This window comes from Algoriphagus sp. PAP.12 (genome assembly GCF_026652115.1).
In the GTDB taxonomy this organism is placed as follows: domain Bacteria; phylum Bacteroidota; class Bacteroidia; order Cytophagales; family Cyclobacteriaceae; genus Algoriphagus.
Window position 1 is genome coordinate 57,672 of record NZ_JAPPSQ010000011.1, and the last position, 57,671, is coordinate 115,342.

Below are 57,671 nucleotides of genomic sequence, written 5' to 3' on the forward strand. Positions count from 1 at the left end.
AGATACTCTTGATAGTCTCTGATTATAGGGCCTCTAGTTTCATCGAAATCTTTTGGTCCTGCAGGAACTTTGTCACCTAGAACAATTAGATAGATTTGTCCATCCACATTGACTTCCTGAAATTTTTGTGACAAATCAGCTTGAGCCAATGCTGGGTTTCCGGAGATTTCAATCAAGCCTGCGTTGAATTTATATGCCAATGGGTTAGGAATTTGAAAAGTAGCCTCAAATTCATCTACAATGGCTGGAGAATATGACTTATCCTTTAGGAAAGTTACGGCTTGGTCTTTTTTAGATTGATCCAAAACTTGTACTACCAATGAATTAACTCGATCTTTCCATTGGTATTTATCGATATTTTGCTCATAAAAGCTTTTCTGACCCAATGAGTCCAGAAGTCCTTTTTGCCAAACTTCTTCATTCATCAGAGTGAAAAGGAGTATACCATCATGATATTCTTTCAATAGCATTTTATACTCTTTATTATTCGCTTCCAAATCCTTCTCCTCAGCTTCTGCGAGTAGAGATCCACTATAGCGGTCATACCAAATATCGAAAGTACCCCCTTTCGTTCTTGGGATGACTTCTTCCTCGGCAATGTATGCCAAAAGATCACCTGCAGTACGAGATTTTCCCTGTAAAGTGAATAAAATTTCGTCCTTTAAACCCAATCGATCTATTTCACCTAAGAAACTGCTTTTTGGTTTATTGTTAAGGTTTGACCGAAGTTGATCTACTAAGGCATCTTTTTCTTCGAAACCATACCTAGCTTTCTGAATAGCTAATACTTGGGATTGGATCATGGAAGACCTGGAGTCCTTCAAAATTCTAGACCTGATCATATCCTCCATTTCTTCAAAAGAATCAATCGGTTTCTTTTCCTCCAATCTTAAAATATGATAGCCATATCTCGTTTTCACAGGAGGAGATACTTCTCCAATTTCTGATAAGGAAAATGCGGCCATTTCAAATTCTGGAATCATGTTTCCTACGCTAAACCATGGAAGTAATCCACCTTTTTGACTTGTGGCCGGGTCCTCTGAATAGTTTTTGACGATATCCTCCCAAATGGTAGTTGGTTTTTGGATTTCAGTATAGATGTCAGAAATTTTTCTTCTGGCTTGGTCTTCCGAATTGGGGTTGTTTTCATCAACGCGTACCAAAATATGGGATACCTGAACCTGTCCCGGATTAGGCTGTCTATCTTGAACCCTAATAATATGGTAGCCAAAGCTGGTCAAAACAGGATCTGAAACTTGGCCTGGTTGAAGATTGTAAGCGGCATCTTCGAAAGGCTGAACCATTTGAAGGGTTGTAAAGTACCCTAAATCGCCTTTGTTGACTTTAGCTGAAGGATCTTCAGAATATTCCAGTGCCAAAGCGTTGATGTCTCCACCGTTTTGGATTTCCTGCTTCACCTTAAGAGCCATTTTCAAAACGATCAAACTATCATCTGCGCTGGCATTTGGTGGGAACTGAAATAAAATATGACTTGCTCTTATGACCTCTTGCATTCGAGAATAAGCCTTTCTTAGTTCCCCCTCTTCAATTGAGTTTTTGATTAGAAATGGTGCTTTCAAATTTTCTTTGAAGGATTCGAACTCCAATTTGAACTCTTCGGAATCATCCAATCCCAAGGCCTCGGCTTCCCTCACTTTCAATTTATAGTTGATAAAAAGGTCAAGGTTTTCGTTGAATTCTTCTCTGCTTACTCCAGATGGAGGATTTCCTGTGGAGTTTCCTTTTCCAAGAAGGTAAATAAACTCATCACTGGATACATCTTTGCCGCCCACAGTCATAAGTGTTGCATCTAGAGATTGCGCATTGGCATCCAAGGTCTGGGGGCAAATGATTGTAAATAAAATAAGGAAGGCCGAAACCATTCGTAGTGTCATGAATCAGAAGGCTGAAATTTCAAGATGCAATGTTACAAAATTATCAGGATTTCAAGGGAAATGCCTGTTTGATAAAGGTTTTAACAAGAATTAGGATCGAAATAACTTGATCAACCGGCAGGTATTCATCCCCCGATGACTTTCAAATTCGATTTCATCCATAATTTTCTTTACCAAAATGATGCCTAGACCTCCTTTTCTTTTTTCAGAAATGACTTTTTTCAAATCTGGAACTTCATAATCTAGGAGGTTGAAGGCTTTTCCTTTATCTGTAATTTCAAATGTCAAGCGATCACTTTCCTGCCGCACAGCAAGAAGAATTTGATCCTTTTCATTGCATTGATGTGAATGGATAATCAGGTTGGCGCACACTTCCTCTACTGCTAAGGTGACTTGATTTAGCTCGTTTTCATCCAGCTTAGAAGGCAAGAGTGTTTGATTGAGAAAATTCCTCAATTCGGAAAGTGCCGTAGTCCGGCAAGCTATCTGGATTTTGTGTTCCATTTTTAGCTCTCCTGTAATGCTTCTTCTTTTGTTGAAACTATGCTGATCAATTGATCTAATCCGAGGATTCGGAAGACTTCAAATACCTTAGGGGAAAGGGAGAAAATTTTCAAATGAATTCCTTTATCCTGAAATTCCTCCAAATAGGACATAAATACCCCCAAACCAGCAGAGGAAATATATTCCAATTCAGAACCATCCACTAAAATAGATTTGGCTCCTTTTTCTTCAAGATCTCGGATAGATTCGTCCAGTTGTACTGAATTACTAGCATCTATTTCTCCTTTTACTTTGAGAATATGATGTGGGCTTTCTTCTAGTATTGATATTGAGAGCATAATTAGTTATTGAATTTTACTACCACTAGTGAATAGTCATCATCGATCAATCCATCCCCACCTACGAAGTCATGAACAGAATCGATGATTTTTATCTGAATTTCTTTTGGTGTTAGTTCCTGATGAATTTCGACTAAAGATCGGATTCGTTCAAAACCGAATTGTTGTGATTTGTGATTCTTGGCTTCCACGATTCCGTCAGTGAACATGACTAAGACATCTCCACTTTGGTAGCTAAAGACCTTTTCTTCAACGTGTTTTTCATATTGCTGGTTTCTTAGAATTCCCAAACCAAGGCCATCTACCTCTAAATACTCAGCTTTACCAGTTGTTTTATGAAGTAAAAGCGTAGGGACATGTCCCGCTCTTGAATGCAAAAAGCTATGGTTTGCCGTATCTAATATGAATATTGAAGCTGTAATGAAGTGATTTCGTTCCAGGCAACGACTCAATGCGGCATTAGCCCGAATCATAAATTCAGAGGCACCCAAATTGAGCTGGATCAAACTTTGGAAAATTCCTTTCATCTGAGACATATGAAATGCCGCAGAAGTTCCTTTACCTGAAACATCACCGATAATCAATACAATTCTATGCTCATCCAGTTGGAATGTGTCATAGTAATCCCCTCCAACTTCATCTGCTGCATTGGAATAGGCACAGATTTCAAAAGAGTCATTGTGATCCAATTTGACAGGAAGGAGGGCTTTTTGTACCCGTTGAGCAATTTTTAACTCTTCAAGGTATCGTTCGTTTTGGATAGCTTGATTCAGAAGGCGGTGGTTTTCTACAGCAATACTTGCCTGTCTAGCAAATGTGCTGATGATATTGACCATTTCTTTGTTGAAACCATCTCTCACTTCTTTGCAAAGTACTAATCGGCCAATTACTGCCTTATTTACAATGAGTGGAATGAGTAAAATTGACTCAAATTTGGAATGATCTACTCTCAGAGGTAAAGGAGCCAAATTATCAGGCTTGGTATCAGTAGCCCATTCTACTGCGGATTTTGTTTTTTCGATCAGGTTAGATACCTCGTGTCGGTTTTCCGAGTCAATCCATCTCTCTTGGATGACTTCCTCACCACTATCATTTTTGCTCATTTCTAGCCAAGCAGCATCAGCATATGCTGCACTCATGCAAGAATCCATCAATATGTCGAGAACCTGCTCTTCATTTTCCTCCGGTTGGATGGATTGACTTAGTCTTTGAAAATTGATTGCTTCTGTCAACTTTTGTTCAAATACCGAAGAAGTAGGCAAATTGAACAGCGTGACTAAGAAGCTAAAAAGTGCATAAATAAATATGAATATGAACAGAGAAATAAGAAACAGGTTGTCCAGCAGATTAATTGGGTAGCTCTGCTGTGAATTGCTGAATCCATTGCTTTGTAAAAAGAGGAAAGTGGTACTGAGAATGATGATAAAAAGGAATAAAAGTGATTTCCACTTTTCTTTGAAAGTCAAGTAGGGTATCCACTTCAAATTAGCTGATAAAAGGATTCCCAACCCCGTCAGTATAACCAAACCAAAGATGAAGCTGTAGTCAAGGGTGTTTTTATTGAAGAAAATAAAGAACATGGCCAATAGCAATGCAAATTCGAAGGTTTGCCATTGCTTGACTACTCGCTTGGTTTTCTGATACAAAATGAGATTCTTCCAAAGTATAGCCCCAGAGACCAAGAATATCGTGGCCATTGCGAAATAAACATGATAGAAGAAGTTCATCAAAAATGGATCTTGACCCAATTTTGAATCTCCCATCAGCCGATAGAAAAGCTGAAAAAGCATAACTACAACCGAGGCTGCCAGCCCAGTGGAAGCGGCTCTCCAAATGACATTGATAAAGTCATTTTTCGTGCTTTTGTTGATGTTATAGTTATAAAAACCGTATACAGTCAGGAAGAATAGAATTTCCAAAATCCAGGTGAATTCGGGGATTATTCCTGAATTGAGATCGTTGATGACACCAAAAAGGCGAACCATGTCTACAAACAACAGGGCTAACCATACCAAAATGGCGAGCAAAAAGCTGAGCTTTCCGATATGTATGGTTGGTAGTTTGATCATGAATGACTTCCCAATATTAGTTAAAGGGATCCGAAAAAGTAATCACTCCATAGAATAGCTAACTGATGGAATGTTAAAAAATTATAAAAGCTTATCGACTAAATACTTAAAGACAAATGAGGTCTTCAATCATTCCTTCTCCAAATCTCGATTCAATCAAACTCAAGATTTTATTTTTGTTCATTTGAATTTCTCTTTTGATAGGGCCGGAGCTTAATTTCACAAATAACTTCTTGTCCCTGATGAATACAGATTCAGTTCTGGAAGCAATGGTTTTTCCGACCAATTCTCCCCAATCATGAATCAGGCTTTTTTCCTGAAACTTCCCCTCCAATCGATAAACTTTCAATAGTTCTTTGAAAGCATCTTCCAATGGAGCGGCTTCTTTTTTTCGGCTATTAGGATTATAAGTCATACTTTTTTCAAAAGAATAAAGCGGAGGCAATACTGTCGGCAAGAAGTTTTCCGCTTTTTGTCAAAGATAAGGTATTCTCACCCCAAAGTAGCCATCCTGCCTGACCGAATTGATCGAGCTGTTTCATTTTTTCGATTTTCAGATCTTTTTGAAAACGATCCTTCAAATACTCCAGATCGATCCCCCATTTGGTTCTCAGACTGGTAAGGATGTATTCATTCAAAATATCTGATTCTTCTGTTTCTTCTTTTTCAAAACTGATTTGACCACTTTCTAATGAGTGAATAAATTTTGAATTGTTTCGGATATTGGAGCCTCTTTGGGTTCCATCGAAAGAGTGAGCCCCCGGCCCTAAACCTAAGTAAGGTACAGATTTCCAATAATTGGTGTTGTGAAGAGCTTCTTTTCCTGGGGTAGAAAAGTTGGAGATTTCATATTGATCATATCCGTGCTTCAGGGCTTCTTCTTGAAGAATTTCGAATTGTTCGGCTACAAAGTCCTCGTCAGCAGGAGAGAATTTTCCTTTTTGCTCCCAAACTCCTAAGGCAGTTTTGGGCTCAATAGTCAATGCATAGCAAGAAATATGTCCGGGATCTTGGGAAAAGACCAGCTCCAGATCTTTTTTCCACAAGGAATGATCCTTCCAAGGAAAGCCATAAATCAAGTCCATGCTGAATTTGTAAAAACCTGCATCTCTTGCTTTTTCGATGGCTTCTATTGATTCGTGAGAATTATGCGCCCGATTGTAAAACTGGAGAATTCGATCTTCAAAACTTTGAACTCCTAGACTCAATCTGTCGATTCCGAATTTTTTCCAAGCACGAAGCTTTTCAATAGATAGATCATCTGGGTTGGCTTCCAAAGTTATTTCTTGGAGATCCAAGGTGAAAAGTTTGGAAAATTCATTCAATAAAAAATCAATCCATTTGGGATCGGGTAGGGAGGGTGTGCCTCCTCCAAAATAGATTGTTTTTATTTTTTCCTTACCGAGGTATTCTTTTCTGATTTCAGCTTCCTTGGCGATCATTTTGATCATCTTCTCCAATTGTGAAGTATTGGTGCTGAAATGAAAATCGCAGTAATGACAAGCCTGCTTGCAAAATGGAATATGTACGTAGATGCCAGCCAAATGAATTCTATTATTTTGCGAATATAATTAATCCATTCCCCTCCATCATGAGGCAACTTTATTTCCTCCTTTTTCTATTCACTTTTTTAAGCCTAAAATCGCTAGCTCAGGAGCAATGGTTGGGATGGAGAGTAGGAGAGGAAAGTAGATTGTGGAAAAACTATTCAAGTGATGAAAAAAGGGTCATTGGACTTGATTCAATAGTCAATCATTATAAAATTGAGGGCTATCTGGCGGCTTTTTCAAGAGAAGAAAAAAGAAATTCCGATTCACTTTGGATTTCTATTGATTTAGGACCTGCGATTGAGAAAGTGAATTTGAGCTCTGGAAACTTACCTACTAATCTGGTCAAAAATATCAATTGGGGGGAGAAAACATTTGTAGAGGTTAGTCTTTTGATTGATCAGATTCTCCAAGATTCAGAAAATGATGGGTATCCATTTGCGTCTGTCAAACTTGATAGTATTAGTAGAACAGGAAGTGGAATCGAGGCTTCACTAAACTATGACTATGGCCCTTTGATCACTTGGGATAGTGTAAAAGTGAACGATCAGAGCAAGACTTCTGAGAAATATATTCAAAATCTTTTAGGAATTGTCCCGGGATCTCCGTTTTCTGAAAAGCAATTGAGCGAAGCGGTAAAAGTGATTGACCGATCTCCTTATTTTAAATCTTCTGGATATCCAGCTTTGACTTTTCAGTTTCAAAAAGCACAACCAACTTTTCAATTAATAGAAAGGAATGCCAATGTGATTGATGGAATTATTGGTTTTCTTCCCAATGAAAATGAACCCGGCAAGTTACTCGTTACCGGGCAATTGGATCTGCAACTGTATCATTTGGGAGGAAAAGGCAGAGATGTACTTGTAAGTTGGCAAAGGTTTAATGAGCTAACCCAAAGCCTTGCCATCAATGCTAAGGAGTCATTTATTTTTAATTCTCCTTTGGATGTTGGAGGCGCTTTTTCTCTTCTCAAGCAGGACAGCACGTTTTTGAAAAGAGATCTTGGGATTGTATTTGGATATCGGGTTTCGCCTAATTTCTATGTTAACTTTTTAGCAAATAGGGTTGCGAGTGATTTGTTGGCAACATTTGAATATAGGGAGGTTGATGAGCTTCCCGAAATTGCGGATTACCGTTGGAGTGAATATGGGGTTGCTGCAGAATGGGATTTATTAGATGATATCATTGCGCCAAGGAGAGGATTTAAAGTAAGGATTAAAACTTCCGCCGGAAACAAAAGGATTTTGGAGAATACAGGTTTGCCTGAGGAGGTTTATACGGGTCTGGATATGAATACCCCTCAATATTCTTTTCAGTTAAACTTGGAAAAACATGTGTTTATTAAACCAAATTGGGGAATGTACCTTGGAGGTGCAGGAGGTTTGGTCCAAAATGAGAATTTATTACTCAATGACCTCTATAGAATCGGAGGGTTGAAAAGTATCCGAGGGTTTAATGAGAACTTCTTTTATGCCAGTTCCTATGCATATTTGAATTTTGAACAGCGATTATTTTTTGGAGAAAACTCATTTCTCTTACTTTTTTTGGATGGAGGCATTCTGGAAAACCCTTACTTTGCAATGTCAAAGGAAAAGCCGTTTTCAATGGGAGCTGGCTTGAACTTTGAGACTGGTTCGGGAATTTTCAGATTTATTTATGCAGTCGGGAAATCTAACCAGCAAGCTCTTACATTTTCTCAGTCAAACATCCATTTTGGATATTTAGCACGGTTCTAAGAAATGATCAAAAAGATCCTTCTCTCAATTTTATGTTTATCCTTTTTTCAATCTTTGACTAAGCTCAACGCTCAAGTTTTGGAGGATTATAGCCAAAAATGGGATGTCGGAGAAAGGGAAAGTTGGTTTGGAACCTCAGACCTTGTGAGTCAGGAAGTAGATTTGACTGCCTTTCCACTTTCTTATCTTTATTTGGAAATACCTGAAGAAACGGTGGTGTTTGCGGGAGATAAATTGTGGTTTTATGCAGAAAAGGATACAGTTTGGTCCCGACAACTGATTGGCATCAAAGAAGAGCTAAAGGCAAATGAGATCAACCTGACGCTTTACAAAGAGGGGATTGGTACTCAAGATGTGAAGTTCAAAAAGGTTTTGGACCCAAAAAAAGTCTCTTTTGATAGCCAAGAAACTACGGGGGCTTTTAAGATCAGGGAGGATAAGAGAGGTGATTTCCGAGATTTTTTTGTGGTTTCTATAATAATTATCTTGGTGCTAATTGCACTTTATAAGCAGGCTTATCCTTATATATTTCGAGGCTTATCTAAGCCAAGTGGTTTGTTGAGTGATGATGATTTTTCAGAAATTGGAAGCCTACAGAAGTTTTTTTCACTGGACATACTTTCATTTGTATTTATTGTAAACTTAATGACTGCCTTAGTTGGGGTTTTAGGCTTTGCCATCTTTCGCCCTGATTTATTTTTAAGGTTGTTTCCCGAAGGATTTAAGTATCTTTTAATGGTCTGGTTAGTAGTGTCTTTCGGGCTATTGGTGTTGACTATATTTAAATTCTTGGCAATTCGGACCTTTGCATATATGTTTGATTTGGGCAAAGTTGAATTCCCTCATTTTTTCTATTTATTGAGATTGATTATTTGGGGGAGCATGCTATTCTTAGCTATTGCCTTTATGTTTTTGATGAATTCATTTTTCCAACTCGAAAATGTACTTGAATTAACTTTTCGCGGATTTTTCTGGATGTATTTAGGAGGTATTGGAGTATTATTTATTATGATGATGAATAAGTTGTCCTTTAAGAAATATCATTTATTTACTTACCTTTGCATCGCAGAATTGGTGCCTTTTCTGATCCTAGCTAAATGGGTCATGGTATTAGGTCAATAGTATTTAAAATTTAAAGGAACATACAAGTATGAGTGCAGCTACCAAGGATCGGCTTAAGCCAGTAAAAAGTATTCTTGTCTCCCAACCTAAACCTCACAACGTAAATTCCCCATATTTCCAGCTAGCCGAGAAATACAATCTTAAGGTAGATTTTAGGCAATTTATCAAAGTGGAGCCGGTTCCACCCAAGGAATTTAGGAAGCAGAAAATTGATATTCTAAAGCATACTGCTGTCATTTTTACGAGTAGAAATGCAATTGATCATTTCTTTAATATCTGTAAGGAATTCAAAATAGAAATGCCGGCGGATATGAAATATTTTTGTATTTCGGATCAAACAGCGCATTACCTTCAGAAATACATAGTAATCAGAAAAAGGAAATTATTTGTAGGTCAGAAGACTGCTCAAGATTTATTTGATTACTTCAAAAAACATAAAAATGAGAAATACCTTTTCCCATGCTCTGATATCAGAAAAAATGATATTCCTGACTATATGGAGAAGAATGGTATCGATTTTACAGAAGCAATAATTTACCATACTGTAGCGGATGACCTGTCAGATCTGTCTGATGTTAAGTATGATATTTTGGCTTTCTTTAGTCCTTCTGGATTAAAATCCCTGAAAGTAAACTTTCCTGATTTTGAACAAGGGGCAACAAGAATTGCTGCATTTGGACCAACCACAGCCAACGAAGTAAGAGAATTAGGCTTGATTTTGGACATTGAAGCTCCTTTACCAAATGCTCCAAGTATGACCGGGGCTTTGGAGCTTTACATCAAAAAGGCCAATAATTTGTAATTCTTAGAATCAAAATCTGTGGTTTTTCAGTTATAATCATTACAATAGTCTTTTCTTCTGACAAAACCACATACTAAATGATTCAGAGTAGTCAATGGAAGTGCATTTTTAGCTTGGCGGTAGTATTAAGCTTTTTTATGGTTGCTACTTCCGGCTATGCTCAGCAAGATGCTCAATTTACCCAGTACATGTACAATGGCATGTACTACAATCCCGCATTTGCAGGCAAAGAAGGTGGGTTTAGATTCTCAGCATTGCATCGATCTCAATGGGCTAATTATTCTACCTCAACAGGAGCTGGAGGAGCCCCAGTGACTCAGTTGATAACTGCACAGGGCAGTTTGGATGATAAGAATATAGGGTACGGACTAACAGTAGTCAATGATCAAATTGGTGCTACTGGAAACTTAGAAATAAACCTACAAGGTGCCTATCATAAAAAAATAAACCGTACTACCTTAAGCTTTGGTGGTTATGTAGGGATGTTCTCTAGTTCGCTTGATTATGGTGAGTTGGTTTTGGTAAACCCTGAACCAAATTTACCCAGTTCCGGGAAGGAAAGTTCCATGAATTTGAATTTTGGGGCTGGAGTTCTTTTGGACCGAGGAGATTATTACGTAGGTTTGAGTTCTCGACATATCAATGAACCAGAGTTTGATTTTGGAGACGGAGGGATTGCTAACCCTCTTTTAAACCACTCCTATCTCTTATTCGGTTATAGATTTAGACCGATAGGTCAATTGAGGATTGAACCAAGTTTTCTTTTAAAATCAGTGTCTTTGAATAATTTTTCTTACGATGTCAGCGTTATTGCTACTCATCAGAATAAAATTAGTGGAGGCATTGCGTTTAGAGGAGATGAGTCTGTTTCTTTGATTTTAGGATATTCTCTTCTTAGAGATAACTCATTAGTTTTAGGATATTCTTTCGATTTGGTGGTAAGTGGACTGGAAGCAAAATCTCCAACTAGCCATGAATTGATGTTGAGATATAGATTAGTAGATGTTAGTAAAGAGGTCCAACGGGTAATTCAACGTACACCGAGGTTTAGATTTTAAAGGATAAATAGGTTGTGTTTTACTGTAAACCAGTAGAAAACATAACATTTATTTGATTTTAAAATTGGCAGGTTATTTGCATAAATGTTGAAAATTCAGCTAAATTTCGCATTCAGACCGTATTGTATTTTGGACATTCATTTGATGATATAAAAAACGTCATTTATGTATAAGAATTTTAATCTTCGCTTGACGCCCATAGTTTTGGGGTTGGCAATAGCGACAATCCTCCCAGGTTGCGGGCTTTTCAATAAGAAAGGATCGGCAAGTGAAAAACTAAATCGTAGGGGTGAAGTTACTGGTGTTCCTAAGAGAACCGCATGGCAGCAAAACCTTCCTTATGATATGGTACCGATCAAAGCCGGGACTTTTTGGATGGGGCAATCAGATGAGGATATTGCGTTTACGCAGTCTTCTATGAACAAGCAGATTACCATATCTGAGTTTTTTATGGATAAATACGAAGTGTCCAATAATAAATACAGACAATTTTTAGTAGCTGTTAAAGAAGGTACCCTTACAACTGGAACTCCTACCACATTAAAAGAAGAACCTCAATTTAATTATGATGAGCTGAGACCTGATACTACTGTATGGTCTACAAGTTTTGCTTATCATTATGGAGACCCAATGATGGAGTTCTATTTTGATCATCCAGCATTTGATAATTACCCAGTAGTTGGGATTACATGGGAACAAGCAAAGCAATATTGTGAATGGAGAACCTACCACATGAATGCTAATGATGAATACGATTTTGATATGCCAAGTTTCCGTCTTCCTTCTGAGGCAGAATGGGAATATGCCGCTAAAGGAGGAAAAGATGTTGCCAAATACCCTTGGGGCGGTCCATATTTGAAAAATAAAAGAGGTTGTCTCATGGCAAACTTCAAACCTGGAAGAGGTAATTACATTGATGATGGGTTTGCATATACGGCCCCAGTTGATGTTTTCGCTCCAAATGGTTTCGGTTTGCACAATATGTCTGGAAATGTTGCCGAATGGGTTTTGGATGCATATGAAGCAACTTCAAGGACTGTTACTTGGGATTTGAATCCAGTTTACGATGTAGAAACCGAACCTAGAAAAGTAATCAGAGGCGGTAGCTGGAAAGATATAGCTCACTACTTAGAAACTTCTACAAGAACTTATGAATATCAAGATGTGGCTCAGGCTCACATTGGATTTAGAACGGTTATGACCTTCATTGGAAGATCAGGATCAATGGACGTGAAGTCTAGTAAGAGACGAAGAAGATAATTACAAAAACCTACACTTTAAAAACCAAAAACCTTAATACTAAATTTACAGATGGCTAGCAAAAGCAACTTCTTTTATTCCAGCATCATGCCTAAAATCTATGGTATTGGCGCTGCTGTCGTTATCCTTGGTGCGATGTTTAAAATCCTCGATTGGCAAGGTGCAAACTGGATGATTGGTATAGGTCTTTCAACTGAAGCCTTGATTTTCTTCCTTTCAGCATTTGAACCACGTCCAGATGAGGTAGATTGGAGTAAAGTTTACCCTGAGCTTGCAGGTGATGCTCCAGCTCCTAAGAAAGCGAGAGTTGCTGCTGTAGCTGGTGGCGATCAAGTTTCTCAAAAATTGGATGAAATGCTTGCCAATGCAAAGGTTGGTCCTGAGTTGATTGAAAGTTTAGGGAAAGGTATGCAAAACCTTGCGACTTCTGCTGAAAAAATGGGCAACCTTTCGGACGCAGCTGTAGCAACTAATGAATATGCCACGAACGTTAAAACTGCCGCTAAAACTTTGGTAGATATGAACGCTTCTTATGGCAAAACTGCTGCAGCTTTGACTGAAATGTCTTCTGCTTCCCAAGACGCTAAAGAATATCATACACAAGTAGTCACTGTAACCAAAAATCTATCTGCTTTGAATGCAGTATATGAAATGGAATTGCAGGATGCCAATAGCCATGTCAAAACTTTGAATAAATTCTATTCAAATATGACAGCAGCTATGGAAGGTCTTACTGAAGCGGGTAAGGAAACTGAAGCTTTCAAAAATGAGCTTGCTAAATTGAACAGTAATGTAAGTTCGTTGAACAAAATCTATGGTGGAATGCTATCCGCTATGAAAGGTTAATTCTTTCCTAATCACAAAAACCATTAGATAAAAGCAAATGGCAGGAGCTAAAGAGACACCTAGGCAGCGGATGATCGGGATGATGTACCTTGTATTGACAGCATTGCTGGCATTGCAGGTAAGTAATCAGATCCTCCAAAAATTCGTCCTGATTAATGACGGATTGGAGAGGACATCCCGGAATTTTATCCAGAAAAACGAATCCACTGTTAGTTCTATTGCATATAACGTAGAGCAACAGGGAAATAATGAGAAAGACGTACCTAAAGTAGATGCAGCTGAGCAAATCAGAGAGGCTACAAGGGAGATATTCGCATATCTAGAGGATATGAAGCAGCAGCTTATTACTCAGTCTAATGCTAAAAATGATGAAGGTAACTTTGTCAATTCAGCATTGAAAAATACTGAGGTCGCTGGTAATATGTTCGTAAACAATGGAATGGGAGAGCAGTTGAAGCAAAATTTAAATGCTTATCCTGCTAAAATTGAAGAGATTTTATCGAGTGTAGGGATTACAGACAGAAAATTTGCCCCTATAGCACTTGACGCTTCTGAGATTGAGATTTTTGCGAATGACAGAGATGTTAGAGGAAAAAGCTTCGTCGCTTTGAACTTTGTAAAATCACCTGTAGGCGCTGTAATGACACAGTTTTCTCAATATCAGAATGAGGTATTGAATATTGAAAGTGAAGCTTTGAATGCTGTAGCCAGTACAATTGGTTCTTTCTATTTCAAGGCAGATATCACTGAAGCTAAAATTTCAGCAGTATCAAATATTGTGGCTGCAGGTACTAAGTTTGAGGGTACTATGTTTATCGCATCCTCATCATCTTCTGCAGCGCCAACCATGACTTTGGATGGAAGATCTGTTACAGTTGATGAAAAAGGCTTTGGTCAAATTGAATTTACTGCGACCCCTGCATCTGAGTATGATGATAAAGGGTTGGCAAGAAGAGTACTGAAAGGTGAAATAGTAACCAATATTGGTGGCGAAGATCAAGTTCTTCCTGTGGAATACGAGTATTATGTAGCTCAACCTGTTGTGAAAGTTTCTTCTGAGGTTGTTCAACAGTTATATGCAGATTGTGCAAACGAATTATTGATTGAAGTTCCAGCATTGGGTAATACTTATGCTCCTGAATTTGCAGTAAGCAATGGTCAATCTATCAAAGGAAATAAGCCTGGTCAGGTAACTATTATCCCTGGTGCTTCTGGTAAAGTGACTATTGGAGTTAGTTCTGGAGGTAATAAAATTGATGACGTTGCGTTCGATATTAAACCAGTTCCAGCTCCTTCTATTGTTCCTGCAATGTCCAATGGTGCTGCTGTTGATTTGAGCCAATCTCAAGCGATAGGTTCTTTAACTGGTTTAAAAGTTCAAGCTATTCCAGAGCCTACTTTCGGAAGAACAATGGCTAAGGATGCAAACTTTGAGGTAACTGGTGGTGAGGTTAGATTATTGAGAAATGATGTGCCAAGACAAACCATACAGATTTCAAATGGAAACAGCTTGGCAATGCGTCAATTACTTGAAAGTGCTAGACCTGGTGATGACATTGTAGTGGTAGTAAATCAGGTGACCAGAACCAACTTTAGAGGAAATAAAATTCCTTCTAGCTTGAATCAAATCATTCGTATCGGGGTTAAATAATCCTTCGATAGGGATCCAGAAAATATGATTATGAAAAATATTCTTCAAAAATTATTCTTATCTCTACTTGTTGCTACGAGCTTGGCTCCAATGACAAGCTATGCTCAGGTGCCGACTAGCGTCAACCCATCTGGCTATGGAGACAGACAGTTTGATATGGATACCATTTACTCTGCTAAAAGAATCAGAGAAGATGATAAAATGTACCAAATTGGTGTTTGGAGAAGAATTGATCTTCGTGAGAAATACAATCTTTCACTTTATGGATCTGGTGATGCTAAAGATAATGGAATCATAAGCCATATTTATGAAGCTGTTGTGGATGAAAATGCTCTTGAAGTTTTCAGAGATGAAGAATTTACAGAACCTTTATCTATTGCTGAATTTCAAGAAAACTTCTGGTTGAATGCGACGGGAGATAGCATATTCGTGAAGCAATTATATTATCTAGATTTCAAAGAGGATTTTGTGTTTGATAAGCACCATTCGGATATGGTTTTTGACATCAAATACATTCATTTGGTAATGCCATCAGCTACCAATTCTAATGCTGGTCAGAAAACTATCGGATATATCCGGTATAAAGATTTCTATAATTACTTCAAAGATCATCCTGAGGCAAGATGGATTAACTTCCAGAACTTATCGAAAAGTTTGACTTATGATGAAGCTTTCGAAACCAGATTGTTTAGATCAGTTGTTCAAAGGTTCACCAATCCTGATGAAGCACTAATAGCAGATATGGTTGATTTCGATCATCCTGATCCAAAATTACAAGCTTATATGGATGCCTTGGCATTTGAATACAAACTACTTGAATTTGAAAATTCCCTATGGGAATGGTAAAATAAAGGGGCTTTTAAGCCCCTTTATTTTTTTCTTTCCATTCAATTAACCCTTTAGCTTTACTTGATCCTATTACTCTGGCAATTTCTTCTTCACTTGCTTCGCTAATTTTTTTGACCGATTTGAAGTGGTTTAAAAGCTTATTAGCTGTATTTTCTCCTATTCCTGGTATCGCAGTTAGCTGTGTACCGAATGCATTTTTACTTCTTACTTTTCTATGGAATGTTATAGCAAACCTGTGTGCTTCATCCCTTATTCTTTGAAGCAATCTTAAACTTTCGGATTTCTTATCTATATGGATAGGGTAGGAATCTCCAGGAAAATATATTTCTTCAAGCCTTTTAGCAATCCCGATGATGGGCATTTTACCATAAACTCCAAGTTCTTGCAAAGCTTCTACCGCTGAAGATAATTGACCTTTTCCTCCATCAATAACAATCAGTTTGGGTAATGATTTTCCTTCTTCTAATAGCCTTTTATAACGCCGTGAGACAATTTCTTTCATGCTTGCAAAATCATTGGGACCTTCCACCGTTTTTACATGATAATGGCGATATTCTTTTACTGCTGGTTTCCCGTTTAAGAAACATACCATGCTTGCCACTGGGCTTGTTCCTTGGATGTTTGAGTTGTCAAAACATTCGATATGGTCAGGTATCTCAGGTAAGCTTAGGTCCTGCTGTAATTGCTTGATAACTCTGTCTTTTTTGTCTTTGTTTAATCCCTGTAGTAATGCTTTTTCTTTTTTATAGAATAGAGCATTTTTTGTTGAGAGTTCAACCAGTTTCTTTTTATCACCAATTTTCGGCTGGACTAGGTTAAGGCCTTCAATCGGGTTTTTAATTTCAATGTTTATAAGTACCTCCTCTGCGTCACTATTGAATTGATCCTGTAATCTTATTAAAGCTGTGATTAGTAATTCCTCTTGGTCCTCATCTAACTTTTTCTTGAGCTCCACATTTTTTGAGACTATCATTGCTCCATTTTTCACCCTCATGTAATTGACGTAGGCATTTTTCTCATCTATGACGATAGAGCAGACATCGTGATTGGAAATGTTAGGATTGGCAACTAATGATTTGGCTTGATATTTCTCCAAGAGATCAAGCTTTTCCTTCATTCGTTGAGCTTTTTCAAACTCCAGGTTTTCAGCATAGGATTGCATTTCCTGCTTGAAAATGGTTTTGGCAATCCCTAGATTTCCTTTGAGGATATGCTTGGCTTGTTCCAGGTCTTTTAAATAATTAGACTCGGATTGCTTTCCAACACATGGTCCTTGGCAGTTTCCAATATGATATTCCAAACAGACCTTGTATTTCCCTTCATTGATTTTATAGGGGGAAAGGTCCAATTTACAGGTTCGAATAGTGAATAATTCTCTGATCAAGTCCAATACATTGTTCATTGCCTTGACGCTCGCAAACGGACCAAAGTAAGTCCCTCTTTTGGGAATCAACTTTCTTGTCTGAAATATCCTGGGAAAGTTTTCCTTAGTGATCAATAGATAAGGATAGGTCTTATCATCCCGAAGAAGAATATTGTATTTGGGATGTGATTTCTTGATGAGGTTGTTTTCAAGTAGTAAGGCGTCAAATTCAGAATTGACAAGGGTGATTTCTATTTTTCTGATCTCTTTGACCATTCTTCTGGTCTTGAGATTAACCCCCGTGTTTTTATTGAAATAGCTACTGACGCGCTTTTTCAGACTTTTTGCTTTACCGACATAAATCAACTCGCCTGCCTCATTGAAGTAGCGATAAACTCCTGGATGGTCAGGCAGGATGTTATATTCAGAAGGAGCAAAAGAAGAAGTTTGCATAATGCTAAATTAAAAAAAACAGCTCCGAATCGAAGCTGTTTTTGAGTAGTGCTATTTATAAATCTATTTAAAAATCATTTTTCTTGGCATCATAGTCAAACTCAACAAATCTTTGACTTTCTTTTTCGTAGACATCACAGTCTATTTCAATACTAAGTGGTCTTTCAGGCCTAGGGAATGGACCTTTAGTATAGCCCAATTCTTTATCAGCATAGATTTTTTCCATGTATTTCACCCAGATTGGTCTGGCAGTTCTACCCCCTTGACCTGCAATCCAACTTCTAAAGTGAATCGCTCTATCATCTCCTCCGGTCCAAGCTCCTGATACCAAATCCTTGCTCATACCGATATACCAACCATCTGATGCATTTTGAGTCGTTCCGGTTTTACCACCAAGTTCATTTCCTTCTCTTAGGGACCATGGTACCCCTTGGCTGGTTCCCGACTCCTCTTCAAAACCACCTCTTAACATATAAGTCATTAAATAAGCATGCTCCTCACTCATTGCGGGACGCTTTTTGGGAGTGAACTGTTGAATCACATTTCCATTTTTGTCTTCAATCCGATCTATATAGAATGGAGTAGTATGTTCCCCTTTGTTGACAAAAGTCCCAAAGGCTCCAACCATCTCCAAAACTGATACATCATTTACTCCCAAAGCTAAAGCCGGTACCTCTTGTAGATCACTGGTTACTCCCATTCTTCTTGCAGTTTCTACTACGATTTTTGGGCTCAATTTTTTCATCATATAGGCAGTGACTGAATTGACAGATTGAGCCATTGCTTTTCTGATAGTCATTTTTTGGTAAGTGAACTTGCCATCTGCATTGGAAGGAGACCAAGCAGGCTGGCCTGGTATATAAACTTCTACAGGTTGATCCACTACGGTATAGCAAGGGCTATATCCATTCTCAATAGCTGCGGCATAGACAAATGGTTTAAAGGTAGATCCAGGTTGACGTTTTCCTTGCTTAACATGATCAAATTTGAAGTATTTATGATCAATTCCTCCTACCCATGCCTTGATATGGCCTGTATGAGGATCCATACTGACGAAGCCTGTTTGAAGGAATTTTTTGTAATACTTCAATGAATCCATCGTACTCATCAGGGTGTCAATTTCACCTTCCCAAGAGAAAATCCTCATTTTCTTTTTTTCATTGAGCTTGAAATTGATGGAATCGGTGTCATCCTTATACCGAATTTTTAATAATCGATAGGCTTCTGTTCTTTTGACTGCATCTTCTATGAAGTTGGGTATGACGCGATTATCTCCATCTACCCAAGGTTCTCTGGAACCCATTTCTTTATAAAATAACTTTTGAAGTGCTGACATATGCTCTTCGACAGCCTCCTCTGCATATCGTTGCATGCGGCTATCAATCGTTACATAGATTTTCAGGCCATCTCCAAACAGGTCATAGGAAGACCCGTCTGATTTAATATTTTCTTTGGTCCATCTCAGCAAATCTGCTTTGACTACCTCACGGAAATAGGTTGCTAAACCGATGTTTTGGTTTTGAACTCTATAATCCAATTCAATAGGCATCGCAGATATGGAATCAAATTCTGTTTTGTCCAAGAAATTGTTTTTTACCATCTGAGCCAAGACAGTATTCCTCCTTCTTAAGGCATTGTCTGGATTATAGACTGGGCTATAGTAGGTAGGGGCTTTGAATAAACCTACCAGTACAGCTGCCTCCTGGATATCCAATTCATGCGGAGCTTTATTGAAGAATGTTCTGGACGCTGTTTTAATTCCGTAGGCATTGGATCCAAATTCAGAGGTATTCAAATACATGGTTAAGATCTCCTGTTTGGTATATGCTTTTTCCAATTGTGAAGCCACTATCCATTCCTTGGTTTTGATGATGAGCATTCTCAATCCGGGAATTGAACTCAGAAAGCCCTGATTGGCATCAGTTCTTGTTTTGAATAGGTTCTTAGCTGTTTGCTGAGATAGGGTGGATCCGCCACCTGCGTCTTGACCAAGAATTAAGGATTTGACAAAGACTCTAGCCATTGCCCGGACATCGATTCCCGAATGCTCTTCAAATCGTTCATCTTCTGTGGCAATCAAGGCATTGACCAAATTTGGTGACAACTCATTATATCCAACAGGACTTCTGTTTTCACGGGCATAGGTTCCCAATAGAAATCCGTCTATTGAATAAAGTTCGGAAGCAACTTCACTGTCGGGGTTTTCCAATGTCTTGAAATCTGGTAGCGGGCCGAAAAGCCCCAAGAAATCTACACTTACCATCCAAACAAAGATGATAAACCCAAAGAAGCCTGCTGCAAAAGCTATCCAGAGAAATTTGATGGTTTTTTTAGCCCAATTGGAAGACTCTGGTTTAGTGTTTTTACTCATGTTTTATTTATAATTTGCCCTAAAGAAGGCTAGGTACTCTTCAATATTTTTAGATTTATTAAGGATCTGAAAGTTTTCAAGTGTGATAAAGAAAGCCTTCTCTTTTGCCTCCTTACTTAAACTCTCTGATTCAAAATCCTCCATAAATTTCTTGTAATACTCTTTTGCTTTTTCGGCATTATTGAAAGGACTGATGATATAAATCGCATTTTCTTGATTCATATTCATATTGCCTGTTCGCAATCTGGCATTTGAGAAATTTTTAGCATGGAAAATATCCAAATCACCAACCAGTCCATCAGCATTTTTTGATTCCTCCAGACTCATCGCTAAAACCATGATATGGGTTTGGCCATTATCGAGCTTGTAAGGCGTGTCAATATTGCTATTTGCTACTGAAACAGAGTCGCTTAAATTTTGATTCAAATTTGTAGAATCCAATTCTGAAGGTTGATTAGGATCCAATGCTGCCAATTCCTCTTTTGACAACAATGGTTTTAGCATATTTCTTGCCAATTCTACCAATTTCTCATCTTTTGAATTTTCAATAAATGATTTAAGTCTACTCCTAAATCTTTCGCGGCTTTCAATTTTCCCAGAAACCATTATATCTAAAATCAGAAGTCTCTCCGTATTTCGAGTTAAAGGGTATTCTTCAAGCGTATTTTGTATGATTTGCCTACTCCCCTGATAGTTTCCTTGGTAATAGAGATCATATGCTTTTTCGTAATTTTTAGAAGATTCTAAGTAAGCGAGATTACCTGAGGCTGCTTCAGGATTATTTACAGAATAGGTGTATTGCGATTCCGGAAATTCTCTATTTAATCTAGTAATATATTGTTGGGAATTTCCTCCCAAATCCTTCTGGCCGAGATATAGAAGATAATAGGCTTCTGGTTTTCTTGTACTTTCAGGGTAATTCCTTACCAGACTTTCTAAGTTGTCAATGCTTAACTCAGTTTCGTCTAATTCAAAATAAAGAAGCTTGCCCAATTCAAAATAGGACTCCTCCAATTCTTCATTTAGAGTTGCTTTCTGCTCAGGTGATTCTGGTATTTGGCCTAGTAATGTTTCTACATCGGGTAATTGATTGAGAGGATTGTTTTCTTCGGTTGCGGTGGAGTCAGCAACTTCTTCTTCTGTAGGAGGAAGGGAGCTACTTATACTTGAGGAACTTCTTCTCCAGTTATCTGCGAGAGGCCTATTTCCCCAAGTTCTGTAGAAATCTATTGTTCCTTGCTGCATTGCAACAGCATTGTCAAAGTAAAAATTGGACCCACTTCCTTTATCTGAAAATGCAAGAAGATTGTCAAATATTCCTGTGCTTTTAGGTTTTTCTTTAGCCTTTGCCTCTGCCAGGAGTCTTTCTTCTTCCTTTTTGATAAAATCTGCAGCAATGGCAACTTGTTCATCTTTGCTAAGTCCACTCAAAGTTAAAAGGCTGTCATTTTCTTGAATCCTCTCTACATGAAACACGAAATTATCTAAGGTTTCTTTCTGCTGGGTAATTTGTATTGCAATCGGATCTGTCTCTTTAATAAAAGTCAAAGCGCTGTCCAGATAATATTTGGTTGCTCGATAGTCTTTGAACTGATTATAGTTCAAGTCAGCCAATTTTTGATAGATATATCCCTTGAGGCGCGGATTACTTCCAGGTTCTTTTGCTGCTTGGTGCAAAAGGTCGACTGTGAGATCGATATCTCCTTGCTTTTCCTCAAATAAAGCCCTCTCATAAATTACTACATCTTTTAAATCCTTGTTTTTCGGATCATCATAAAGTGATTCATAATAATTTCTGACCTTTTTCAAGTCTTTGGATGCATTGAGTTCCGCAACTTGTTGGGCATAAAGCTGGGCAAAGAAACTTCTCTCATAGGGGGGATTTCCTTCCTGAGCTTTTTTATAATAGTCATAGGCCAATGCATCAAGCCCTTCTCTTTGGTAGCGTTGCGCTAAAATGAAATTGATTCTGGATTCTTCCTTATTATCCTGAGCGTATTCAGTTGCCTTATCGAGCGCTCCAATTACTCCATTCCGGTCGTTCCTTTTTTCATAATAATAGGCAAGGGTCCGATAAAGATCATATCGATTTTGATCATTGATATTGGACTCTTTTGATAAATAATCAATTGTGAAGTTTGCATCTTCAAATTCTCCTAAGTCTACATAAAGCCTCAATAAATTAACCAGAGTTTGATGCCTTAGATCATCATCTTTGCTGGTCACATTGACATATTTGAAGGCATTTTGTGCATCATCTGATTGAGATTGTAGATAGTCAATTTTCCCAATCAAATAATAACTGTCGTCTACCCACTTGGAGATTCTATGCCAATCAATTGCTTTGGAGGAAAGCTCTCGAGCTGATTCCAGTTTTTCTTTCGCACTTTGGATAACTGTGGAATCATAGGGGATGAAAACAGGTAAAATCTGAGTATAGTCCTCCTTGTAATTAGCCTGGTTTTCTGCTTCCACCTCTTTGATTTTGACATCTGCGAGGTAATAGGCATTATAATGTGATGTCAAATTGTGAAATGCACGATTTGTAAAGGTATTTCGCTCGGAAGAGCATGCCGCTATTCCAAGGCCAATCACCAGTAACCAAACCAATCGCTTATTCATATCTGCAGATTATTTTAAAAATACCAAATTAGCCTTTTTAGTGGATTTAGAGAACGAAGTATGATCTAGATTCATTATGCGAATTTCGCTTTAGACCTAAAAATGTAAAATTTATTTACCTTGTTTATTAATAAAAACTCCCAAAATACCTTTGATTCCAATATGAAAAGCTTTTACAAATTCTTCCTTTCACTATTTCTGATTTTTATTTCAACTTTTTCATTTGGCCAGACCAAGAAGCCTAATATCATCTATATCATGGCAGATGATTTAGGGATTGGGGATTTAGGAGTGTATGGGCAGGAAAAAATCAAGACTCCCAATCTGGATCAGTTTGCAAAGGAAGGGATGGTTTTTACTGATTTTTATGCTGGAAGTACCGTCTGCGCTCCTTCAAGGGCGACTATAATGACAGGGCAGCACACTGGAAATACTTTATTGAGGGGAAATAGCAATGTGCCTATTGATCCTGATCAAAAGATATTGCCGGAATACCTTAAAGATGCAGGTTATACCACGGCAATGTTTGGGAAATGGGGCCTAGGTCTTGCCAACACAGTCGGTAGTCCCGAGAAAAGAGGTTGGGATGAGTTCGCCGGTTTTCTTTTGCAGCGTGATGCCCATTATCAGTTTCCGGATTCCATTGATATGATTAGTGATGGAGTGATGACGAAACAGCCTTTTCCTAATGATTTGTTTGCAAATGATTATTTCTTGGAAAAGTCTGATGAGTTTATTCGCTCTCAAAGTGGTGAAAAGCCCTTTTTCTTGTATTTGTCTTATACCATTCCTCATGCTGAATTGGTTTTGTCCAAAGAGTCGCTTAAGCAATACTTGGATCAGGATGGGAAAAGTGTATTTCCTGATGAAAATGCTTGGCCTGACGGAAGACATTATGGTCCACAAGAATTTCCAAAAGCAGCCTATGCAGCGATGGTTTCTCACTTAGATCATCAAATTGGTCAATTGATGGCTACTTTGAAGGAAAAAGGCTTGGATGAAAATACACTGGTGATTTTCACTTCTGATAATGGAACACATACTGAAGGAGGAAGAACTGATGAGGATATTGAGTTTTTCAGGAGTAGTGCACAATATCGAGGCAAGAAGAGGGATTTGTATGAAGGAGGAATCCATGTTCCTTTTATGGCAAGATGGATAGGTACTGTCAAGCCGGGAACTGTTTCTGATTTCAGAGGGGCTTTTTATGATCTCCTCCCTACTTTTGCCCATTTGGCAGGTGAGAAAATAGAGGGAGAAATCGACGGGATTTCTTTTGTATCAACCTTGAAAGGGAAAGGAAAACAAGAGCAGCATCCTTATTTATATTGGGAGTTTCATGAGCAGGGGGGAAAGCAGGCCATATTGGTAGATAAGTGGAAGGTGATCAGGCTGGAAGTCGGTAAAAACCCACAGGGTGCTGTGGAATTATATGACTTGAGCATAGACCCGTCTGAATCCAATGATGTTGCTTCTCAATTTCCTGAGAAAGCAGCCGAATTAACCCGTGTATTGGATGGAGTGAGGACGGAAAATCCACATTTTAATTTTGGAGCCAAGAATTAAGATAAAGCCAATTTATCATGGAGAAGAAAGAGGCAAAGCCGAATAAGAAAAAAGAGCTTCCTGTTTGGGCCAAATACATGGGGTTATCATTCCAGTTATTTGGAGTGATTGGATTTGGAACGTGGTTTGGCTGGTGGATTCAGCAGAAAAGCGAAATGAAATTTCCCCTTTGGATCTTAATATTTTCCTTTTTATCCATAATTCTTGCCTTTTATCAACTCTGGGTCTCCATGAAGCAAGACAGATAAAATTTAAAAGTCCTACTTTTGCAAAAAAAATATTGCAATGGCTCTTGCTAAAAATACCTATGTGAAATTCTTCCTTTTGTCAGCAATTATTGCTGGATTGGTCGTGGTTTTACAACAAGTTTTCCCCCAAATCATCCATTCGCAGATCTGGGAAATTTATTTTTTTCTGGTAATAATGTTTTTTTTGATCCATGTCTTGACAGGATTTCTGTTGAAAGCCAGTTCTGAAAATTTCTTCCAAATCTCGCTATTAGCGATGATTTTGAGATTAATAAGCTCATTTGTGTTCGTTGGGATCGAAGTTTGGGCCGGAATGGAGAATATTATTTTGTTTATATCGGATTTCTTTGTGCTTTTTTTGTTCTACCTGATTTTTGATATATACACCTTTATAGCTAACTTGCGCCCGATTTCGAAGTAGCCCTCAAAAAAACGAGTTGATGACGCGCAAATTTCTGGCCCTAAGTCTTTTAATTTCAGCACTTTTGCTGAGTGTTTCTAGCGCGGTATTCGCGTCTGGTTCCGAGACTGAAGAAAGTAATGAAAGCCCAACGGAGTTTATCATGCACCACGTGAAAGATTCCCATGAATGGCATTTTTTCAACATTGGACATACCCATGTCACTCTTCCTTTGCCTGTAATTACCTACGCGGCAGATAGAGGGTTGGAGTTTTACATGTCTTCAGATTTCCAAAATCATGATACTCATCTTTTCGGTGAGGAAAATGCTCACAATGGTATCTTTATCGATAGCCATGAGCATTTAGGAAGAGTAGATGGAGGTTCTATCATGGATTTCTCTATTACCAAAAACGTAGCAATGATGTTCTTGGTGATCGGATTGGTTCTTTGGATCACTCTTTCTGCAGCAAGACACTATAAGAAAAACGGTGCTGTTTCTCCTAAAGGCGCTGCTTCTATCGTTGAGCCAATTGTGATTTTCGTTCGTGATGAAATCGCAGAAAAAGCAATCGGTCCTAAATACAAGAAGTTTGTTCCTTATTTGTTGACTTTGTTCTTCTTCATCTGGATTGGTAACCTTTTAGGTTTGATGCCGGGTGCTGCCAATTTGACTGGAAACATTGCTGTTACTTTTACCTTGGCGATTTTGACCTTTATCTTGGTTAATATCAATGGGAATAAGGATTACTGGAAGCACGTTTTTGCAACTCCTGGAGTTCCTGCACCGCTTCTTCCAATTATCGTAGTAGTAGAATTTATTGGTCTGTTTACCAAGCCTTTCGCATTGATGGTTCGTTTGTTCGTGGCTATCACAGCAGGACACATTGTAATCTTGGCTTTCATAGCTTTGGTTTTCATTTTCGAGTCCTATGCAATCGGTGTGGTAAGTACCTTGATGGTGACCTTTATCAATATGATCGAATTACTTGTAGCGACTATTCAGGCTTATGTGTTTACCCTATTTACAGCAATGTATATCGGGGGTGCAGTAGCTGAACACGCGCATGACGATCATCATTAATTAGTAAATTTCTTTGTTCAATTTATAAATCTAAAGTTTATGTTAACTTCTATCTTGTTGACTGCTGGATTGGCTCTTATGGGTGCTGGTATCGGTGCAGGAATTGTTGCGATTGGCGCAGGACTTGGTATCGGACGTATCGGTGGCCAGGCTATGGAATCTATTGCTCGTCAGCCTGAGGCTGCTGGTAAGGTTCAAACAGCTATGTTGATCATCGCAGCGTTGATCGAGGTGGTTTCCCTGTTTGCGGTAGTAGTATGTCTACTTATTGCTTTGAATGCAGGCGGAGTCGCTTTCTAAGAACACAAAGAATAGGGATTGGCGGTAGGCCAATCCCTTCTTATTGAACAAAACCGAAATTATAAACAATCATCATGGATCTTATTTCACCTAGTTCTGGCCTGATTTTCTGGCAATTGTTCGGCTTCTTGGCCTTACTATTTATCTTGATCAAATTTGCTTGGAAGCCGATGTTGGCAGCTCTTGAAGAGCGTGAAAGCACTATTGACAATGCCTTGAAAGCTGCTGAGCAAGCAAGAAATGATATGGCAAACTTGAAAGCTGAGAACGAAAAGTTGTTGGCTGAAGCAAGATTGGAAAGAGATACTATCTTGAAGAAAGCTCACGATGCTTCTGCGAAAATGATCGAGGAAGCCAAAGTAGAAGCTGGTAAGCAAGGTGCTCAAATGATCGAAAACGCGAAAGCTGTAATCGAAACCGAGAAAAAGGCTGCTTTGGCTGAGGTGAAAACTCAAGTTGCTACCTTGACTCTTGAAGTAACAGAGAAATTGTTAAGAAAGAACTTGTCTGACGAGAAGGCTCAAAAAGACCTTGTTGACGGATTTGTAAATGAATTGAAGCTTAATTAATTCCATCCCATGTCAAATTACAGAGTAGCATCTCGTTATGCCAAGTCCATTTTGGAACTTGCTCTAGAAAAAGGCAAGCTGGAGGAAGTACATGCTGATTTTCAAAAAATGACTGCTATTGCAGCTTCTAATCGTGAGTTTTCTTTGCTTTTGAAAAACCCAGTTATTCATTCTGAAAAGAAATTGAATATCCTAAAGGCTCTTTTTCCAGATGCTCAGGAAATGACCAAGGCTTTCTTCGATATCATTTCAAGAAAGAATAGAGAAGAAGTATTGTTAGATGTAGCAAAAGAATTCGAAGTACAATACAATCTTCAAATGTCCATTCAGGTAGCTGAGTTGACTACTACCTTCCCAATTGATGCAAAATTGAGAAAGGAATTTGAAGCAATTGTAAAAGAAATATCGGGAAAAGAAACAGTTCAGTTGGTGGAAAAAGTAAATCCAGCATTGATCGGTGGATATGTCTTGAAAGTAAATGACCGTCAATTGGATGAGTCATTAAGCAGCAAACTGAGAGAATTGAAAAATCAGTTTAGTCAAAATCACTACGAAAGTAAAATCTAATCTTAAAAGCATTAATCAATCTATATCATGGCAGAAGTAAGACCAGATGAAGTTTCGGCGATCTTGAGAGAGCAGCTCTCAGGTGCCAGAACAGAGGCCGAACTCGAAGAAGTGGGAACAGTCCTTCAAGTAGGGGACGGTGTAGCTCGTATCTATGGACTTTCTAAGGCTCAGGCCGGGGAATTGCTGGAATTCGACAATGGTCTGAAAGCAATGGTACTGAACTTGGAAGAAGACAATGTAGGTGCTGTATTGTTCGGTGACTCTAAGGAGATCAAAGAAGGCGATACTGTAAAGCGTACTAAGAAAATTGCTTCTATCCAGGTAGGTGAAGGAATGTTGGGCCGCGTTGTGGATACTTTGGGTAACCCTATCGATGGTAAAGGTCCTATCGCTGGTGATTTGTACGAAATGCCTTTGGAGCGTAAAGCACCAGGTGTAATCTACAGACAGCCGGTAACTGAGCCTCTTCAAACTGGTATCAAGTCAATTGATGCGATGATTCCAATCGGTAGAGGACAGCGTGAATTGGTAATTGGTGACCGTCAGACTGGTAAGACTGCGGTAGTTATCGATACCATCCTTAACCAAAAAGAATTTTACGATAAAGGTGAGCCTGTATTCTGTATCTACGTTGCTGTAGGCCAGAAAGCATCCACTGTTGCCGGTGTGGTAGCAGCTTTGGAAAAAGGCGGTGCCCTTCCTTATACAGTAGTAGTTTCTGCCGCTGCTTCTGATCCAGCTCCAATGCAGTTCTTTGCTCCATTTACTGGTGCTGCTATCGGGGAATTCTTCCGTGATACAGGACGTCCTGCTTTGGTAGTTTATGATGATCTTTCTAAGCAAGCTGTAGCTTACCGTGAAGTTTCTCTTCTATTGAGAAGACCTCCGGGACGTGAAGCATATCCAGGTGATGTATTCTACCTTCACTCAAGATTGCTAGAAAGAGCTGCGAAAATCAACAAGTCTGACGAAATCGCTTCTCAGATGAATGATCTTCCAGATTCTCTTAGACCTTTGGTTAAAGGTGGTGGTTCTTTGACCGCACTTCCGATCATCGAAACTCAAGCTGGTGATGTTTCTGCTTATATTCCGACAAACGTAATTTCCATTACTGACGGTCAGATCTTCTTGGAGACTAACCTGTTTAACTCTGGTATCCGTCCAGCTATTAACGTAGGTATCTCCGTATCCCGAGTAGGTGGTAACGCGCAGATCAAATCTATGAAGAAGGTAGCCGGTACTTTGAAGTTGGATCAGGCTCAGTTCCGTGAATTGGAAGCTTTTGCCAAGTTCGGTTCTGACCTAGATGCTACTACTAAGCGTACTATCGAAAGAGGTAGAAGAAACCAAGAAATCTTGAAGCAGCCTCAGTACTCTCCAGTATCTGTAGCTCATCAGGTAGCTATCATCTATGCTTCTACTAGAGGCTTGATGGATACTGTACCTGTTGAAAAAGCAAGAGCATTCGAGAAAGAATTCTATACCTTGTTGGATACTTCTTATCCAGATGCATTGGAGTTGATCCTAAAAGGAAATATCGACGGAGCAGGTGAAGTTTTGAAAAAAGCTGCTGCAGAACTAGCTCCTAAGTACGCAAACTAAATCAAACCAACCGGAGGTGAAAGCCTCCGGGTTTTAGATATCTGATTACAATAAAGCACGAATGGCTAACCTCAAGGAAGTAAAGGAACGGATCAATTCGGTAGTCTCTACACAGCAGATTACCAAAGCAATGAAAATGGTATCCGCTGCGAAACTCAGAAGAGCTCAGGACAAAATCGTTCAGATGCGTCCTTACTCTCAGAAGTTGACCAATATCCTGAACAATGTATCTGCTGCATCTGAAGGTGCTGCAGACATTGTTTTTGCTGAAAAACGTGACGTGAAAAAGGTATTGATAGTACCTGTCACTTCTGATAAAGGCCTTTGTGGTGCTTTCAATACGAACGTGATCAAGGCTACCAATGCTGCGATCAAAAATCAATTTGCTGATAAAGAGATTACAATTTTGCCTTTGGGTAAAAAAGCTTACGAAACTTTCAAAAAGCGTGAGTTTTCTGTAATCAACGATTTCTATCAAGTATTCTTGGATGTATCTTTTGACAATGTCAGAGCTGCTGCAGAATATGCGATGAATGGATTTATCGCTGGTGACTATGATCAAGTAGTATTGGTATTCAATGAATTCAAAAACGTAGCTACTCAAATCATCCGTACCGAACAATTTTTGCCAATGGCAAAAGAGGAAGGTGCTGAAGAAGTAAAAGCTGCTGAATCAGATTATATCATGGAACCTTCCAGATCCTATATTATCGAGGAATTAGTTCCTACCTCTTTGAAAATTCAATTCTACAAAGCTGTATTGGAAAGCAATGCTTCTGAGCATGGTGCTCGAATGACAGCGATGGATAAAGCGACTGAAAATGCTGGTGAATTGTTGAAAGAGTTGAGATTGATGTACAACAGATCTCGTCAAGCGGCGATTACGAATGAGATTTTGGAAATCGTAGCTGGTGCAAATGCACTTGGCGGATAATTATTACAATAGACCTATCTTCAAAACCACAGCTCGCAAGGGTTGTGGTTTTTTTGTTTTTAGGCTGTACGCCCTATTTCTTTTTATTTGTTATTTTAGCCTTTATGAAAAACCCCATTTCGAAGTCGTCCTTATTTTTATTGGCCATTGCTTTCCTTTTTTCTTGCCAGACAAAACAGGAAGAAGTCCAAACTCCTCCCAATGTGATCATCATCCTAGCTGATGACTTAGGCTATGGGGATATCGGAGCTTTTAATCCTGAAAGTAAAATCCCTACTCCTTACATAGATCAATTGGCAGCAGAGGGAATGATGTTTACGGATGCTCATACCCCTTCGGCTGTTTGTACACCTACCAGATATGGTCTCTTAACCGGTAGGTATAATTGGCGGTCCAGATTGAAAAACGGGGTATTAACAGGGAAGTCCAAGGCATTGATTCCCGAGGGCCGTTCTACGATGGCATCTGTCTTAAAGCATCAAGGATATAATACTGCTTTTATAGGAAAGTGGCATTTGGGTTGGAATTGGGGAATCAAGGATGGAGCTGAGGACAAGGGTGAAGGTTGGGACCCACAAGATTTCGATCAAATTGATTTTGCGAAACCAATCACCCATAACCCAAACGATCTTGGGTTTGACTATTCCTATGGACATTCTGGTTCATTGGATATGGCTCCATATGTCTATGTCGAAAATGGATTTTCCACAGCTGTTCCTGATACGATCACGGTGAATACAGGTAAATATTCTTGGTGGAGAAAAGGTCCAACTTCTTATGATTTTGACCATGATCAAGTGACTCCTCATTTCTTTTCCAAAGCCCAGGATTACATTCGTAGCCAGACAGACTCCAAGGATCCTTTCTTTTTGTATTTGGCTTTGCCATCACCTCATACTCCTATCCTTCCAACTGAAGAATGGCAGGGAAAAAGTGATCTGGTACCTTTTGGAGACTTTATGATGATGATCGATGATTATGTTGGAGCCTTAATGGAAACCTTGGAAGCATCTGGTCAAGCTGAAAACACCATAGTGATATTTACAAGTGATAATGGAGGATCTCCTGCTGCGGGATTAGATGTGATGAAAGAGCTAGGTCATGAGTCAAATTACATTTTCAGGGGTCATAAAGCCGATATCTACGAAGGAGGACATAGAGTTCCATTTATCATTCGTTGGCCAGAAAAAATCCAAAAGGGGAGTAAGCGTGATGTAACAATTAACTTGACTGATTTAATGGCCACCGTAGCTGATATATGTGGATATACGCTTCAGGATAATGAAGGGGAAGACAGTTATAGTATGGTGAAACTATTGGATGCGAATCAAAAAGTCGATTCTTTCAGAGAAGCGAGTGTCTATCATTCCATCAATGGAAGTTTTGCCATTCGTAAAGGCGATTGGAAACTAATCATGGCCAAAGGGTCAGGAGGATGGAGTTCTCCTAAACCTAATACTGAGGAAGAAGAAGGTTTGCCTGATGTCCAACTGTACAATCTGGCAGATGATATTCAGGAATCAACCAATGTATACGATGCTCATCCGGAAATAGTAGAAGAGTTAAAATCTCTTTTGATCAAATATATTCAAGAGGGGAGAAGTACTCCCGGAGCACCTCAAAAGAATGATGAAATATCTGACCCTTGGACTCAACTTTGGTTTATTGATGAATAATAAAATTTTAAAAAGGGCCTAGACGTAAAGTCTGGGTTTTTTTGATGTGAGTCCATCTATGGAGAATTTCCCTCCTCCAGCAATACATAGTGTCAAGAAGCAAATAAAGAACATGAGAGGGAGTTCTTTTCTTCCAAAAGGATCATCAGCATGGGCATAAAATGCAGCTGTCAGCATGGTTGCCATTAATGGAATTGTAGCAAGTCTGACTTTGAAACCGACGATAACTAGTGCTGCACAAATTACTTCAGCAAAAGTGGCCATTGCTAATGATACAGTTGGTCCTAAACCAAATGGGTCAGAAAATTTGACTTCATCAGCAAAAAGACGATTGATTTTGGGTATACCGTGGGTTAGAATCAATGCACCGGAACCTAACCTCAAGATTAGAAGTGCTATGTGTTTTTCAATGGATTTTTTCATAGGGGCGATTTGAATTCCTACCTAAAAAAATAAAAAATGGGCTAGATGTAAAGCCCATTTTTATATTTCTACTTATTTTTTTAGGAAAGGTATTAGCTATACCTACCTACTTCAAATCCATTGATTTTTAGAGAAGTGTCTTTGTGTTCATGAAGTTCAGCTAAGAGTTTCCCTGTAGCTGGTGCCAAAGATACTCCCATCATCGAATGACCACTGCCAACTAGCACATTGGTGTAATTTGGAGCAAATCCGATGTAGGGCAACCCATCAGGAGAGCAAGGTCGAAGTCCCTTCCAGATTTTATCTGTTTCAGGAAATTTGGCTTCAAATTCAGGGTAATACTGATTGATAGATTCATAAATCCCCTTTACTCTATTGATATTTACTTTCTGGCTGGTACCGGTAATTTCCATGGTTCCTCCAAATCGAATGGTTTCTCCATATGGGCTGACCGCTACCTTTTGTTCCGTCAAGATGGTAGCTTGCTTGATTTCTGGATTATTTTTCTGAATAAAAGAATAACCTTTTCCACCCATCATAGGAAGAGAAAAACCTAACATATCTGCCAATTCTCCAGACCAAGAGCCACCGCAAAGAATTACTTTTTCACAGGAAAGACGACCTTCTTTGGTAATCACTGCAGTGACCTGCGTTGCGGTTTTTTCGAAGCCTTTGACTTCGGATTTTTTTAAGAATGTTACTCCTTTTTCTTTCAAATAGGTTTTTAAGAAACCATACAAAGCTCCTGGATCTAAATGTGCATCCCCTGGGAAAAGAACCGCTCCACGAGCATTCAATTTGATATTGGGTTCTATTTCCTTTAGCTCACTTGGTCCCAAAATCTCAGCTTCCAAACCATGCTTTCTAGCCAAGAAAGCGAACTCTGTTTCTTCCTTTTCTATGGCTTCTGTTTGATAAGCCATCATCAAGCCCTTTTCTTGAAGTGCCAAAGCGGCTTCCGGATGTTCAGCTTTGAAAGTAAGGTAAAGTGCCTTGCTTAGAAGACTCAGGTTTTTAAGGTGAGGAATGGCTTTTTCTACTTGTTTTTCATTGGCATTTTTGAAAAACAGCATACACCATCTCGCCAATTTGTAGTCTAACCTTGGATGGATATAAAAAGGACTTTTGGAAGAAAACATCCAAGAAATCCCCTTGCTGATCATTCCTGGTGCCGCCAAAGGGATTATGTGGCTCGGTACAATCATACCTGCATTTCCAGTTGAGCAGTTTTGGCTCAGATCAGTTTTGTCAATGACTGTAACTTCGACTCCTTCTTTCTGAAGGAAATAAGCGGTGAATAGTCCCACAATCCCACCGCCAACGATTAAAGTTGGTTTCATTTCTAGAATCAAGAATTTAGTATCAAGAATCAAGAACCAAAGAACTGTCTTGGTTCTTGGCTCTAGGTTCTTGTATCTTATATGACTTGGAATCCATGTACATAAGGGTCATCATCATCCAAAATGATGGTGTTGTAGCCATACACTTTGGCCCATCCCTCGATACTTGGAACTATTGCCGGCTGTCCGGCGATTTCTGTTACTTCTTCAATTCTTCCGATGAACTTAGACCCAATGAAGCTCTCATGGATGAATTCATCCCCTGGCTTGAGCCAGCCTTTGGCAAACCATTGAGCCATTCTAGCTGAGGTTCCAGTGCCACAAGGTGATCTGTCAATTGCTTTGTCTCCATAGAATACAGCATTTCTGGCTGTACTGGTCTCATCGATGGTTTTACCTGTCCACATCACATGTGAAAGTCCTCTGATCTTTTCATGCTCAGGATGAACGAAGTCGTATTTTTCATTCATTTTTTTCCTGAGATTTCTAGCCATGGAGATCAGTTGCTCAGCTTTGAAATGCTCAAGGCCTAGGAAGTTTTCCTGTGGATCCACAATGCAATAGAAATTGCCTCCGTAAGCCACATCTACGGTTAATTTCCCTAATTCTTCGATTTCTATCTCAAGGTTTTCAGCCGCCAAGTAACTTTTGACATTGGTAAGTTTGACTGATTTGACCTTTTTGCCTTCCTGCTTATACTCCACCAAAACCAATCCTGCTGGGGCTTCCATTCGAAGGAAACCGGGAGTTTTTGGATGAATTAATCCTTCTTCGATCGCAATGGTTATGGTGCCAATCGTACCATGTCCGCACATAGGAAGGCATCCGGAAGTCTCAATAAATAAGACTGCAAAGTCATTTTCTGGATCATGAGGAGGGAAAAGCATGGATCCGGACATCATATCATGTCCTCTTGGTTCGAACATTAAGCCTGTTCTGATCCAATCCAGATTTTCCAGAAAATATTGACGTTTTTCAAGCATATTATCCCCTTTGAGAAAAGGAACTCCGCCTGAAACAACTCGTACTGGATTACCACAAGTATGGGCATCTATGCACGAGAAAGTATGTCTTGATGGCATATTTTGATTAGAAATTAGAAATCTTATAGTTGAAAATCTCGGGAATCAACAGTTTGTTTTTTCTGATTTCAAACTCTGAATTCCCGAGAATCTTCAGTTTTCTTATTTAGTATAAGCACCGTTTACCAATCTCCAAATCCCTAATGGATTACCATCTTTCAATGCATCTGGAAGTAATTCCTGAGGCATGTCTTGAAGGGCAATCGGTCTTGCAAATCGTTTGATGGCATGAGCACCTACAGAAGTACTATTTGGAGCAGTGGTCGAAGGGTAAGGCCCACCATGCTGCATCGCAAATCCAACTTCTACTCCGGTTGGAACGCCTTTGAATAGCAATCGACCACATTTTTCTTCCAAAAGATTCAACAAGAATAGTTGATCCTTCAATTCGGAATCCTCAGCCCACACAGTAATGGTCAATTGTCCATGAAGGTTTTTGACGATTTCTAGTAGTTCTTCTTCAGTTTCATAAACTACCATCATCGCAAATGCTCCAAAGACTTCCTTCTGGAATACTTTATCCTTGATCCAATCAGCAGCCTGAATTTCTGCCAAAGCTGTACTTCCGTTGATGAGGTGTTGAGGGTCAGCAACTTTCACCCATCTCAATTCTTCTCTAGATTGGAAAAATTGGATAGAATCGTAATATGCTTGTGCAATGCCAGGGTGAAGCATTGGCGCAGAGGCAATATCGTTCAGTTCTTCAGCGATAGCTTTTTCAAAAGCGTTTGCTTGTGCTTTAGGAACGAAAATCAATCCTGGGTTGGTGCAAAACTGACCTACACCCAAAGTCAGGGAAGAGATAAATGCTTTAGCCAAAGCATCGTTGTTCTTTTCAAGCTTTTCTGGGAAACAGAAGATCGGATTGACAGAACCCATCTCAGCATAAACTGGAATAGGCTCTTCCCTTTGGCCAGCCAAATCAAATAAGGCTTTTCCGCCTGCATGAGATCCAGTGAAGCCTACAGCTTTTGCCAAAGGATGCTTTACCAAAGCCTGTCCCACATCAATTCCTCCTTCAACATGCGAGAAAATTCCTGAAGGCAATCCTGATTTTGTAATAGCTTTAGCGATACATTCAGCAACTTTTTTGGAAGTCTCTGGATGTGCAGGGTGTGCTTTATAAATAACAGGACAACCCGCAGCCAAAGCAGAAATGGTATCACCACCAGCGGTAGAAAAGGCCAATGGGAAATTGCTTGCTCCGAAAACAACCACAGGACCCAATGGAGTCAACATTCTTCGAATGTCAGCCTTAGGTAATGGTTGTCTACCCGGGTCAGCAGGATCAACGGTTGCTTCTACCCAAGATCCTTCTTTTACTAGGTTGGCAAATAGTTTGATTTGACCGGTGGTACGTCCAAGCTCGCCATTGATTCTACCTTCTGGAAGGTTCGATTCTTTGACAGCAAGAGGAACAATCTCGGCTCTATGTGATTCTAATATTTCAGCCAATGTCTCCAAAAATGCTCCTTTCTCTTTACCAGAAAGGTTTTTATAAAAAAGGAAGGCTTCTTGGGCTGACTCAAATAATTGATCGATGTTCATTTTTGAATGGATTGAAAATTGTAAGATTCGAATTAAAATTAGGCAAAAATCTGATGATAGACCTTTGCATAGGTAATACTCCTATTTTCCTGATTTTAGGCTACTTACAATTTCGGCCTTTTTGCTAAACCTTCAGTAATAATCGCTTCTATTCTCTCTCTTTCTTCACCAATCAAGGTCAATCTTGGAGCTCTAACATACTCAGAACCTACCCCACAATGCTGTTCAGCCAATTTGATGTATTGAACCAATTTAGGATGAATATCCAATTCAAGAAGTGGAAGGAACCATCTGTAGATTTCTCTGGCCTCTTCGATTTTACCTTCGTTTACCAGATTGAAGATGGTTACAGTTTCTTTAGGGAAAGCACAAACCAAACCAGCAACCCATCCTACGGCGCCCATAAGCAATTCTTCCATTGCTAAAGTATCTACACCGCATAGCAATTGATATCTGTCTCCAAAGCGATTGATCATACGGGTCACATTAGAAATGTCACGAGTAGATTCTTTGATCGCTTGAATATTAGGGCAATCAGTAAGCTCGGCAAACATGTCAATAGTCACCAAAGTCTTGTAATCTACAGGATTGTTATAGATCATGATTGGAAGGGAAGTAGAATTTGCGACAGTTTTGAAATATGTCACTACTTCACGAGCATCTGCCGAATATCTCATCGGAGGAAGCATCATCAGACCGGAAGCTCCTAATTCTTCAGCTTTTTTAGCCCAGAATAATGCATCTTGCGTGGCACCTTCTGCAATGTTAAGGATCACAGGAACCTTACCATCTACATATTTCACAGTTTCACCTGTCAATTGGATTTTCTCTTCCTGAGAAAGAACAGAGCTTTCGCCAAGTGTTCCTCCCAAGATAATTCCGTGAACACCAGACTCTAATTGAAAGTCAATGTTTTTGAAGAATAGATCCATATCCAATGTTCCATCTGCATGGAATTTGGTTGTTACAGCTGGGAATACGCCTTTCCAATTCATAGTTTTTTTTGTTTCAAAGGTACTTTAGTGATAGTGGGCTATCTTTCACAGGATTAGTATAATTTGATACTATATTGACTTTTTTATCTAATAATATTTACAAATACTGTAAAATACTATTAATTTAGCTCCATGTCAAAGGTTATTGCTTTTCAGATCCCAAAGTCCCAGAAAGAGTTCATTCGATTTCAACAGGACAGAGGAGCGCATTTTTACGATAAATTGCACCAGCATCCCCAGCTTCAATTGACAGTGATTTTGGAGGGAAGTGGTCAATTTTTGAGTGGAGACTATATGGGGAGATTTCAGCCAGGAGATGTTTTTTTCTTGGGAGAGAACGTTCCTCACGTATTCCGAAGTGATGCTGAATATTTTGCAGACGATTCTATTTTAAAAATTGCTGGGGATACGCTTTTTTATGATTTCCAGGCATTCGGCGATTCAATATGGGAAGTGGAGGATTTGCAGGGATTGAAAAGTTTCTTACCTCCAAAAGGTTCTTGCTTCCAGATTTTTGGTGAGACACAAGTAAGAATTCAAGAGCTATTTAAGGAGTATCAATTCAGCAAAAACTTGTTTCGGTTTCAGAAAGGAATGGAGATCTTGGCGGTTTTGGAAAAAGGTTCTGATGATTTTATTTCTTTGAATAAAACGGAGGGCTTGGTTGGTTTATCGGAAAAAGATGGCAGTAGGATGGATCAAATCCTTCGATACCTTTTAGATAATAGGTTTAGGGCAATTTCTCTTGATGAGATTTCAGAGCAAGCGAATATGAGCAAAGAAGCCTTTTGTCGATTTTTTAAAATGAGAACGAGAAAGACTTTTACCCAATATGTCAATCAGCTCCGAATTAGCGAGGCCCAAAAACTTTTGAAGGAATCGGACAGGAATGTTTCTGAGATTGCTTTTAGCATAGGTTATGAAAACCTATCTCACTTCAACAGAAATTTCAAAGTGATCACAGGCAAGACGCCAGTTGAATTCAGGAAATCTCAGATGATTTGAATTTCCCATTTCAATCTGATTTGTGGTTTCTGTTACTTTTTTTCTACAGTTGAGGAATTTCCTTGCTCATAAAATCCCACCAAATAAAATTGGCATGTATTGATCTTAACTGTCTTAAAACTCTGGTAATCAGTAGATTAATTTCTTTGTTTTAGATTTTCTCAATCCAAGGGCACCAATGTTGACTAATGGAGTGTAGGAAAATTTAACTACTATGAAAAAGCTACTATTATCATTTGCGCTAATCCTGATGGGTGTAAGTGCATTTTCACAACAAAGAGTAAGAGAACTAGATGAGATCAATGAGGACAATTCCTGGTTGAAGGTCGGAGTGAATTTAGGTGCTCCTGTAGGAGACCTTTCCAACTATTCTTCTTTTGCCTTAGGGCTTGATGTTGCAGGCCAATTTATGAGAACAGACAATTTTGGTTTAGGTGTAGCTTCTGGTTATACCCAGTACTTTAAAAAGTCTGATGTTTCTTATGCTGAAAATTTCGGAGTGATTCCTTTGGGGGTCATGTTTAGATATTACCCACAGCCTTCAGGATTTTTTGTTGGTACAGATGCTGGGTATTCCTTTTTCACAGGAGATGGAATGAGTGAAAGCGGTGGGGCATATATCCGCCCTCAATTGGGTTATCACAACTATGATTGGAACATCTTCGGTTTTTATAACCATGTGTTCAATTCCGATCCAGGAATAGATGTTCAGGCTATCGGTGTTGCGGTGACATATAATATCAGATTTAAATAATCAACCAAACAACCAAAAACACAGGCACTATGAAAGCGATAGAACTTTTAGAAAATAAAATTTCCAAAGTAGCTGTATTGGCTATCCTAGGAGTTTTGATTTCTTTTCAAATTTTTGCTCAAGATGGCGGCTTAGATGTCGATATCAACATCGGAAAAACCGAATGGTATGAGCAAACTTGGGTATGGGTAGTTGGAGCTGCTGCCTTTATCTTGATTTTAGTAGCTCTTTTAAGAAGAAAAAAATAGCTGAGTTTAGTTTAATTGGGAGGAGAGGCTGTCTAGAAAAAGAAAGCCTCTTTATTTTTATTCAATTTCTACACTTTGAGTATTGTCATCCGGTATTCGGTCTATCAATTTGTTGTATGGATCAATTCCTGCCTTCACGGGATTTCCTTTCACCCGGATCGTAATTGTCGATTCACCAGGTTTGATTTTGTACTTTTCTAAATAGAGAGGGTTTACTCGAGTTCTGCCATTCTCATCTTCATCTTCCTCTGCAAAAACTCCAATATCAATATAATCGCCTTCGTAACTAGCTTCAGATTCTTTGCCAGTTTCGTCTGCATAGAGTTTTTGAGATTTAATGTTCAAAGTCAATTCAAATTCATTTTCCCCAATCTCTTTTGCTATCACAGATTCCGTTCTGTTATCATATAGCGTGATTTTATTCCAAGTATCATCTAGATAATACTGAAGACTATCTGGAGTTGCTGCTTGTAGATAGCTATACAAATCAGCACTTCCCGGGAATGGTGGTGATTGCTTCAATCCAAAATCCCGATTGAAAGCATAAAGAGCGGAATCCATGGCTTCGTTTCCGATGAGATCCCGAAGGCCATATAAAATCAAACTTCCCTTGTTATACCATTGATAAGCGCGGTTGCAGTTGATAAAGACATTTTCTTTTTTGCTTTCAAATGCCCTACCTCTCAGATAATCATCCAGCTCATCCTTTAGGAAACGTTTCATGTTATCCTTTCCATATTTTCTTTCAGTCAAAATCAATGCAGAAAACTCTGCCAAAGCTTCTGAAATCAGGTTTGCCCCACGAGTATAATTTGGAGTAATCTGATGTCCCCACCACTGATGCGCCAATTCATGAGCAGTGACGTAATAGACATAATCAAAATCATTCGGATCTGAGAAATTGGCTACCCATCCAAAGCTTTCAGAAAACGGAACGGTATTCGGGAAAGACTGGGCAAATCCTGCATATCTCGGAAATTCCAATAGGCGCATCTGTCTAAACTGGAAATCGCCGTAGGTTTCTGAGAAGTAAGTCAAGCCATCTTTGTATGCTTGAAGGAAGCGATCCAAATTGTAGGGGTGCTTTTTGTCATAAAAGATCTCAATATCCACTTTTTGGCCATCAGGAAGGTTGGTTTCATCTTTCATGACTTCATATTCTGCAGAGACGAAAGTGAAGAAAGCCTGAATTGGAGTATCCTGGATATAGTGGAAATACTTTCTTCCATTTTCTTCCCATTCTTTTTGCAAATATCCAGGTGCAACTGCGATTTGTGTAGGGATGGTACTAACCACCGCTTCAAATTGGATGAAATCAGCATCGTCGGCAAAGAGTAAAGTTTGTCTTCCTTTTGGGTCGTCGTGAGGAGGTAGATCTTCAGGTTTTTCAGGAAGTTCATATTTCCTTCTATCCTCATCTGAGCTGATCTCCGAGTCCGGATTATACCCAATTTCTGGAATTCCTCCCGAAAAGAATGTCCCATTGTAAACGAGCTCTCGGCCATATCCTGAGTTCGGGAAACCCTGATTGGTTGACTCGCTAATAATGGTTAGATTCAAAGTGTCCCCTGGTTGCATGGTGTTGGGCAGCGCAGTGATTTGGTACCATTCTCTCTCTGGCTTTTTGCCAAAAAGCTGGAATTTTTTTGCTTCATAGTCCAAAGGAAATCTATGTGCCAAAGTATCTCCATTCAATACCACATTAAACTTGTCCAAAGAAGCCGAATTGAAATGGATAGAGTCAATCGGTGAATTGGTTTTATTGACCAGTTCCACTTCCGCCTTGAAGTAGGCAGCTCTTTCCGTCGGATAGAGATCTGCCTCAATATTGACTCTGGTATATTTCGGTTGAGGTATCCCCTCATATTTTTTCAATTGCTTCTCGTAGGCGACAGACCTCATTTTTCCTTCTTCAGGAGTCATGTAGCCATTTTCGTAGACAACAGTATTGTAGATATAAGCACCGGAAAGTAGAGCTATCAAAATGAACAAAAAGGAGAGTTTGGTTGGTAGATCTCCTAATCTGGATTTGGCAGAATTCCATCGGCTTTTCCAGGAGTTTTCTGTTCCTCTGCTGAAGAAAATGCTAAAGAAAAGAACTAAGAATATCCCCCAAGCTGTCCAATAGAGGTTGAACCAGAATAGCGGTTTGGCAAAATGTCCCAACCCGTTCATGTCGCTCCAGGTGTATCCAGGTTTGTAGCTGAAGAAAAACAAGTTGAAATTGTAATCAGCAAAATCCCTAAAAATCATCATTACCAGCCAAATCCCGATGGCCACCGCATGTCCTGCGAATTTGTTGTTCATGACTAGATGGACCGCAAAAACCAACATGACCATCTGCAAATAATCAGGCAAGGAAATTAAATAACTGTCGATTAGATAAACCTTAAGATCATAAGTAAAATAGCCTTTCAAAGTCTGTACGAGAAGCCCCACGAAAATGGGGATAGTTGTCAAAACCAAGCAAATAAAGGCCATTCCCAAGAACTTGGACGCCACAACGACTCCGTCTTTGACAGGGAAAGTATCATTGATAATAGAGTAGCCTGTGGATTTATCCCGATGAAGTGCTTCTCCCGTGAAAAACACGATGATGATGAATACAAACAAATTGTAATCATAGGTCTTGTACTCCATCAAAAATGAAGTGGAAGGGAAGTTTGGAACGCTATAAAGTGTATTCCCAATCCAAAAATCCAACACCAAGAATATGAGTCCACCAAGCAAAATGGATCGGAAGTAAACGTCCTTCGATATGTTCTGAACCTCGATTTTGGTTAAGGTTTTGAGACTGGTCCATTGATAATTTTTGGAAAAATCTGTTACAACTTTTACGTTCTTTTGAATGATTTCAGAAACCGTTTCAGTCTTTACCTTTGCCTTTTTCTGTTGGGTTTGAAAGAAGTATTCAAAGCTAAACCTGAAGTACGCTGCAATGAAAAATATCAGTCCAACTCCTGACCAAAGAAGTCGATTGAGTAAGAGATTTCCTTCCAAGGGTAAAAAGAAACTGTTCTTCTCATAAGGAGTAAGATATCTGGTTTGCAAAGAGAAAGTGTTCAATCCAAATGGATCAATCAATTGCACCAAATCTTTGTTTTCGATATCCTGAGAAAGGAAATTCGCCAATAGATAGGCGATGAAAATGATGATTCCTCCAGAATAAATGGATCTGATATTTCTCGTAAATACAATCAGAGCGAAGAAAAGTGATCCTGCCAACCAAAGATTGGGCAGTAGAAGTGTGAACCAGGGCTGAAAGTAATTGACCAGTAGATTAGGACCGTACCTTTCTGCTTCTGTTCCGAATAATGGTCCCAGAATGGACCCCAAATAAATCCCTAAAAGAGAACCGGAGGAGATAAAGAGGAGTGTGAAAAAGGAACCCCAGAATCTTCCCATGAAATAACCGAATTTTGAAATCGGGTAGCTGAATAGGAAGGTCCCTGTTTTATGCTCTAAATCCCTGTAAAGAGGGACACCCATCACAGCTGATGCGATTAAAATTCCAAAAATGGAAATCAGCAAAAGGATGTTTGCGATTACAATCGGAGCATTGTGATAGACCTTTTCGGAAGCAGGTGTATTTCCGAAACCGATGAGTAGGAGGCCGACGGTGACCAATAAGAAAAAGTAAATCCAGGTCGCAGGCCTACCAAATCTGTATTTTAGTTCAAATACGAATATATCCTTAAACATAGCCTATGATTAAAGTGTGATTGGATCGACTTTTTTGGAAATAAAGCTGAAATAAACATCCTCCAAATCAGCGGGACTTGGCTCAAATCCATTTCCTGGATCCTCATCACTTTCAATTCTTAAGCTTAGCTTGCCTGCAATCAGTTTGGTTGAGATTAAGTTGTAATCTTGTCTATATTGATCCAAATCAGATTTTTCGATGGATTTCTGGTAGATTTTTCCATCCACCATGGCTAAACCATCTTTTGGTTTTCCTTGCATCAAAACTTCCCCCATACAGATAATGGCCATATTGGAGCAAAGGGTATTGACGTCTTCTACTATGTGAGTTGACAAGATGACGATGGTGTTTTCTCCAATTTCTGAGAGTAGATTATAAAATCGGTTTCTTTCGGATGGGTCCAAGCCTGCAGTAGGTTCATCCACGATGATCAAGGATGGATTTCCCACCAAAGCCTGAGCAATCCCAAATCGCTGTCTCATCCCTCCGGAATAGGTCCCTAAGCCTTTCTTTCTATCCTTGTACAAATTGACCTTGTTAAGGAGAGAAGCTACGAGCTCTTTTCTTTCCCCACTATGACCGACACCCTTCATTTGGGCTATATGATCTAGCATTGTTTCGGCATTAATCCTTGGATAAAGCCCAAAATCTTGAGGAAGGTATCCCAATCTTTCACGGACTCCTTGTTTGTCTTTTAGGACATCTATTCCGTCCAATGAAATGCTTCCTGTATCTGCATCTTGAAGCGTAGCGATGGTCCTCATTAAAGTTGATTTTCCGGCACCATTTGGTCCTAAAAGCCCAAACATTCCTTGTGGAATGGTAAGGGAAACGTCATTTAAGGCCCTAACTCCATTGGAGTAGGTTTTGGAGAGATTGGAGATAATTAATTCCATAAAATAGTAAGGCGGTTTGTTATGATAAACTGGTTTAAAAGTAATAGGCTATTAATATAAGAATTTGATTTATAGAAAGTTGCTATGCCTGTGAAATAGCCTTTTATAACCTTAGATGCATAATTGGGATAAGTGGATGCAGTGAAGTCCCAATTTTTTTTTAACTAGGTCTGGCCATTTCTCATACGTTGAATTGAAAAATGTATTGACCCAGAATACCTATTCACTATTTGAAACCAAAATTAAAACCATCCGACCTTTATGAAAAAGTTTTATTTGACGCTGGTTCTATGTCTTTCCCTAAGTATGGCTTGGGCTACCGAACTGGTGGATATGATTACTGCCTACCAGGCAGATCGAGGCGCTTTATTTAGATTATACACCAATAGAGTCTCTGAAGAGTATTTTTCCAGGATGCAATCCTTCAATCAGGATTATCTGGATGCTTTGGAAAAGAAAAACTATAATTCCCTTTCCGAAGATGGGAAGATCGATTATGTGCTTTTCAGAAACTATCTCGAGACACAACTTGCTGAGTTGAATCTCGAAAAGCGAGATTTTGAAGAGGTAAAAAATGTTGTGGCTTTTGGAGCTCCTTTGCATGAATTTGTAGTGGCAAGAAGAAGAGCAAATCAACCGGAATCTCAAGCATTGGCTGCCACTTGGAATGAGGTAGCCAAGAAAATTGACGAGCAGTTGGCAGCACTTCCATCCACTAGTAAATATACTTCTTGGCAGAAAGCTGATCTAGCGGCTATGGCTGTAGAAAGCTTGAATGGTGTAGTGAAAGAGGCTTATGATTTTTATTTTGACTATGATCCTGAGTTCACCTGGTGGATGCCGGAGCCATGGAAAAAGTTAGATGCAAGTATGAAAGCCTATGCAAAAGCTTTGCGTGAGCATTATACCAATTCAGTGAAAGATGATGGCAGCGGGATAATCGGAAAGCCAATTGGACGAGAAGCATTACTTAATCAATTGGCTTTTGAAATGATTGCATATAGCCCTGAGGAATTGATTGCTGAGGCAGAAAAGCAGTTTGCTTGGTGTGAAAAAGAAATGTTGAAAGCATCCAATGAATTGGGATTTGGAGATGATTGGAAGGCAGCTTTGGAAATGGTGAAAGAAACTTATCTACCTGCCGGTGCTTGGCCTGAGGAAGTGGCGAGATTGGGTGAAGAAGCGATTGGAATCATGGAGGAGAATGATTGGATTACTGTTCCTCCTTTGGCAAAGGAAACTTGGAGAACAACCATGATTTCTGCCGAAAGACAAAGGGTAAGCCCATTCTTTTTGGGAGGTGAAGTCATTCAGATTTCTTACCCGACTTCTGAGATGAGTCATGAAGAAAAAATGATGTCCATGCGTGGAAATAACCCTCATTTCTCCAGAGCGACCGTGCAACATGAATTGATTCCTGGTCATCACCTACAGCAATTTATGAATCAGCGATACAACACGCACAGAAGAATGTTTAGAACACCTTTCTGGACAGAAGGCTGGGCTTTGTACTGGGAGTTTGTGCTTTGGGACAGAGACTTTCCAAGAGATGCCAAGGATAAAGTGGGGATGCTTTTCTGGAGAATGCACCGATGCGCTCGTATCATTTTCTCTTTGAGCTATCATTTGGGCACGATGACTCCTCAGGAATGTATCGATTTACTAGTGGATAAAGTTGGGCATGAATATGCCAATGCGGAGGCTGAAGTTCGCCGTTCTTTTGAAGGGAGATACGGCCCATTGTACCAAATCGCCTATATGATCGGAGCGCTGGAGTTCTACTCTTTGAGACAAGAAATGGTAGAATCAGGAAAAATGGATGAAAAAGAATTCCATGACTTGATTATGCAGCAAAATACTATGCCGGTGGAGATTCTAAGAGCCAAGGTGACTGGTAATCCCCTGAATAAAAATCACAAAGCCAGCTGGAAATTTTTGGATTAAGTAAACAAAAAACGGAGACCAATTTGGTCTCCGTTTTTTCTATAAAAATTAACCGTTTCTGAATTATTTTTCTTTTAGAAAGATGACGATTGCTCCGTTTTCAGCTCTTGATCCATACATTGCAACTGCACTTTTTCCTTTTAGGACATTGATACTTTCGATAGTATTTGGATCAATGTCTTTCATTTTAGTAGAAGGAATTATTTCAAAAGAATCACCTTTGGATATAATATACAATGGAGCATCATCAACTCCATTTTGAGCTTGAACAGCAACCGTTCCTTTCACGCCTTGAGTTATTGATGTGGCGTAAGCAGGTCGTCCTGAGACTACTTTTGTTCCATTGACAGAGGCCACGCCCATATTCGAACCTACAGGTGAAGGATATCCTACCACAGTCACCACATTATGTTTGTCCAGATAGTTGATTTGATCTTCAGTCAGTTCATTCTTGATAGCCACGAGAGAGTTTAATTGTTTTTTCTTAAGCTTGTTTTCGATTTCCAAAACCAAATCCATTTGCTTGGAAACAGCAGTCTGATCGATTTTGGTTTTTTCCAACATCCCCTGAAGTTTGGAATTTGCTTCATCCAGATCCCATTTCAAGGTGGAGAATTCACCGGCATTTTCTGCATGGATTTTTTTGATTTTGACAGCCTGAGCATCCGTTAAATTGATTTCATTTCTGGCATCCATTATTCGGTCAGCAGAAAAGAGATTGCCTTTGAAGATGTCCGGTCCCTGAGCAGCTTTAGGAGTTACAAGCAATTGCCCAAAGGCAAAGTTTGAGAGCAGGATAAGTGCGGTTACTAATAGGTTTTTCATTGTGGTGTTGGTTTAGAAATCTGTCAAAAGGGAGGAAGTCGTGGATTCCCAGGTGTCGATAAATGCCTTTTCTTCTATGATTATTTGTTGTTCATTATTTTCACCTTGCTCCAAGGAGATGATGATCACCTCTGCCGGTGCTTCTGGCGCTTGGGATAGTTGGAAGAACCAAAAGCATCCCACTAAGAAGCTGGCAGCGATGCCCGATGGGAGCCACCAGTTGATGGCTTTCACTTTTGCTTCTGGAAACTCGGGAATCTCCAGCTGTTGATCTTGCTTTTTCATTTCTGAGAAAAAGCTATGTAGCATTTCGTCATTTTCCATTTTGCTCGATCAGTTGAGATTTTTGAATCAATTCTTTGAGTTTTTTCTTTCCACGCTCATAATGAGTGCGGGCCGTTCCTACATTGATTTGTAGGATTTCTGCGCTTTCTGCGATAGTCATTTGATGGTAAAAGACCGCCATGATCACCTCTCGCTGCATTTCTGGAAGTTTTTTGATCATCCCCTCATAATCCGTGGAGTCTACTTCCTCAATCGTATCGATTGGGTCGTAGCTTTCCTCTAGCGGGACTACTTTTCCTGCTTTTCTATATTCATCGATGATGGTGTATCGAATTATAGAGAAGAGCCAGGTTTTTGCTTTTTTAGGATCTTTTAGCTTTGCTTTTCCTTCCAGAATCTTCAAATAAGACTGCTGCAACATATCTTTTGCCAGTTCATCATCGAATTGACAACATTGCCTTGCCCAGATATAGGCATCGCGATGAAGCTGTTTGAGGATATGTTCGAGCTCAGTCCGATTCATTTACATCCATTAGTCGGGTAAATGGAGGAATATATGACAAAAAGGTTAAAAAAGTTTAGAAGGTTTAAGGTTGGAAAGTGGTAAACCTTTGAATTTTACCACTTTCCAACATTCGAACTTATTTATCCTTTATCTTAAATAAATAAGCCAATGAAAACTCTAGATTAGTGGAGGACATGTCAAAAATTCGGTCTTGGCCTTCTGGATTGGTGAAATCATAGGAAAAGCGGACTTCCGCAGCTAAAGTACTTTTGCCGAAGAGTTTGGAAATTCCAGCACCTCCTGTCAATCCATACATAAACCTATTAGGCGAATCATCAGATCCTCCAAAAGTAGGAATCTCCGCTGGGCTTGCATCGCTAAATTCGCGTTGAACATCTTTGGCATTTACCAAATATCCAAAATGGGTTCCCATCTTTATTTGAAATCTTCCAGATCTTCCAGCATAGAATGATGCCAAAAACGGAACTTTTAAATAGTTGAACTCTGTGATGTTTGTAGCAATCGGATCCAAATCTTCATTGAGCTGCTTATAGCCTAATGTGATCCATTGGAGGTTGAGTTCTACACCTGCGTTTTTTGAATTGAAATGCTCCACTACCAAAGCAAAAGTAGGCTTACCGACACTCTCAGCTGTAATTCCTCGGGAATTGGCAGCAGGTCGATACGTGTAGGTGGCATTGGTAAATCCTCCTCGGATTCCGACACTAGTCTGTGCCATCGCCGAAAATCCACATATTAATAAGAATAAAACTAAAAGGGTGCTACGCATACCCAAAATAAGGGAATCTGATCGAAATTATTTTTGATTAATTGTGAAAGTACCTGAAATAGGAGCCCCATTGATAGAAAGACCTCTAATTTCTACAGTCATTGGACCTGCATTATCATTGGTGAAGAAAGTGATGGAAGCATTTCCAGACTCGTCAGTGACAAGCATCGGATTCCAGTATAATGTTTGGCGAATATCTTTTGCCATTGATTCTTCTTCCTGCTCATAATCTACTTGATAAAAGCTTTGAGGTGGCTGGTAGCCTTCAATAGTAAACATTGACATTCCTTTGGTGCCAAGAGGGCCAGATCCGTTTCCACCTTCTTTGAGATATACGGCGATAACGCCATTTTTGCCCTGCTCCCCAAGGGTAGATACTATTCGGGAAACAACTTCTACTCTGTCTATATCTCGTGGGTCGATGGTGCGCAAATTATCAGCTGCGGTAATTGAACCAACACTTGGTCTTACCGCTCCATTGACCATCACGACGGGTTCAAAAGAACCTGAAGCTGAACTTCCCCCACCTCTGATTCTGATTTGTTGCTGCCCTGAAGTACCTGCAATAATCACTCTCATTCCAGGTACATTTCCTGCCAAACTATTTACCAAGTCTACTGTATTGCCTGTTCCCATCAATTTGTCTCCAGTGACGATATAATCAGGATCTCCATAGATTGCTTGGCTGCTTTTCTTCTCTTTAGTACCATCCTCAGCTTCTTCGTTTGCAGAAATAGGCTCTATGAGTTGCAATGGACGGATAGCTTCATCTGCTTTAGTCGTTTGAGGAAAAATTGGATTTAAGGGAAGTACGACCGGAGCTTTTAAATCTTCAACCAATTCTACGTTTTCAATGGGTTTGCCTTTTTTATCCATTGCCTGAATAGCAAGTTTCATCGGTCCATAAAACTCCATATCCTCCATGGCAAATTCTCCATTTTTGTCTGACTCCAAGTCAATCATTCCTTCGAAATCATTGACAAATACAGTGATTTCACCTTCTTCCCCTTTGCCTTTTTCATCGGTCACTTTCCCTTTTTTCGTAAGCCCTTTTTCAATTTGATAGGAGAAGCGATCCAAGTTTACCGTTTCAGGGATCTTTTCCAATTTCAATTGATCAGTAATATTGACCGGGTAGGGAACCATCGGGATTTGAGTTTGATCAATAATAGAAACTGCTAAGATCGCCTGGATCCCCATTTGGGATTGATCTTTTGCAGAAAGAGTCAATGTTACCTTTTCTCTTTTACCATACTGGTCTTGATTCGGTTTTACTGAGAAATTCGGGTTTTGAACTTCAGAGGCTGTACCTGGACTTACTCTTGAATATAGATCCAAAACCTCCAATGGTTGCATGAAAAGGTAGTCTGGACCATAGTTTCTATTCCAATTGGTATAAGCTCTCAAGAAATATTTCTCCTCTGAGAGGCTGTCGGGCAAATGGAAGTTACCTGAGACTCCTCCGTTGAAGATTTTGAATTTCTTTTCAATAATATAATCTCGATTTTCATTGATCAATTCTACATAGAGCACCTTACTAAGTTCTTCTTTGAGATAAGGATTGCCATAGTTGATAAAGGCCTTAAAATAAACCTCATCCCCAGCATAGTAGACTGGTTTGTCAGTATGTATGAATACTTTCTCTTGGAGGTTTTGAGCAGTCCTTTCCAAACTTTGAAGCTGAATGGCTTTTTCGGCATCGTAATCCAAAGGCAATAGGGTAGAAATCCGCTTTCTGTCCATGTCACCGGAAAAAACCAGGTCTTGTGGATTGAGGACTGAACCATTTTCTTTTACTCTAACCTTTCCGCCATTGACTTCTAGCCAAGAGACTGGATAAGGAGCATCTTTATAAGTATTGACTTGCGTATATCCTTTTTGATAGTGGATTTCTATTCGACCTTTCATATTGATCAAATATTCGCCTGGTTTGTCTGCTTTGGTTACTAAGTTGTCTGGTTTGTATTCTACAACTGACCTCCCCAATTCATTAGCAAAAATATCAGACCTCATATTCATGGAAGGGGATCCTCCTGCTTTATCTCCATAGAGATAAAACCCTTCTTTTTGGTGTTCGCCAGTCAACAAAGCCCGAAACATATTTTGAGGCGATTTTCTATAGGTATCGGCTCTGTTTTGTTCCCATGCGGTCCGCTGGTTCTCTGATTCAGGGGTCATTTCTTCAAATCGAGCCGCCCCTGCAATTCTATAGCTCGTTGGGTTGTCAAAAAACTCCTTCAGGTCAAAGGTGATTTTATAGCCCAGATAATTGTTCATGATTTCAATGGGAAGAAGAGCTTCAGCCTTAAAGCTTCCTTTTTCTTCTGCTTCGGGGAAGTCTATCACCCAGGGGTTTTCGATTTGAGATTGGCCTGCTACTGCATCATTACCAAGAAATAGGTTTTCGAATTTCCGAAGATCCCTTTCCCAAGTTTTGTCTCTTTTGGCTTTGATTTCTACATCAGAAAGTTCTGTTTCCAAAGCTTTCATACTCAGGTTGACAGTCAATGTTCCTCCTGGATTTAGGGTGATAGGCTTTGTCTGCGCCTCATAGCCCATAAAAGAAAAACTCAATTCAATCGCCCCAGGCTCCAATCCTTCCAAAATGTATGCGCCATCCATATCCGTGACCGTAGAAATGGTGGTGTTATTGATGAAAACATTGCAGAAGGGAAGTGTTTCGCCGGTTTCTGAATCTTTTACGATCCCTTTTACAGATGCCGATTGGGAAAAAGCATAAAGGGTGGTAGTGAAAGCGAGGAATAGAATTCCGAATATTCTCTTTTGGAAATTATTTGAAAAAAATCTCATTTGTTTTTTGGGATAGAATCCTTGAAAAATAAGATTTTAATTTCGTTATGAAAAAATAAAAGCCCCTAGAAAGGAGCTTTTTATAAATATTAGGATTTTTTTACATCATCCAGATCATCACGGTCTTTGAGTTTTTTGTCTTCCACATTTTGGTTCAAAAACTCATTGATCTTATCGATGGGAAAGGAGGAGCTGATTTCGCCGAAAGAATTGATTTCCATTTTGAAACCTTTCAATTCCTCGTGAACTTTTGGATCCTCGTCTTTCTTTTTTTTCTTCTTGCTCATGGCTTTGGTTTTTATCCTGCTATGCTTAACGTATCCAAAGCAAATCGGATGCGTTTGGCCAGTTCAGCCGTTCCTAAGATAGCAAATATCTCCATCAAATCCGGTCCGCCGCCAACACCTGTTACTGCCAAACGAACAGCTTGCATGACTTTACCCGACTTGATTTCTTCCGCTTCGGCAGACTCACCCAATAAGTTTTTGGCAGTTTCTGCGTCAAATGTTCCACTGAAATTATCCAAAACTCCTGCATAATGAGTCAAAACCTTAACGGCATCTTCATTCCATTTTTTGGATGCTACTTGCTCATCAAAAGTATCTGGAGCAATAACAATGTATTGGTAGTCTTTCCAGAATTCTGCAGGGAAGGTCACTCTTTCTTTGGTTAGGCGAACCATATTTTCTGCCAGTTCTGGAGAGATTTCAGTTCCTGTGGACTTGGCATCAGCTACCACAAATTCCGCTAATTCAGAATCAGGTTTTGATCTCAAATATTGTTCGTTGTACCACTTAGCTTTGGCAATATCAAACTTGGTTCCTGACTTTCCAATTCTTTCAATGGAGAAGGCTTCTACCAATTCTTCTTTGGAGAAAATCTCCTGATCATTTCCTGGGTTCCAGCCCAAGAATGCCAAGAAGTTCAAGAAAGCATCAGGTAAGTATCCTTGCTCTCTAAATCCGGCTGCAGTCTCCCCAGTAGCTTTGTTTTCCCAGTTTAATGGGAATACAGGGAAGCCTAATTTGTCTCCGTCACGCTTAGAAAGCTTTCCGTTTCCATCAGGCTTCAATAACAAAGGTAAATGGGCGAATTGAGGCATGGTGCTTTCCCAACCGAAGAACTTATAAAGCAAAACGTGCAAAGGAGCAGAGGGTAACCATTCTTCGCCACGGATCACATGGGTGATTCCCATCAAGTGATCATCGACGATATTCGCCAAGTGATAAGTGGGCATTCCATCTGATTTCATTAAAACTTTATCATCCAAGGTGGAGGAATGAACCATCACCCAACCACGGATCATATCATTGAGACGAACTTCCTCTTTACGAGGGATTTTTACGCGGATCACATAAGGATCTCCTGAAGCCAATCTCTCTTTTACTTCCTCTTCAGAAAGTGTCAGGGAGTTTTTCATCTGAGTTCTGGTGATGCTATTGTATTGAGGCTGAACTACCCGAGCAGCGGTCAATCTCTTTCTCATAGCTTCCAGTTCCTCAGAAGTATCGAAGGCATAATATGCATGACCTTTTTCTACCAAATCCAGTGCATATTGCATGTAATCTGCTTTACGCTCAGACTGTCTGTATGGACCAACCTCTCCTGGATTCCAAGGACTTTCATCTGCAGTGATGCCCAGCCAATCTAAAGAATCTTTGATATAATCCTCCGCTCCCGGAACGAATCGAGTCTGATCTGTATCCTCTATTCTCAGAAGGAATTTTCCCCCATTCTTTTTTGCAAAAAGATAATTGTAAAGGGCTGTTCTCACCCCCCCGATATGTAATGGCCCTGTGGGTGAAGGGGCAAATCTTACTCGAACTTCTCTACTCATGCTTGGCTGTTATTTCTTATCGAGGTAATAGACCTCAAGGATTCAATTAAATCAGCTGCAAAGATAGGGATTTGTCAAGGAAGGGAAATTCTAGCTTGTGATAATTCTGTCAATTAAAGGCTACTATTCTTTCTCAATCACCTTTTTCAAATATCCCAAAACAAAAAAAGCGATCATAGCCCCAATCCCGGGAAGTGATAAAATGAGCATTTTCAGGAATTTTTCATTTTCCTCAGGTGTGAAATGGAAGAATGAAAATTTCACGGATATCCTCCAATCAGTCATCAGGTCCAAGTAGGAGAGATAGATGAAATAAATAGAAAGGCAGATAAGAAGAACTGCCAATACCTGGAAAATACTGATTACAACTGTCGCCAAATTTTTGGCTGGATCAATTAAGCTGGGAGAATTCATTGTGAAAAAAGATTGATTAAATATAAAATTTAACTCTCAGGGAATCAATGAACTGTGTGTTAAAATTGGCTAATGTGTTGGTAATGATGATAACGAAAAGTATTAAGGCTTTATTTTAATCAAATGCTCAATGGGCTAAAAATCAAAAAAGGAACCCATTGCTGAGTTCCTTTTTGATGAGAAGAGTATGCACTCTTAGTGCTTCACTCTGATTTTTTCCTTGATACGAGCAGCTTTACCCTGACGTCCTCTCAAGTAGAACAATCTAGCTCTTCTTACTCTACCTTGTCTCAATACGTCGATTTGCTCGATAGCTGGAGAAAGGATTGGGAAGATACGCTCAACACCGATTCCGTTGGAGATTTTTCTTACTGTGAAAGTCTCACCATTGGAGTTAGGGTTTTTACGTTGGATCACAGTTCCCTGGAACTGCTGAACTCTTTCCTTGTTACCTTCTTTAATACGTACGTGTACGTTGATTGTATCACCAGCTTTGAAAGAAGGGAATTTGGCTCTAGCCTCTTGGTATTCCGCTTCTACAATTTTCAATAGTTCGCTCATAGCTTTTATATTTTATGCTTTCGCTGTTTGGCCAACGCGTGGCTTTTTGAATTACTTCTTGTTCGATTTTTTATCGCTTTCTCCCAAACCTGACTTGGCGAATAAATCCGGCCTACGTTCTCGGGTTCGGCGAACCGATGCTTCAAATCTCCATTCATTTATTTTGGCTTCATGACCTGAAAGCAAAACCTCTGGGACTTCCATCCCTTGCCATTCGGCTGGTCTGGTATATACAGGAGGTGCTAGCAGATGATCTTGGAAGCTGTCTGTCAAAGCTGAGGTTTCGTCATTGAGTACTCCGGGAATCAGGCGAATGATTGCATCAGCCACTACAGCTGCTGCCAATTCTCCTCCGGAAAGCACAAAGTCTCCGATACTGATCTCTTTGGTGATATACCGCTGTCTGATTCGTTCATCCACTCCTTTATAATGACCACAAAGGATCAGGAGATTTTGATTCATCGAAAGCGCATTGGCCATGGGCTGGTCGAAGGTCTCACCATCAGGAGTCATATAGATGATTTCATCATATGTTCTTTCCTTCTGAAGAGTCTCGATACAAAGTGAAATCGGCTCGATCATCATGACCATTCCGGCTCCACCTCCATAGGCATAATCATCCACTTGCTTTTGCTTGCCTGTGGCATAATCGCGTAAGTTGTGTACTCTGACTGTGGCAAGACCTTTCTCTTCGGCTCTTTTGAGAATCGAATGTGAAAAGGGGCCTTCCAATAATCCGGGTACTACGCTGATAATGTCAATGTGCATGCTCAGTCTTCCAAATAAATGTCAAGTAGGCCATCGGGTAACTGGCAGTAAACTTTTTTTGCTGCCTTATCCACCTTGGTGATGATTCCATCCTGAATAGGGATGAGAACTTCTTTGCCTTGGTGTTTTACTCCGAGGAGATCTTGGGTTTCCATATCATAGATGACTTCTACTGGACCTAAAAGGCCTTTGGATTCATCTTCTACTTCAAACCCAATTAGTTCGTGGTAGTAATATTGATCCTCATTGAGCTCAGGAAGTGCAGTGAGAGGAAGGTAAACTTCCGACCCTACTAATCCTTCTACTTGCTCGAGAGAATCCAGCTCTTCAAATTTTGCCAGTACTTTATTTCCCGGCTGAAGTACGAAGTGTTCCAAAAAGAAAGGAACCATTCGGCCTTTTTGATCTAAGAAGAGATGCTCTAAGTCCTCGTATTCTTCTGGATAATCTACATCCAAGACGATGACTACTTCACCACGAAGTCCATGAACCTTGGTTACATAGCCCAATTGAAAGCACTGCTCCTTGTTCATGGGGAGAATTGATTATTAAGCTTGTGCTTCGTCGCCTTCTGCGGAAGCTTCAGGAGCAGCCTCTTCTGGTGCATTTTCAGCAGCAGCTTCAGCTTCAGCGGCTGCAGCAGCAGCTTTAGCTTCATCTTCTCTTGCTTTGATAGCGTCCAAACGAGCCTGATTTTTAGCGGTCTCCGCATCCAAAGCTTTCTGACGAGCAGCTTCTTTAGCTTTACCGATAGATTCTACTTTACCAGCAATCTTAGTTTCTTTCTCTTGTAGCCATGCTTCAAACTTAGCATCAGCTTGTTCTTGAGTGATTGCACCTTTAACCACACCAATTTGAAGGTGTTTTTTCAGCATTACACCTCTGTAAGAAAGCATTGCTTTCACAGTGTCAGTAGGCTGAGCTCCGTTCAACAACCACTGTAGAGCACGCTCATTGTTGATGTTGATGGAAGCAGGGTTAGTGTTCGGATTGTAAGTTCCGATTTTCTCGATGAAGCGTCCATCTCGTGGAGCTCGTGCATCTGCGATAACCACGTCATAGATAGCCATTTTCTTTCTACCTCTACGTGCTAATCTGATTTTAACTGCCATAATTTATCTGTGTTTGTTAAGTGGATGGAACCCGTCCATCCTAAATTTGGAGTGCAAAGATAGCTTAATTCCCTGTAATGCCATAAGTTGGCTGGAAATTATTTGCAGGAAAATGAGTATTTCCTTATTCTTGGGACCCTGATTTGATACAAATTTAAAGAAATTTGATTTTCTCGTGATTTTCAGGTTCTGGCCCCGTAGTTCAATGGATAGAATAGAAGTTTCCTAAACTTTAGATCCAAGTTCGATTCTTGGCGGGGCTACTTCTTAAGAAAAGGCCGAAAAATTGGATTTTTTAGTCTTTCTAAATGGTTGTTTTACAGTATGGATACTCTCTATTACTGAGTTTATCCAACTAGTTTCACAGATATCTCTTTCAAACAAATGGAATTTCCGATTCATGATGTTATATCGGTCACAGGGATAGAATCTTTGGCGGTAAAGACGACTGAAAGAAAAGCAAATTTGGAAGGGATAATCAATGAACTCTCCTTTGACATTCCTGTTTATATTGATAATACGAATAAGCTTTTTATTGACCATGATATACTACAAGAAAGGAAATTTATTGGATTCAAGTGCGGAAGACTGTCCACACGGTAACAATGGCCATGTGACTACCCTGAAAGGGCTAATAAAAAAAAGTAATGCCAATTAAACTCCAATACGTCTCCGACCTTCATTTAGAATTTCCTTTTAATAACGAATTCTTAAAGCGACATCCTTTGCCACCGGTAGGTGATATATTGGTTTTGGCTGGGGACATTGTTCCTTTTGCCGTAATTGATAGATATATTGATTTTTTCAGCTATGTGGCAGATAATTTTAAAACTACTTATTGGTTGCCCGGAAATCATGAATATTACCATTTTGATTTAGCTGAAAAAAGTGGGGTACTGCATGAAGCTATTCGCAGCAATGTATTTTTGGTGAACAATACATCTGTTATTTATGGAAATATAAAATTGATTTTTTCTACCCTTTGGAGTCACATCAGTACAGCCTATCAATGGCAGATTGAACGGTGCCTAAATGATTTTCATCTAATTAAAAACAAAGGTCTTCGGTTTTCGGCTGAGGAATACAACCAGTTGCATGCAGAAAGTTTGGCATTGATTGAAAATGAACTAAGTGCACATCAGAATGTACAAAAAGCCGTTTTTACCCATCACTGCCCTACATTTCTCAACTATCCAGAGCAATATAAAGGCGATATACTCAATGAAGCTTTTGCAGTGGAACTTCATGACCTTATAGAAACGTCCGGAATTGCCAGTTGGGTGTATGGACATCATCATAGCAATACATCTGAGTTCATGATTGGCAATACCAAGCTCATTACCAATCAGATGGGTTATGTACAACGAAACGAGCATCAGCTTTTTGAACCCGGTAAAGTTTTTGAAATATGAAAATTCAAGATAAAAAAGCTTAATCTTCACAATAAATCAATAAGATTTATCAGACATGATTTGTTTTATTACAAAGGCAGGTATGCTTTAGATGTATGGAAATATTACCAGTTAACTTTGGTTGACATTACCAAATGACAGAACTGTGGTAAATCAGATTTTTTTTATACCTGAGAGTGAAGGATAGCAGAATTGAACGAATTGAGATGGCACTAGATTAAATTTTAGGGAAATATATATGGGAAGAGGATTAGATTACGGGAGTGTTAGCTTAACTCTGGCCTTCCGTTGGGTTGGTACTCCGAATAAGTTTATTTTTGGTTTTGATTTTCAGTTTCTACAGCTACCACATCAAGGATCTTGTATTCAAATTTATTTTTAGCAAGTTCACCATCCTTTTTTGGCAGAGGTAGTTTTTCGAGAATTATCTTAACAAGATCCTTCCTTACAATTCCTTTTGGGAGAACCTCACCTACATTTTTAAAACCTAATGCTTTAGCTATTAGAGGTAAATGACGAATATTATATTTGGCACTGTTGCCAAACATTTCAACTTTCCCTACAAATCCTGATGCTAACCCCATTTTTTGACTTAACTCTACTTGTGTTATGCCTTGATCTTCTCTGAGTTCTTTAACGTGAAGGATCAGCCGAAAATCCATCTCTGACATTTCTTGCTCAACTATTTTACTTGGCATAGAAGTTTTTTATGCCAAGGGACATTAAATTCAATATAAAATCACCTCCATATATGGAAGTGTAAAATAAATGCTTATATTTAAATCAATTAAAATATCAGCGGCATTTATGCCGCGCCGAGTATTACGATTCTCTCGTACAAAAACCGCCAGTATTGACCACGAGAGGATGTGATGACTCGCCCTGTTCTGGACTTAAAGTTTCTTTTGATATCTTTGAGTACAGTAGGGCGGGCTTTGCATCAGTCTTTAGTGGTCAACTTTCCGAAAGGATGCGGGT

The 57,671-nt window shown here is 39.4% G+C and carries 51 protein-coding genes and 1 tRNA gene (1 of these 52 only partly in view); 23 read left to right on the forward strand and 29 right to left on the reverse strand.

Annotated elements, in window-relative coordinates:
* From O0V13_RS13870 to hemW, 6 genes are all read right to left on the reverse strand, one after another.
* On the reverse strand, window positions 1-1,895 hold the 5' portion of the coding sequence (locus O0V13_RS13870) for a peptidylprolyl isomerase (protein WP_268035564.1). 94 nt of this gene lie to the left of the window's left edge; the window shows 1,895 of its 1,989 coding nt (coding positions 1-1,895); it begins with the start codon at window positions 1,893-1,895; the stop codon falls past the left edge of the window.
* 90 nt (window positions 1,896-1,985) lie between these two features.
* Window positions 1,986-2,399, reverse strand: coding sequence for an ATP-binding protein (locus O0V13_RS13875; RefSeq protein WP_268035565.1), 414 nt, complete (start codon window positions 2,397-2,399; stop codon window positions 1,986-1,988).
* A 2-nt stretch (window positions 2,400-2,401) separates the two neighbouring features.
* Complete coding sequence (locus O0V13_RS13880; RefSeq protein WP_268035566.1) at window positions 2,402-2,737, reverse strand: STAS domain-containing protein; 336 nt, start codon at window positions 2,735-2,737, stop codon at window positions 2,402-2,404.
* A gap of 2 nt (window positions 2,738-2,739) precedes the next feature.
* Window positions 2,740-4,806, reverse strand: a complete 2,067-nt coding sequence (locus O0V13_RS13885; protein WP_268035567.1) for a SpoIIE family protein phosphatase — start codon at window positions 4,804-4,806, stop codon at window positions 2,740-2,742.
* A gap of 106 nt (window positions 4,807-4,912) precedes the next feature.
* Entirely contained in the window at window positions 4,913-5,221 is a 309-nt protein-coding gene (locus O0V13_RS13890) for a DUF721 domain-containing protein (protein ID WP_268035568.1), read from the reverse strand.
* A gap of 7 nt (window positions 5,222-5,228) precedes the next feature.
* Window positions 5,229-6,350 carry a radical SAM family heme chaperone HemW gene (hemW, locus tag O0V13_RS13895; protein WP_268035569.1) on the reverse strand — a complete coding sequence of 374 codons (1,122 nt, stop codon included), beginning with the start codon at window positions 6,348-6,350 and terminating at the stop codon, window positions 5,229-5,231.
* Window positions 6,351-6,397: 47 nt separating this feature from the next.
* On the opposite strand from hemW, the gene O0V13_RS13900 reads away from it, so the two are divergent.
* The 8 genes from O0V13_RS13900 (at window position 6,398) to porN (ending at window position 15,674) form a co-directional block, all read left to right on the forward strand.
* Entirely contained in the window at window positions 6,398-8,089 is a 1,692-nt protein-coding gene (locus O0V13_RS13900) for a BamA/TamA family outer membrane protein (RefSeq protein WP_268035570.1), read from the forward strand.
* 54 nt (window positions 8,090-8,143) lie between these two features.
* The gene (locus O0V13_RS13905) at window positions 8,144-9,211 is read left to right on the forward strand and encodes a DUF4271 domain-containing protein (protein ID WP_268035571.1); all 1,068 of its coding nucleotides are present in this window, start codon (window positions 8,144-8,146) and stop codon (window positions 9,209-9,211) included.
* 28 nt (window positions 9,212-9,239) lie between these two features.
* Window positions 9,240-10,013, forward strand: a complete 774-nt coding sequence (locus O0V13_RS13910; RefSeq protein ID WP_268035572.1) for a uroporphyrinogen-III synthase — start codon at window positions 9,240-9,242, stop codon at window positions 10,011-10,013.
* Between the two features lie 77 nt (window positions 10,014-10,090).
* A complete protein-coding gene (locus O0V13_RS13915) occupies window positions 10,091-11,071 on the forward strand; it encodes a PorP/SprF family type IX secretion system membrane protein (protein ID WP_268035573.1) in 981 nt (326 codons plus the stop codon).
* A gap of 165 nt (window positions 11,072-11,236) precedes the next feature.
* Window positions 11,237-12,331, forward strand: coding sequence for a type IX secretion system lipoprotein PorK/GldK (gene porK / locus O0V13_RS13920; RefSeq protein ID WP_268035574.1), 1,095 nt, complete (start codon window positions 11,237-11,239; stop codon window positions 12,329-12,331).
* A gap of 51 nt (window positions 12,332-12,382) precedes the next feature.
* Complete coding sequence (gene porL, locus O0V13_RS13925; protein ID WP_268035575.1) at window positions 12,383-13,177, forward strand: type IX secretion system motor protein PorL/GldL; 795 nt, start codon at window positions 12,383-12,385, stop codon at window positions 13,175-13,177.
* Window positions 13,178-13,214: 37 nt separating this feature from the next.
* Entirely contained in the window at window positions 13,215-14,828 is a 1,614-nt protein-coding gene (gene porM, locus O0V13_RS13930; protein WP_268035576.1) for a type IX secretion system motor protein PorM/GldM, read from the forward strand.
* Between the two features lie 30 nt (window positions 14,829-14,858).
* Window positions 14,859-15,674 (forward strand): gliding motility protein GldN, encoded by an 816-nt coding sequence (porN, locus tag O0V13_RS13935; RefSeq protein ID WP_442780928.1) that lies wholly within the window; start codon window positions 14,859-14,861, stop codon window positions 15,672-15,674.
* A 13-nt stretch (window positions 15,675-15,687) separates the two neighbouring features.
* Here the strand turns inward: porN and uvrC are convergent, their stop codons facing one another.
* The 3 genes from uvrC to porW form a co-directional block, all read right to left on the reverse strand.
* Entirely contained in the window at window positions 15,688-17,493 is a 1,806-nt protein-coding gene (gene uvrC, locus O0V13_RS13940) for an excinuclease ABC subunit UvrC (protein ID WP_268035578.1), read from the reverse strand.
* A gap of 67 nt (window positions 17,494-17,560) precedes the next feature.
* The gene (locus O0V13_RS13945; protein ID WP_268035579.1) at window positions 17,561-19,864 is read right to left on the reverse strand and encodes a penicillin-binding protein 1A; all 2,304 of its coding nucleotides are present in this window, start codon (window positions 19,862-19,864) and stop codon (window positions 17,561-17,563) included.
* 3 nt (window positions 19,865-19,867) lie between these two features.
* Window positions 19,868-22,486, reverse strand: a complete 2,619-nt coding sequence (gene porW, locus O0V13_RS13950) for a type IX secretion system periplasmic lipoprotein PorW/SprE (RefSeq protein ID WP_268035580.1) — start codon at window positions 22,484-22,486, stop codon at window positions 19,868-19,870.
* 162 nt (window positions 22,487-22,648) lie between these two features.
* Here porW and O0V13_RS13955 point away from each other — a divergent pair, with 162 nt between their 5' ends.
* The 9 genes from O0V13_RS13955 (at window position 22,649) to O0V13_RS13995 (ending at window position 31,435) form a co-directional block, all read left to right on the forward strand.
* Complete coding sequence (locus O0V13_RS13955; RefSeq protein ID WP_268035581.1) at window positions 22,649-24,052, forward strand: arylsulfatase; 1,404 nt, start codon at window positions 22,649-22,651, stop codon at window positions 24,050-24,052.
* Window positions 24,053-24,069: 17 nt separating this feature from the next.
* A complete protein-coding gene (locus tag O0V13_RS13960; protein ID WP_268035582.1) occupies window positions 24,070-24,300 on the forward strand; it encodes an AtpZ/AtpI family protein in 231 nt (76 codons plus the stop codon).
* Window positions 24,301-24,740: 440 nt separating this feature from the next.
* Entirely contained in the window at window positions 24,741-25,784 is a 1,044-nt protein-coding gene (atpB, locus tag O0V13_RS13965) for a F0F1 ATP synthase subunit A (RefSeq protein ID WP_268035583.1), read from the forward strand.
* Between the two features lie 39 nt (window positions 25,785-25,823).
* Complete coding sequence (gene atpE, locus O0V13_RS13970; RefSeq protein WP_268035584.1) at window positions 25,824-26,084, forward strand: ATP synthase F0 subunit C; 261 nt, start codon at window positions 25,824-25,826, stop codon at window positions 26,082-26,084.
* A gap of 74 nt (window positions 26,085-26,158) precedes the next feature.
* The gene (locus tag O0V13_RS13975; protein ID WP_268035585.1) at window positions 26,159-26,653 is read left to right on the forward strand and encodes a F0F1 ATP synthase subunit B; all 495 of its coding nucleotides are present in this window, start codon (window positions 26,159-26,161) and stop codon (window positions 26,651-26,653) included.
* A gap of 9 nt (window positions 26,654-26,662) precedes the next feature.
* On the forward strand, window positions 26,663-27,220 hold the full coding sequence (gene atpH / locus O0V13_RS13980) for an ATP synthase F1 subunit delta (protein ID WP_268035586.1): 558 nt from the start codon (window positions 26,663-26,665) through the stop codon (window positions 27,218-27,220).
* 27 nt (window positions 27,221-27,247) lie between these two features.
* Window positions 27,248-28,825, forward strand: coding sequence for a F0F1 ATP synthase subunit alpha (gene atpA, locus O0V13_RS13985; protein ID WP_073572561.1), 1,578 nt, complete (start codon window positions 27,248-27,250; stop codon window positions 28,823-28,825).
* Window positions 28,826-28,886: 61 nt separating this feature from the next.
* A complete protein-coding gene (gene atpG / locus O0V13_RS13990; protein ID WP_268035587.1) occupies window positions 28,887-29,759 on the forward strand; it encodes an ATP synthase F1 subunit gamma in 873 nt (290 codons plus the stop codon).
* 104 nt (window positions 29,760-29,863) lie between these two features.
* Window positions 29,864-31,435, forward strand: a complete 1,572-nt coding sequence (locus O0V13_RS13995) for a sulfatase family protein (RefSeq protein ID WP_268035588.1) — start codon at window positions 29,864-29,866, stop codon at window positions 31,433-31,435.
* 18 nt (window positions 31,436-31,453) lie between these two features.
* Here the strand turns inward: O0V13_RS13995 and O0V13_RS14000 are convergent, their stop codons facing one another.
* The 5 genes from O0V13_RS14000 to O0V13_RS14020 form a co-directional block, all read right to left on the reverse strand.
* Window positions 31,454-31,858 carry a DoxX family protein gene (locus O0V13_RS14000; protein WP_268035589.1) on the reverse strand — a complete coding sequence of 135 codons (405 nt, stop codon included), beginning with the start codon at window positions 31,856-31,858 and terminating at the stop codon, window positions 31,454-31,456.
* Window positions 31,859-31,950: 92 nt separating this feature from the next.
* Entirely contained in the window at window positions 31,951-33,198 is a 1,248-nt protein-coding gene (locus O0V13_RS14005; protein WP_268035590.1) for an NAD(P)/FAD-dependent oxidoreductase, read from the reverse strand.
* 77 nt (window positions 33,199-33,275) lie between these two features.
* Window positions 33,276-34,280, reverse strand: coding sequence for a 4-hydroxyproline epimerase (locus O0V13_RS14010; RefSeq protein ID WP_268035591.1), 1,005 nt, complete (start codon window positions 34,278-34,280; stop codon window positions 33,276-33,278).
* Between the two features lie 102 nt (window positions 34,281-34,382).
* A complete protein-coding gene (locus tag O0V13_RS14015; RefSeq protein WP_268035655.1) occupies window positions 34,383-35,840 on the reverse strand; it encodes an aldehyde dehydrogenase (NADP(+)) in 1,458 nt (485 codons plus the stop codon).
* Window positions 35,841-35,932: 92 nt separating this feature from the next.
* Window positions 35,933-36,823 (reverse strand): dihydrodipicolinate synthase family protein, encoded by an 891-nt coding sequence (locus tag O0V13_RS14020; protein WP_268035592.1) that lies wholly within the window; start codon window positions 36,821-36,823, stop codon window positions 35,933-35,935.
* A gap of 132 nt (window positions 36,824-36,955) precedes the next feature.
* Here O0V13_RS14020 and O0V13_RS14025 point away from each other — a divergent pair, with 132 nt between their 5' ends.
* The 3 genes from O0V13_RS14025 to O0V13_RS14035 all read left to right on the forward strand — a co-directional run bounded on the left by O0V13_RS14025 (window position 36,956) and on the right by O0V13_RS14035 (window position 38,830).
* Entirely contained in the window at window positions 36,956-37,828 is an 873-nt protein-coding gene (locus O0V13_RS14025) for an AraC family transcriptional regulator (protein WP_268035593.1), read from the forward strand.
* 214 nt (window positions 37,829-38,042) lie between these two features.
* On the forward strand, window positions 38,043-38,582 hold the full coding sequence (locus O0V13_RS14030; RefSeq protein ID WP_268035594.1) for a hypothetical protein: 540 nt from the start codon (window positions 38,043-38,045) through the stop codon (window positions 38,580-38,582).
* Window positions 38,583-38,611: 29 nt separating this feature from the next.
* Window positions 38,612-38,830 carry a hypothetical protein gene (locus O0V13_RS14035; protein ID WP_073572570.1) on the forward strand — a complete coding sequence of 73 codons (219 nt, stop codon included), beginning with the start codon at window positions 38,612-38,614 and terminating at the stop codon, window positions 38,828-38,830.
* 57 nt (window positions 38,831-38,887) lie between these two features.
* On the opposite strand, the gene O0V13_RS14040 is transcribed toward O0V13_RS14035, so the two are convergent.
* Together O0V13_RS14040 and O0V13_RS14045 are read right to left on the reverse strand one after the other, a co-directional pair.
* Window positions 38,888-42,532, reverse strand: a complete 3,645-nt coding sequence (locus O0V13_RS14040) for an ABC transporter permease/M1 family aminopeptidase (RefSeq protein ID WP_268035595.1) — start codon at window positions 42,530-42,532, stop codon at window positions 38,888-38,890.
* 9 nt (window positions 42,533-42,541) lie between these two features.
* Window positions 42,542-43,429 (reverse strand): ABC transporter ATP-binding protein, encoded by an 888-nt coding sequence (locus O0V13_RS14045; RefSeq protein ID WP_268035596.1) that lies wholly within the window; start codon window positions 43,427-43,429, stop codon window positions 42,542-42,544.
* A 261-nt stretch (window positions 43,430-43,690) separates the two neighbouring features.
* Between O0V13_RS14045 and O0V13_RS14050 the strand changes: the two genes are divergently transcribed.
* Window positions 43,691-45,373 (forward strand): DUF885 family protein, encoded by a 1,683-nt coding sequence (locus O0V13_RS14050; RefSeq protein ID WP_268035597.1) that lies wholly within the window; start codon window positions 43,691-43,693, stop codon window positions 45,371-45,373.
* Window positions 45,374-45,436: 63 nt separating this feature from the next.
* On the opposite strand, the gene O0V13_RS14055 is transcribed toward O0V13_RS14050, so the two are convergent.
* From O0V13_RS14055 to O0V13_RS14110, 12 genes are all read right to left on the reverse strand, one after another.
* On the reverse strand, window positions 45,437-46,198 hold the full coding sequence (locus tag O0V13_RS14055; RefSeq protein ID WP_268035598.1) for a Spy/CpxP family protein refolding chaperone: 762 nt from the start codon (window positions 46,196-46,198) through the stop codon (window positions 45,437-45,439).
* A 12-nt stretch (window positions 46,199-46,210) separates the two neighbouring features.
* Window positions 46,211-46,522, reverse strand: coding sequence for a hypothetical protein (locus O0V13_RS14060; RefSeq protein WP_268035599.1), 312 nt, complete (start codon window positions 46,520-46,522; stop codon window positions 46,211-46,213).
* Complete coding sequence (locus tag O0V13_RS14065) at window positions 46,512-47,006, reverse strand: RNA polymerase sigma factor (RefSeq protein WP_268035600.1); 495 nt, start codon at window positions 47,004-47,006, stop codon at window positions 46,512-46,514. The genes O0V13_RS14060 and O0V13_RS14065 overlap by 11 nt, the downstream gene beginning before the upstream one ends.
* Before the next feature lie 118 nt (window positions 47,007-47,124).
* A complete protein-coding gene (locus O0V13_RS14070) occupies window positions 47,125-47,778 on the reverse strand; it encodes a porin family protein (protein ID WP_442780929.1) in 654 nt (217 codons plus the stop codon).
* A gap of 27 nt (window positions 47,779-47,805) precedes the next feature.
* On the reverse strand, window positions 47,806-50,589 hold the full coding sequence (locus O0V13_RS14075; protein ID WP_268035602.1) for a carboxypeptidase-like regulatory domain-containing protein: 2,784 nt from the start codon (window positions 50,587-50,589) through the stop codon (window positions 47,806-47,808).
* 89 nt (window positions 50,590-50,678) lie between these two features.
* Complete coding sequence (locus O0V13_RS14080) at window positions 50,679-50,876, reverse strand: hypothetical protein (RefSeq protein WP_035464276.1); 198 nt, start codon at window positions 50,874-50,876, stop codon at window positions 50,679-50,681.
* Window positions 50,877-50,887: 11 nt separating this feature from the next.
* Entirely contained in the window at window positions 50,888-52,426 is a 1,539-nt protein-coding gene (gltX, locus tag O0V13_RS14085; protein ID WP_268035603.1) for a glutamate--tRNA ligase, read from the reverse strand.
* 123 nt (window positions 52,427-52,549) lie between these two features.
* Window positions 52,550-52,840 (reverse strand): hypothetical protein, encoded by a 291-nt coding sequence (locus O0V13_RS14090; protein ID WP_268035604.1) that lies wholly within the window; start codon window positions 52,838-52,840, stop codon window positions 52,550-52,552.
* 195 nt (window positions 52,841-53,035) lie between these two features.
* Window positions 53,036-53,401 (reverse strand): 50S ribosomal protein L19, encoded by a 366-nt coding sequence (gene rplS / locus O0V13_RS14095; RefSeq protein WP_073572580.1) that lies wholly within the window; start codon window positions 53,399-53,401, stop codon window positions 53,036-53,038.
* A gap of 51 nt (window positions 53,402-53,452) precedes the next feature.
* Entirely contained in the window at window positions 53,453-54,169 is a 717-nt protein-coding gene (gene trmD, locus O0V13_RS14100) for a tRNA (guanosine(37)-N1)-methyltransferase TrmD (protein WP_268035605.1), read from the reverse strand.
* Between the two features lie 2 nt (window positions 54,170-54,171).
* Window positions 54,172-54,702: a ribosome maturation factor RimM gene (gene rimM, locus O0V13_RS14105; protein ID WP_268035606.1), complete on the reverse strand. Its 531-nt coding sequence runs from the start codon at window positions 54,700-54,702 to the stop codon at window positions 54,172-54,174.
* A gap of 15 nt (window positions 54,703-54,717) precedes the next feature.
* Complete coding sequence (locus O0V13_RS14110) at window positions 54,718-55,281, reverse strand: 30S ribosomal protein S16 (RefSeq protein ID WP_073572583.1); 564 nt, start codon at window positions 55,279-55,281, stop codon at window positions 54,718-54,720.
* Between the two features lie 191 nt (window positions 55,282-55,472).
* Between O0V13_RS14110 and O0V13_RS14115 the strand changes: the two genes are divergently transcribed.
* Both O0V13_RS14115 and O0V13_RS14120 read left to right on the forward strand, forming a co-directional pair.
* Window positions 55,473-55,544, forward strand: a tRNA-Arg gene (locus tag O0V13_RS14115).
* Window positions 55,545-55,928: 384 nt separating this feature from the next.
* Entirely contained in the window at window positions 55,929-56,693 is a 765-nt protein-coding gene (locus O0V13_RS14120; protein WP_268035607.1) for a metallophosphoesterase, read from the forward strand.
* Between the two features lie 311 nt (window positions 56,694-57,004).
* Here the strand turns inward: O0V13_RS14120 and O0V13_RS14125 are convergent, their stop codons facing one another.
* On the reverse strand, window positions 57,005-57,391 hold the full coding sequence (locus tag O0V13_RS14125; RefSeq protein ID WP_268035608.1) for a helix-turn-helix domain-containing protein: 387 nt from the start codon (window positions 57,389-57,391) through the stop codon (window positions 57,005-57,007).
* Window positions 57,392-57,671: the final 280 nt, after the last annotated feature.

Coding starts and splice junctions, on each gene's coding strand:
- trmD (WP_268035605.1), bottom strand. CDS start 54,169: ATGCACATTGACATTATCAGCGTAGTACCCGGATTATTGGAAGGCCCC.
- O0V13_RS13890 (WP_268035568.1), bottom strand. CDS start 5,221: ATGACTTATAATCCTAATAGCCGAAAAAAAGAAGCCGCTCCATTGGAA.
- O0V13_RS14035 (WP_073572570.1), top strand. CDS start 38,612: ATGAAAGCGATAGAACTTTTAGAAAATAAAATTTCCAAAGTAGCTGTA.
- O0V13_RS13945 (WP_268035579.1), bottom strand. CDS start 19,864: ATGAGTAAAAACACTAAACCAGAGTCTTCCAATTGGGCTAAAAAAACC.
- O0V13_RS14040 (WP_268035595.1), bottom strand. CDS start 42,532: ATGTTTAAGGATATATTCGTATTTGAACTAAAATACAGATTTGGTAGG.
- O0V13_RS14125 (WP_268035608.1), bottom strand. CDS start 57,391: ATGCCAAGTAAAATAGTTGAGCAAGAAATGTCAGAGATGGATTTTCGG.
- O0V13_RS14060 (WP_268035599.1), bottom strand. CDS start 46,522: ATGGAAAATGACGAAATGCTACATAGCTTTTTCTCAGAAATGAAAAAG.
- O0V13_RS14120 (WP_268035607.1), top strand. CDS start 55,929: ATGCCAATTAAACTCCAATACGTCTCCGACCTTCATTTAGAATTTCCT.
- O0V13_RS14030 (WP_268035594.1), top strand. CDS start 38,043: ATGAAAAAGCTACTATTATCATTTGCGCTAATCCTGATGGGTGTAAGT.
- O0V13_RS14075 (WP_268035602.1), bottom strand. CDS start 50,589: ATGAGATTTTTTTCAAATAATTTCCAAAAGAGAATATTCGGAATTCTA.
- O0V13_RS13960 (WP_268035582.1), top strand. CDS start 24,070: ATGGAGAAGAAAGAGGCAAAGCCGAATAAGAAAAAAGAGCTTCCTGTT.
- O0V13_RS14050 (WP_268035597.1), top strand. CDS start 43,691: ATGAAAAAGTTTTATTTGACGCTGGTTCTATGTCTTTCCCTAAGTATG.
- porK (WP_268035574.1), top strand. CDS start 11,237: ATGTATAAGAATTTTAATCTTCGCTTGACGCCCATAGTTTTGGGGTTG.
- O0V13_RS14065 (WP_268035600.1), bottom strand. CDS start 47,006: ATGAATCGGACTGAGCTCGAACATATCCTCAAACAGCTTCATCGCGAT.
- O0V13_RS13915 (WP_268035573.1), top strand. CDS start 10,091: ATGATTCAGAGTAGTCAATGGAAGTGCATTTTTAGCTTGGCGGTAGTA.
- gltX (WP_268035603.1), bottom strand. CDS start 52,426: ATGAGTAGAGAAGTTCGAGTAAGATTTGCCCCTTCACCCACAGGGCCA.
- O0V13_RS14080 (WP_035464276.1), bottom strand. CDS start 50,876: ATGAGCAAGAAGAAAAAAAAGAAAGACGAGGATCCAAAAGTTCACGAG.
- O0V13_RS13955 (WP_268035581.1), top strand. CDS start 22,649: ATGAAAAGCTTTTACAAATTCTTCCTTTCACTATTTCTGATTTTTATT.
- atpB (WP_268035583.1), top strand. CDS start 24,741: ATGACGCGCAAATTTCTGGCCCTAAGTCTTTTAATTTCAGCACTTTTG.
- O0V13_RS14020 (WP_268035592.1), bottom strand. CDS start 36,823: ATGAATTGGAAAGGCGTATTCCCAGCTGTAACAACCAAATTCCATGCA.
- O0V13_RS13880 (WP_268035566.1), bottom strand. CDS start 2,737: ATGCTCTCAATATCAATACTAGAAGAAAGCCCACATCATATTCTCAAA.
- atpH (WP_268035586.1), top strand. CDS start 26,663: ATGTCAAATTACAGAGTAGCATCTCGTTATGCCAAGTCCATTTTGGAA.
- O0V13_RS14055 (WP_268035598.1), bottom strand. CDS start 46,198: ATGAAAAACCTATTAGTAACCGCACTTATCCTGCTCTCAAACTTTGCC.
- O0V13_RS13995 (WP_268035588.1), top strand. CDS start 29,864: ATGAAAAACCCCATTTCGAAGTCGTCCTTATTTTTATTGGCCATTGCT.
- atpA (WP_073572561.1), top strand. CDS start 27,248: ATGGCAGAAGTAAGACCAGATGAAGTTTCGGCGATCTTGAGAGAGCAG.
- O0V13_RS14110 (WP_073572583.1), bottom strand. CDS start 55,281: ATGGCAGTTAAAATCAGATTAGCACGTAGAGGTAGAAAGAAAATGGCT.
- porM (WP_268035576.1), top strand. CDS start 13,215: ATGGCAGGAGCTAAAGAGACACCTAGGCAGCGGATGATCGGGATGATG.
- O0V13_RS14090 (WP_268035604.1), bottom strand. CDS start 52,840: ATGAATTCTCCCAGCTTAATTGATCCAGCCAAAAATTTGGCGACAGTT.
- porL (WP_268035575.1), top strand. CDS start 12,383: ATGGCTAGCAAAAGCAACTTCTTTTATTCCAGCATCATGCCTAAAATC.
- O0V13_RS14045 (WP_268035596.1), bottom strand. CDS start 43,429: ATGGAATTAATTATCTCCAATCTCTCCAAAACCTACTCCAATGGAGTT.
- O0V13_RS13975 (WP_268035585.1), top strand. CDS start 26,159: ATGGATCTTATTTCACCTAGTTCTGGCCTGATTTTCTGGCAATTGTTC.
- O0V13_RS13900 (WP_268035570.1), top strand. CDS start 6,398: ATGAGGCAACTTTATTTCCTCCTTTTTCTATTCACTTTTTTAAGCCTA.
- rimM (WP_268035606.1), bottom strand. CDS start 54,702: ATGAACAAGGAGCAGTGCTTTCAATTGGGCTATGTAACCAAGGTTCAT.
- O0V13_RS13875 (WP_268035565.1), bottom strand. CDS start 2,399: ATGGAACACAAAATCCAGATAGCTTGCCGGACTACGGCACTTTCCGAA.
- O0V13_RS13885 (WP_268035567.1), bottom strand. CDS start 4,806: ATGATCAAACTACCAACCATACATATCGGAAAGCTCAGCTTTTTGCTC.
- O0V13_RS14025 (WP_268035593.1), top strand. CDS start 36,956: ATGTCAAAGGTTATTGCTTTTCAGATCCCAAAGTCCCAGAAAGAGTTC.
- O0V13_RS14000 (WP_268035589.1), bottom strand. CDS start 31,858: ATGAAAAAATCCATTGAAAAACACATAGCACTTCTAATCTTGAGGTTA.
- atpE (WP_268035584.1), top strand. CDS start 25,824: ATGTTAACTTCTATCTTGTTGACTGCTGGATTGGCTCTTATGGGTGCT.
- O0V13_RS14005 (WP_268035590.1), bottom strand. CDS start 33,198: ATGAAACCAACTTTAATCGTTGGCGGTGGGATTGTGGGACTATTCACC.
- uvrC (WP_268035578.1), bottom strand. CDS start 17,493: ATGCAAACTTCTTCTTTTGCTCCTTCTGAATATAACATCCTGCCTGAC.
- porW (WP_268035580.1), bottom strand. CDS start 22,486: ATGAATAAGCGATTGGTTTGGTTACTGGTGATTGGCCTTGGAATAGCG.
- O0V13_RS13910 (WP_268035572.1), top strand. CDS start 9,240: ATGAGTGCAGCTACCAAGGATCGGCTTAAGCCAGTAAAAAGTATTCTT.
- atpG (WP_268035587.1), top strand. CDS start 28,887: ATGGCTAACCTCAAGGAAGTAAAGGAACGGATCAATTCGGTAGTCTCT.
- porN (WP_442780928.1), top strand. CDS start 14,859: ATGAAAAATATTCTTCAAAAATTATTCTTATCTCTACTTGTTGCTACG.
- O0V13_RS14010 (WP_268035591.1), bottom strand. CDS start 34,280: ATGCCATCAAGACATACTTTCTCGTGCATAGATGCCCATACTTGTGGT.
- rplS (WP_073572580.1), bottom strand. CDS start 53,401: ATGAGCGAACTATTGAAAATTGTAGAAGCGGAATACCAAGAGGCTAGA.
- O0V13_RS14070 (WP_442780929.1), bottom strand. CDS start 47,778: ATGCGTAGCACCCTTTTAGTTTTATTCTTATTAATATGTGGATTTTCG.